The organism is Bradyrhizobium genosp. SA-4 str. CB756, assembly GCF_000473125.1.
Lineage (GTDB): Bacteria > Pseudomonadota > Alphaproteobacteria > Rhizobiales > Xanthobacteraceae > Bradyrhizobium > Bradyrhizobium arachidis.
Genome location: NZ_KI421499.1, coordinates 6,973,536 through 7,030,134, shown reverse-complemented (window position 1 = coordinate 7,030,134; position 56,599 = coordinate 6,973,536). Strand labels below are relative to the sequence as shown.

At 64.7% G+C, this 56,599-nt stretch carries 51 protein-coding genes (2 of these 51 only partly in view); 21 read left to right on the top strand and 30 right to left on the bottom strand.

Annotated elements, in window-relative coordinates:
• A protein-coding gene (locus tag BRAGE_RS0133675) for a YkgJ family cysteine cluster protein (RefSeq protein ID WP_027565054.1) crosses the window boundary here: on the bottom strand, positions 1-130 show its start. It extends 185 nt beyond the left edge of the window; 130 of the gene's 315 nt are visible here — the first part of the coding sequence; its start codon is at positions 128-130; its stop codon lies beyond the left edge, outside the window.
• A gap of 5 nt (positions 131-135) precedes the next feature.
• On the bottom strand, positions 136-834 hold the full coding sequence (locus tag BRAGE_RS0133670) for a helix-turn-helix transcriptional regulator (RefSeq protein ID WP_027565053.1): 699 nt from the start codon (positions 832-834) through the stop codon (positions 136-138).
• 112 nt (positions 835-946) lie between these two features.
• Here BRAGE_RS0133670 and BRAGE_RS0133665 point away from each other — a divergent pair, with 112 nt between their 5' ends.
• Complete coding sequence (locus BRAGE_RS0133665) at positions 947-1,207, top strand: hypothetical protein (RefSeq protein ID WP_027565052.1); 261 nt, start codon at positions 947-949, stop codon at positions 1,205-1,207.
• A gap of 36 nt (positions 1,208-1,243) precedes the next feature.
• Positions 1,244-1,972, top strand: a complete 729-nt coding sequence (locus BRAGE_RS0133660) for a glutathione S-transferase family protein (RefSeq protein WP_027565051.1) — start codon at positions 1,244-1,246, stop codon at positions 1,970-1,972.
• 151 nt (positions 1,973-2,123) lie between these two features.
• Here the strand turns inward: BRAGE_RS0133660 and BRAGE_RS0133655 are convergent, their stop codons facing one another.
• From BRAGE_RS0133655 to BRAGE_RS0133615, 9 genes are all read right to left on the bottom strand, one after another.
• A complete protein-coding gene (locus BRAGE_RS0133655; RefSeq protein ID WP_027565050.1) occupies positions 2,124-3,275 on the bottom strand; it encodes an ABC transporter substrate-binding protein in 1,152 nt (383 codons plus the stop codon).
• A gap of 78 nt (positions 3,276-3,353) precedes the next feature.
• On the bottom strand, positions 3,354-3,773 hold the full coding sequence (locus tag BRAGE_RS0133650) for an acyl-CoA thioesterase (RefSeq protein WP_027565049.1): 420 nt from the start codon (positions 3,771-3,773) through the stop codon (positions 3,354-3,356).
• Positions 3,774-3,783: 10 nt separating this feature from the next.
• The gene (locus tag BRAGE_RS0133645; RefSeq protein WP_027565048.1) at positions 3,784-4,545 is read right to left on the bottom strand and encodes an SDR family NAD(P)-dependent oxidoreductase; all 762 of its coding nucleotides are present in this window, start codon (positions 4,543-4,545) and stop codon (positions 3,784-3,786) included.
• Positions 4,546-4,570: 25 nt separating this feature from the next.
• Positions 4,571-6,457 carry a feruloyl-CoA synthase gene (locus BRAGE_RS0133640; RefSeq protein WP_027565047.1) on the bottom strand — a complete coding sequence of 629 codons (1,887 nt, stop codon included), beginning with the start codon at positions 6,455-6,457 and terminating at the stop codon, positions 4,571-4,573.
• Positions 6,454-7,263: a crotonase/enoyl-CoA hydratase family protein gene (locus tag BRAGE_RS0133635; protein WP_011090568.1), complete on the bottom strand. Its 810-nt coding sequence runs from the start codon at positions 7,261-7,263 to the stop codon at positions 6,454-6,456. Before BRAGE_RS0133635 ends, BRAGE_RS0133640 begins: the two co-directional genes overlap by 4 nt.
• A 259-nt stretch (positions 7,264-7,522) precedes the next feature.
• A complete protein-coding gene (locus BRAGE_RS0133630) occupies positions 7,523-7,984 on the bottom strand; it encodes a DUF3237 domain-containing protein (protein WP_027565046.1) in 462 nt (153 codons plus the stop codon).
• Positions 7,985-7,996: 12 nt separating this feature from the next.
• Positions 7,997-9,316, bottom strand: coding sequence for a TRAP transporter large permease (locus tag BRAGE_RS0133625; protein ID WP_027565045.1), 1,320 nt, complete (start codon positions 9,314-9,316; stop codon positions 7,997-7,999).
• Positions 9,317-9,318: 2 nt separating this feature from the next.
• Positions 9,319-9,828, bottom strand: coding sequence for a TRAP transporter small permease (locus BRAGE_RS0133620; protein WP_027565044.1), 510 nt, complete (start codon positions 9,826-9,828; stop codon positions 9,319-9,321).
• Positions 9,829-10,054: 226 nt separating this feature from the next.
• Positions 10,055-11,071 (bottom strand): TRAP transporter substrate-binding protein, encoded by a 1,017-nt coding sequence (locus tag BRAGE_RS0133615; RefSeq protein ID WP_027565043.1) that lies wholly within the window; start codon positions 11,069-11,071, stop codon positions 10,055-10,057.
• A 264-nt stretch (positions 11,072-11,335) separates the two neighbouring features.
• Here BRAGE_RS0133615 and pobA point away from each other — a divergent pair, with 264 nt between their 5' ends.
• From pobA to BRAGE_RS0133600, 3 genes are all read left to right on the top strand, one after another.
• Positions 11,336-12,505 (top strand): 4-hydroxybenzoate 3-monooxygenase, encoded by a 1,170-nt coding sequence (gene pobA / locus BRAGE_RS0133610; RefSeq protein WP_027565042.1) that lies wholly within the window; start codon positions 11,336-11,338, stop codon positions 12,503-12,505.
• A gap of 233 nt (positions 12,506-12,738) precedes the next feature.
• Entirely contained in the window at positions 12,739-13,158 is a 420-nt protein-coding gene (locus tag BRAGE_RS0133605) for a PaaI family thioesterase (RefSeq protein ID WP_027565041.1), read from the top strand.
• Positions 13,159-13,413: 255 nt separating this feature from the next.
• On the top strand, positions 13,414-14,355 hold the full coding sequence (locus BRAGE_RS0133600) for an IS110 family transposase (RefSeq protein ID WP_028146463.1): 942 nt from the start codon (positions 13,414-13,416) through the stop codon (positions 14,353-14,355).
• A gap of 58 nt (positions 14,356-14,413) precedes the next feature.
• Here BRAGE_RS0133600 and BRAGE_RS0133595 read toward each other — a convergent pair whose 3' ends face one another.
• Positions 14,414-15,298, bottom strand: coding sequence for a LysR family transcriptional regulator (locus tag BRAGE_RS0133595; RefSeq protein ID WP_027561252.1), 885 nt, complete (start codon positions 15,296-15,298; stop codon positions 14,414-14,416).
• A gap of 122 nt (positions 15,299-15,420) precedes the next feature.
• Here BRAGE_RS0133595 and BRAGE_RS0133590 point away from each other — a divergent pair, with 122 nt between their 5' ends.
• Positions 15,421-16,056, top strand: a complete 636-nt coding sequence (locus tag BRAGE_RS0133590; RefSeq protein ID WP_027561251.1) for a pyridoxamine 5'-phosphate oxidase family protein — start codon at positions 15,421-15,423, stop codon at positions 16,054-16,056.
• Positions 16,057-16,236: 180 nt separating this feature from the next.
• On the opposite strand, the gene BRAGE_RS0133585 is transcribed toward BRAGE_RS0133590, so the two are convergent.
• From BRAGE_RS0133585 to BRAGE_RS0133575, 3 genes are read right to left on the bottom strand one after another with little or no spacing between them, the layout of a single operon-like run.
• Complete coding sequence (locus BRAGE_RS0133585; protein WP_027561250.1) at positions 16,237-16,968, bottom strand: ABC transporter ATP-binding protein; 732 nt, start codon at positions 16,966-16,968, stop codon at positions 16,237-16,239.
• Positions 16,965-18,734, bottom strand: coding sequence for a branched-chain amino acid ABC transporter ATP-binding protein/permease (locus BRAGE_RS50505; protein ID WP_051378232.1), 1,770 nt, complete (start codon positions 18,732-18,734; stop codon positions 16,965-16,967). The genes BRAGE_RS0133585 and BRAGE_RS50505 overlap by 4 nt, the downstream gene beginning before the upstream one ends.
• Positions 18,735-18,739: 5 nt before the next feature.
• Complete coding sequence (locus tag BRAGE_RS0133575; RefSeq protein WP_027561249.1) at positions 18,740-19,780, bottom strand: branched-chain amino acid ABC transporter permease; 1,041 nt, start codon at positions 19,778-19,780, stop codon at positions 18,740-18,742.
• A 177-nt stretch (positions 19,781-19,957) separates the two neighbouring features.
• Between BRAGE_RS0133575 and BRAGE_RS0133570 the strand changes: the two genes are divergently transcribed.
• A complete protein-coding gene (locus BRAGE_RS0133570; protein WP_027561248.1) occupies positions 19,958-20,479 on the top strand; it encodes a MarR family winged helix-turn-helix transcriptional regulator in 522 nt (173 codons plus the stop codon).
• A 130-nt stretch (positions 20,480-20,609) separates the two neighbouring features.
• On the opposite strand, the gene BRAGE_RS0133565 is transcribed toward BRAGE_RS0133570, so the two are convergent.
• The 9 genes from BRAGE_RS0133565 to BRAGE_RS0133525 all read right to left on the bottom strand — a co-directional run bounded on the left by BRAGE_RS0133565 (position 20,610) and on the right by BRAGE_RS0133525 (position 30,609).
• A complete protein-coding gene (locus BRAGE_RS0133565; protein ID WP_027561247.1) occupies positions 20,610-21,893 on the bottom strand; it encodes a glycerate kinase type-2 family protein in 1,284 nt (427 codons plus the stop codon).
• 294 nt (positions 21,894-22,187) lie between these two features.
• Complete coding sequence (locus BRAGE_RS0133560; RefSeq protein ID WP_027561246.1) at positions 22,188-23,417, bottom strand: ABC transporter substrate-binding protein; 1,230 nt, start codon at positions 23,415-23,417, stop codon at positions 22,188-22,190.
• Between the two features lie 231 nt (positions 23,418-23,648).
• Positions 23,649-24,875, bottom strand: a complete 1,227-nt coding sequence (locus BRAGE_RS0133555) for an ABC transporter substrate-binding protein (RefSeq protein ID WP_027561245.1) — start codon at positions 24,873-24,875, stop codon at positions 23,649-23,651.
• A 116-nt stretch (positions 24,876-24,991) separates the two neighbouring features.
• The gene (locus BRAGE_RS0133550; protein ID WP_027561244.1) at positions 24,992-26,227 is read right to left on the bottom strand and encodes an ABC transporter substrate-binding protein; all 1,236 of its coding nucleotides are present in this window, start codon (positions 26,225-26,227) and stop codon (positions 24,992-24,994) included.
• Between the two features lie 31 nt (positions 26,228-26,258).
• Entirely contained in the window at positions 26,259-27,275 is a 1,017-nt protein-coding gene (locus tag BRAGE_RS0133545) for a branched-chain amino acid ABC transporter permease (protein WP_027561243.1), read from the bottom strand.
• A 2-nt stretch (positions 27,276-27,277) separates the two neighbouring features.
• The gene (locus tag BRAGE_RS0133540; RefSeq protein ID WP_027561242.1) at positions 27,278-28,156 is read right to left on the bottom strand and encodes a branched-chain amino acid ABC transporter permease; all 879 of its coding nucleotides are present in this window, start codon (positions 28,154-28,156) and stop codon (positions 27,278-27,280) included.
• A 12-nt stretch (positions 28,157-28,168) separates the two neighbouring features.
• Entirely contained in the window at positions 28,169-28,882 is a 714-nt protein-coding gene (locus tag BRAGE_RS0133535; RefSeq protein ID WP_008135694.1) for an ABC transporter ATP-binding protein, read from the bottom strand.
• Positions 28,879-29,676, bottom strand: a complete 798-nt coding sequence (locus BRAGE_RS0133530) for an ABC transporter ATP-binding protein (protein WP_027561241.1) — start codon at positions 29,674-29,676, stop codon at positions 28,879-28,881. Before BRAGE_RS0133530 ends, BRAGE_RS0133535 begins: the two co-directional genes overlap by 4 nt.
• Positions 29,677-29,742: 66 nt before the next feature.
• Positions 29,743-30,609 (bottom strand): IclR family transcriptional regulator, encoded by an 867-nt coding sequence (locus tag BRAGE_RS0133525; protein WP_027561240.1) that lies wholly within the window; start codon positions 30,607-30,609, stop codon positions 29,743-29,745.
• Positions 30,610-30,739: 130 nt separating this feature from the next.
• Here BRAGE_RS0133525 and BRAGE_RS0133520 point away from each other — a divergent pair, with 130 nt between their 5' ends.
• The 9 genes from BRAGE_RS0133520 to BRAGE_RS0133480 all read left to right on the top strand — a co-directional run bounded on the left by BRAGE_RS0133520 (position 30,740) and on the right by BRAGE_RS0133480 (position 44,376).
• Positions 30,740-32,836 (top strand): 3-hydroxyacyl-CoA dehydrogenase NAD-binding domain-containing protein, encoded by a 2,097-nt coding sequence (locus BRAGE_RS0133520; RefSeq protein ID WP_027561239.1) that lies wholly within the window; start codon positions 30,740-30,742, stop codon positions 32,834-32,836.
• A gap of 111 nt (positions 32,837-32,947) precedes the next feature.
• Positions 32,948-34,630 (top strand): dicarboxylate--CoA ligase PimA, encoded by a 1,683-nt coding sequence (gene pimA / locus BRAGE_RS0133515; protein ID WP_027561238.1) that lies wholly within the window; start codon positions 32,948-32,950, stop codon positions 34,628-34,630.
• Positions 34,627-35,814 carry an acetyl-CoA C-acyltransferase gene (locus BRAGE_RS0133510; RefSeq protein ID WP_027561237.1) on the top strand — a complete coding sequence of 396 codons (1,188 nt, stop codon included), beginning with the start codon at positions 34,627-34,629 and terminating at the stop codon, positions 35,812-35,814. Before pimA ends, BRAGE_RS0133510 begins: the two co-directional genes overlap by 4 nt.
• Positions 35,815-35,948: 134 nt before the next feature.
• Positions 35,949-37,139, top strand: a complete 1,191-nt coding sequence (gene pimC / locus BRAGE_RS0133505) for a pimeloyl-CoA dehydrogenase large subunit (RefSeq protein WP_027561236.1) — start codon at positions 35,949-35,951, stop codon at positions 37,137-37,139.
• Between the two features lie 177 nt (positions 37,140-37,316).
• Entirely contained in the window at positions 37,317-38,459 is a 1,143-nt protein-coding gene (pimD, locus tag BRAGE_RS0133500) for a pimeloyl-CoA dehydrogenase small subunit (RefSeq protein WP_027561235.1), read from the top strand.
• 134 nt (positions 38,460-38,593) lie between these two features.
• On the top strand, positions 38,594-39,367 hold the full coding sequence (locus tag BRAGE_RS0133495; protein WP_027561234.1) for an SDR family NAD(P)-dependent oxidoreductase: 774 nt from the start codon (positions 38,594-38,596) through the stop codon (positions 39,365-39,367).
• A gap of 265 nt (positions 39,368-39,632) precedes the next feature.
• Positions 39,633-41,135 (top strand): glycerol kinase GlpK, encoded by a 1,503-nt coding sequence (gene glpK, locus BRAGE_RS0133490; RefSeq protein ID WP_027561233.1) that lies wholly within the window; start codon positions 39,633-39,635, stop codon positions 41,133-41,135.
• Between the two features lie 83 nt (positions 41,136-41,218).
• Positions 41,219-43,666, top strand: a complete 2,448-nt coding sequence (locus BRAGE_RS0133485) for a penicillin acylase family protein (RefSeq protein WP_027561232.1) — start codon at positions 41,219-41,221, stop codon at positions 43,664-43,666.
• Positions 43,667-43,782: 116 nt separating this feature from the next.
• On the top strand, positions 43,783-44,376 hold the full coding sequence (locus BRAGE_RS0133480) for a GNAT family N-acetyltransferase (RefSeq protein WP_027561231.1): 594 nt from the start codon (positions 43,783-43,785) through the stop codon (positions 44,374-44,376).
• A 41-nt stretch (positions 44,377-44,417) separates the two neighbouring features.
• Here the strand turns inward: BRAGE_RS0133480 and BRAGE_RS57225 are convergent, their stop codons facing one another.
• A complete protein-coding gene (locus BRAGE_RS57225; protein WP_231164210.1) occupies positions 44,418-44,612 on the bottom strand; it encodes a DUF6636 domain-containing protein in 195 nt (64 codons plus the stop codon).
• Between the two features lie 343 nt (positions 44,613-44,955).
• Positions 44,956-45,939 carry a threonine/serine dehydratase gene (locus BRAGE_RS0133470; protein ID WP_027561230.1) on the bottom strand — a complete coding sequence of 328 codons (984 nt, stop codon included), beginning with the start codon at positions 45,937-45,939 and terminating at the stop codon, positions 44,956-44,958.
• Between the two features lie 27 nt (positions 45,940-45,966).
• Between BRAGE_RS0133470 and BRAGE_RS0133465 the strand changes: the two genes are divergently transcribed.
• Both BRAGE_RS0133465 and BRAGE_RS0133460 read left to right on the top strand, forming a co-directional pair.
• A complete protein-coding gene (locus BRAGE_RS0133465) occupies positions 45,967-46,269 on the top strand; it encodes an ArsR/SmtB family transcription factor (protein ID WP_027561229.1) in 303 nt (100 codons plus the stop codon).
• Positions 46,270-46,422: 153 nt separating this feature from the next.
• On the top strand, positions 46,423-47,052 hold the full coding sequence (locus tag BRAGE_RS0133460; RefSeq protein ID WP_027561228.1) for a glutathione S-transferase family protein: 630 nt from the start codon (positions 46,423-46,425) through the stop codon (positions 47,050-47,052).
• 292 nt (positions 47,053-47,344) lie between these two features.
• Here BRAGE_RS0133460 and metH read toward each other — a convergent pair whose 3' ends face one another.
• The gene (gene metH / locus BRAGE_RS0133455) at positions 47,345-51,196 is read right to left on the bottom strand and encodes a methionine synthase (RefSeq protein WP_027561227.1); all 3,852 of its coding nucleotides are present in this window, start codon (positions 51,194-51,196) and stop codon (positions 47,345-47,347) included.
• Positions 51,197-51,202: 6 nt separating this feature from the next.
• Positions 51,203-52,123: a methylenetetrahydrofolate reductase [NAD(P)H] gene (gene metF, locus BRAGE_RS0133450; RefSeq protein ID WP_027561226.1), complete on the bottom strand. Its 921-nt coding sequence runs from the start codon at positions 52,121-52,123 to the stop codon at positions 51,203-51,205.
• A gap of 386 nt (positions 52,124-52,509) precedes the next feature.
• On the opposite strand from metF, the gene BRAGE_RS0133445 reads away from it, so the two are divergent.
• Positions 52,510-53,526 (top strand): LLM class flavin-dependent oxidoreductase, encoded by a 1,017-nt coding sequence (locus BRAGE_RS0133445; RefSeq protein WP_027561225.1) that lies wholly within the window; start codon positions 52,510-52,512, stop codon positions 53,524-53,526.
• 112 nt (positions 53,527-53,638) lie between these two features.
• On the opposite strand, the gene BRAGE_RS0133440 is transcribed toward BRAGE_RS0133445, so the two are convergent.
• Both BRAGE_RS0133440 and BRAGE_RS0133435 read right to left on the bottom strand, forming a co-directional pair.
• Entirely contained in the window at positions 53,639-54,496 is an 858-nt protein-coding gene (locus tag BRAGE_RS0133440) for a prephenate dehydratase (protein ID WP_027561224.1), read from the bottom strand.
• A 21-nt stretch (positions 54,497-54,517) separates the two neighbouring features.
• The gene (locus BRAGE_RS0133435) at positions 54,518-55,258 is read right to left on the bottom strand and encodes a 3-deoxy-manno-octulosonate cytidylyltransferase (RefSeq protein WP_027561223.1); all 741 of its coding nucleotides are present in this window, start codon (positions 55,256-55,258) and stop codon (positions 54,518-54,520) included.
• Between the two features lie 221 nt (positions 55,259-55,479).
• On the opposite strand from BRAGE_RS0133435, the gene BRAGE_RS0133430 reads away from it, so the two are divergent.
• Together BRAGE_RS0133430 and BRAGE_RS0133425 are read left to right on the top strand one after the other, a co-directional pair.
• Complete coding sequence (locus BRAGE_RS0133430) at positions 55,480-56,037, top strand: c-type cytochrome (RefSeq protein WP_027561222.1); 558 nt, start codon at positions 55,480-55,482, stop codon at positions 56,035-56,037.
• A gap of 211 nt (positions 56,038-56,248) precedes the next feature.
• Positions 56,249-56,599, top strand: partial view of an extracellular solute-binding protein gene (locus tag BRAGE_RS0133425; RefSeq protein WP_027561221.1) — the start only. The gene runs 1,563 nt beyond the window's last position; the window shows 351 of its 1,914 coding nt (coding positions 1-351); the start codon lies at positions 56,249-56,251; the stop codon falls past the right edge of the window.

Sequence of the window (56,599 nt, the reverse complement as noted above, 5' to 3'; positions counted from 1 at the left end):
CATTGACGAGCGCTTCGGGGATCGCTGCAAGCTCCTCGTCGTTCTCGATCGAGAAGCGCGGCCAGTTCTCCGAATAGCCGCAGCAGGCGCCGCAGCTCTGGCAGCAGCTCGACAGATCGATTTCTTCCATCGTCCTCACGTGTCCTTTGGCGGGCCCCAGACCAGGCTCTGCCGCCATCTCGCGCGCAGCACGTCGCGCCTTTCAGGATATTTCTCGTCGAGATAGGTTGCCTCGACGACGCGATCGGTGCGGAAGCTGCGGAAGTCGCTGCGCAGCTCGCACCACGCCGCGAGCAGGCGCACGGCTTCGAGATAGCCGACCGAGATCGGCCAGATCATGCGCTCGCTGGGGCGGCCCTGCTCGTCGCGATAGCGCAGCATGATCTTCTTGCCTTCGTGGATCTGGGTGCGCGTGCGCACCATGTCGAGGCGATCCGGCTCCCTGTTCCAGCTCGGCCGCGCGCGGCTTGCCGGCTCCAGCACGAAGGGACGCAGGCGCTCAGGCACGGTGTCGGCGATCTTGGCCATCAGGTCTTCGGCGGCGCGCGCCAGCGCGGAATCGGCATGCCCCGCAACCCATTGCGCGCCGAGCACCGCAGCCTCGATCTCGTCGGGTGTCAGCATCAGGGGCGGCAGGTCAAAACCCTTTTCCAGGATGTAGCCCATGCCGGCTTCGCCGCGGATCGGCACGCGCTGGCCGATCAGCGTCGCGATGTCGCGATAGATCGTGCGCTTGGAGGTCTCGAGCTCGGCCGCGATCGCGTCCGCCGTCAGCGGCTTACGCGTGCGCCTCAGCACCTGGATGATCTGAAACAGCCGGTCGGCGCGTCTCATGACAATTCTCTTATCGGGATCGGATCAGAAAGCGGCGCGCTGCTGCTGACAGGATGTTGGCAGCAGGGGGGTTCTATACCGGGACAACACATCGACTGAAGAGGATTTGTCCATGATCATTCCAACCCATTTCGGCCCGGCACTTCCGATGCTGCGGGCACAGGCGTGGTCCGCATCGGCATTCGGCCGCCTCGTTTCGCTCGATCTCATGGCCGTCGACCTCCGGTTTGCCCTCGCGAGCGTGGTGGCACGCTCGCTGACCCAGGCTGCGGACGCGCTGGTCCGCCACGTCATGGCCCGCGCCTGGCGGGGGGCCCGTTTCGCAGAAGATATCACGGCTGCTGCCACCATGGTGGCAGCAGCCCGGCACTAGGTTCCGTCAAGTTTTCGGTAGACCAGGAGAACGCGCATGATCACGCTTTATGGCTTTGGCACCGGCTTCGGCCTGCCGGAAATCAGCCCCTTCGTCACCAAGACCGAGGTGCAACTCAAGATGGCTGGGCTGCCCTACCGGAAGGAGCGCGCCATGCCGCCCGCGTCCCCGAAGGGGCAGCTGCCCTTCATCGACGATGGCGGCGAGGCGGTGGCCGATTCCACCTTCATCCGCGCCCATATCGAGCGCCGCTACGGCTTCGATTTCGACGCCGGCCTGTCGCTGGCCGAGCGTGCGCAGGCCTGGGCGTTCGAGCGCATGATCGAGCACCACGTCTATTGGGCACTGGTCGGCGCACGCTGGGTCGATCCGGTCAATTTTGCCAAGGGCCCGTCGCACTTCTTCGACGGCGCGCCGGAACATAACCGCGAGAAGCTGCGCGAGGACGCGCAATTCCGGGTCGCCGAGAACTATCTGCTCTCCGGCCTCGGCCGCCACGCGCCCGACGACGACGTCGATCTCGCCGTGCGCTCGCTGTTCGCGCTCTCGGTGCAGCTCGGCGACAAGGCTTATCTGATGGGCAACAAGCCCAGCGGCGTCGACGCCACCGCCTTCGGCGCGCTCGCCGGGATTTTGACGCCGTTCTTCGAGTCGGGATTGCGCCAGCGGGCCGAGGGATTTCCGAACCTCACGGCCTATGTCGACCGCATGATGGACAGTTATTATCCTGAATTCGCCTGGACCCCGCTGCAGCAGGCGGCGTGAGGCTCGGAGCATCCGCAAGCTCGCTGCAACCTCTCCCCCGCCTGCGGGAGAGGGGGCGCGGCGACACCGTGACAGCGGCTTGCGATCAGCTGCCAAAAAAAAAGAGCCGGCCCATCGGGCCGGCTCTCGTCGTCTCAAACTGTCGCTACGCCTACTTCACCAGCGAGTACTTGCCGTTCTTCACCGTCAGCAGGATGCGGGCGCGCTCGTCGACGCCGTAGCGGTCCTTTTCGGTGAAGTTGTAGACGCCCTGGCTCGCCGCGAGCTCCTTCTCCGACAGCAGCGCCTGGCGGATCGCCTCGCGGAATTCCGGCGTGCCGGGCTTGGCCGTCTTCAACGCCACCGGAATGATGCGCTTGAGGATCTCGAATGCATCGTAGGAATGGCCGGCGAACTGGCTGCGGCTGTTCGGGCCGTACTTGGCCTCATAGGCCGAGTTCAGCGCGAGGCCCGGCCGCTTGGTGGCGGCTTCGTCCGGCTGGTCTTCGGGGTCCATGACGGGACCGGAGGCCATCAGCACGCCTTCGGCCGCTTTGCCGGCGATGCGGATGAAGTCCATGCTGGCGGCGCCATGGGTCTGGTAGATCAGCCCCTGATAGCCGCGCTCGCGCAGCTCGGTCTGCGGCAACGCAGCTGCGGTGCCGGAGGCGCCGACCAGGATCGCGTCGGGATTGGCGGCGACGAGCTTGAGCACCTGTCCGGTCACCGAGGTATCGGGACGGGCGAAGCGCTCCTCGTCGACGATGGTCATGCCCATCGGCACGGCCTGCGCCTTCAGGTCGTTGAACCAGAGGTCGCCATAGGAGTCGGAATAGCCGATATAGCCGAGGGTCTTCACGCCCTTTGACTTCATGTGGTCGTACAGCACCTTGCCGACGATCGGAATCGGCTGCGGCATCGCCACCGACCACTTCATGCGCTCCGGCGTGATCGGGAACGGCGCCAGGCCAAAATGCGGAATGCCGGCTTCATTGGCGACGTTGGAGACCGCGATGGTCGGCGGCGTCAGTGCCGAGCCCATGATGATGTCGGCCTTGGATTCCGTCACGAAGCGGCGGGCGTTGGTCGTTGCTGTGGTGGGATCGCCGCCATCGTCGAGCACGATCACCTTCAGCGGCACGCCGCCGATTTCCTTCGGCACGAACTCCAGCGCATTGCGCTCGGGGATGCCGAGCGCTGCGCCCGGGCCGGTCGTGGTGGTGGTGATGCCGATGGTGATTTCGGCGGTCTGGGCCAGCGCTGGCAGCGCCGGCAAGGCGAGCGTCGCCGCGGCAATCGCGGCGGTCAGGTAAAAGCGTTTCATCTATTCCTCCCTTGACGTGTTTCCTTGAAAGCAGAAATCGGGGGGTAATTCAGCCCCCTCTTTTGGTGATGCGGCGATTTAGCTTCCCGTGAATTTGGCGACCATCTCCGGCGGAAACGGTGCTGATTTCAGCTTGTCGGGGTTAACGGGATCGCGGCCGACGAGGACGCGGGTCTCGAACCCCTCGATCGCCAGCGCCTCGCCCTTGTAGACGTTGTGCTTTACCTCGAAGCTCGAGCGCTTGATGCTTTCGATCTTCGTCTCGATGGTGATCCAGTCGCCATAGGTCGAGGGGATGTAGAACTTGGCCCGCGTGTCGACCATGGGGATTCCCACCAGGCCGTATTTGCGGACCAGATCCTGCTTGGAGAAGCCGGCGACCTCGAACAGGGTCGAGGTCGAATCGTCGAACATCGCGAAATAGCGCGGGTAGTAGACGATGTTGGCGGGGTCGCAATCGCCCCACTGAATCTGGACCTCGCGCCGGTTCACGAACATCTGACGCGCCTTATTTCGGCGCCATGCGCAGCGAGCCGTCGAGGCGCACCACTTCGCCGTTGAGATACGCGTTCTCGACCATGTGTAGCGCGAGCGCGGCGAACTCGTCGGCCTGGCCGAGCCGGCGCGGGAAGGGGATCGCGGCGGCGAGCGAGTCCTGCGCTTCCTGCGGCAGGTTCGCGAGCAGCGGCGTCAGGAACAGGCCGGGCGCGATCGTCAGCACGCGGACGCCGAACTGCGCGAGCTCGCGCGCGATCGGCAGCGTCATGCCGACGATGCCGCCCTTGGAGGCCGAATAGGCGGACTGGCCGATCTGGCCGTCATAGGCGGCGACCGACGCCGTGTTGATGATGACGCCGCGCTCGCCTGATGTCTGCGGCTCGAGCTTGGACATCTCGGTCGCGGCAAGGCGCAGCATGTTGAAGGTGCCGATCAAATTGACCTTGATGACCTTGTCGAAATCGGCGAGTGCCATCGGGCCGTCGCGGCCGACGACGCGTTTTGCAACGCCGATGCCGGCACAGTTGACCAGCACGCGCGCCGGGCCATGGGCCTTGGTCGCCTGCGCGATCGCAGCTTCAGCCGAGGCAGCATCGGAGACGTCGCAGGTCACGGCGACGCCCTTGATCTCGACGGCGACGGTTTCAGCGAGCTTGGCATTGAGATCGCACACCGCAACCTTGGCGCCCTGCGCCGCCAGTTTTCGCGCGGTGGCAGCGCCAAGCCCCGATGCGCCGCCGGTGACGATGGCTGCCTGATCCTTCAACAACATGGCGTTCTCCTTTGGCGATGATTTTCTAGCCGACCGATATCACACGGTCAGACGGATTGGCAGCGTAGAGCTCATCGATCAGCGCGGTGCGATGCTCCAGCACCGCGCGCTGGTTGATCGAGCCCTTGTCGGTGACCTCGCCCTTGTCGATCGAGAGCGGCGTGTCCATCAGGATCGCGCGCGTGATCCGGGTCGAGGATCCCGTGGCCTGGCTGAGGAAGCGCGTCAGGCGCTCGCGAAAAGCCTCGCGCACCAGCCGGTCTCGCGTCGCGACCACGAGATCGTCCGCCGGCAGCGTCGGATTGACCAGGCGGCAGCCGTCGAGATCGAGCACGACCAGCGCGGATATCTCATCGCGGTTGATGCCGGCGATGACGACGTCGCGCACCAGCGGCGCGCAGGCCGCGGTGAGGCGCGCGCGCAGCGGGCCGACGCTGACCCAGGTGCCGCTGGCGAGCTTGAAGTCCTCGCTGACGCGGCCGTCGAAATCGAAGCCGGCGTTGAGATCATCAGGGTCGGACGGTTTGAGCGCATCGCCCATCCTGTAAAATCCTTCCTCGTCGAAGGATTTTGCGGTGATGTCGGCCTGGCGCCAGTAGCCGGGCATCACGTTCGGCCCCTTGGCGCGCACCTCCAGCTTGCCGTTGTTCGGCACCAGCTTTGCGTCGTTGCCGGAGACCGGCAGGCCGACATGGCCGGAGCGGCTGGTGCGCGGATTGACCGACATGAAGAACGGCGCGGTCTCGGTTGCGCCGAGCCCCGTCAGCATCGGCACGCGATAGCCCTTCTCCTTCACCGCGAGCTCGTCGAGGCTGTTCCAGATGAACGGCGACAGCGCCGCGCCGGAGAAGAACATCGCGTGCAGGCGATCGAAGAACTTTGCGCGCAGGCCCTGGTCGTCGCGCAGGTACGGCAGCAGCGATTCATAGCCCTTGGGCACATTGAAATAGACCGTCGGCGAAATCTCCTGGAGATTGCGCACGGTCTCCTCGATGCCGCCGGGCACCGGCTTGCCGGCGTCCAGATACATCGAGCCGCCATTGTAGAGCGTCAGCCCGATATTGTGGTTGCCGCCAAAGGTGTGGTTCCAGGGCAGCCAGTCGATGATGACGGGCGGCTCGTCCTTGAGGAAGGCGAGCGTCTCGCGCAGCATCACCTGGTTGGCGCAGATCATGCGCTGGGTGTTGATGACGGCCTTGGGATTGCCTGTTGAGCCCGAGGTCAGCAGGAATTTTGCGATCGTATCGGGGCCGATCTTGCCGTGAACCTCGTCGAGATCGCTGCGAACAGGCGTCGCCATGAGATCGGCGAGCAGGGTGACGTCGCGGCCCGGCACGTGGCCATAGGACGCGGCGATCTCGGTGCCGAGCGAGACATTGGCCGCGAGCGCATCGGCGAACTTGTCGGCGTCCTCGGCGAAGACGAGGCCGGGCGTCAGCAGCCTCATCAGGTAAGACAGCTTGCCGTAGTCCTTCGACACCAGCGAATAGGCCGGTGACACCGGGCAGAACGGAACGCCGGCATAGAACGCGCCGAACGCCAGCAGCACATGGTCGATCGAATTGCCGGAGAGGATCACGACCGGCCGCTCCGCCGACAGGCCGCGCGCGATCAGGCTCGATGCGATGTGCCGGCTCGCGGTAAGCAGCTCGGCATAGGTGATCTTGCGCCAGGAGCGGCCGCCGTCGCGCTCGGCCATGAAGACGCGGTCCGGCGTCGTCGCCGCCCAATGATGCAGGCGGTCGGTGATACGGACCGGATAATCACCGAGCGGCTGCTTGGGTCTGAGATAGATCGTGCCGTCGTCGCGCCGCTCGATGTTGACGACGGGATCGCCGAACGAAATGGGCCGCAGCGGGGAAGTGCTCGCGCCGCGCTCCATGCTGGACGAAGAGGACGGCTGCGCGCTCATGACTTGGGCTTTACCTTGGCGGTCTTGTGCTCGAGGAATTCGCGGATCCTGCGTTTTGCCTCCTTGTCGCTCTGCGCGACGGTCGCCATGAGCGACTCCATCAAGAGACCCGTTTGAGGGTTAGCCTCCGCGATCATCGGCAGTGCCTGGAGCACGGCGAAATTGGTCAGCGGCGCGTTGGATGCGATCTTGGTTGCAAGCTCCAGTGCCTTGCCGAGCCCGTTGCCGGCCTCGGTCAGATACTGCGCGAAGCCATAGGAGGCGCCTTCGGTGGCGCTGTAGACGCGCCCCGTCAGCATCATGTCCATCATCCGGGCAACGCCGATCAGCCGCGGCAGCCGCACCGAGCCGCCGCCGCCGACGAAGATGCCGCGCTGCCCCTCCGGCAGCGCGAAATAGGTCGAGGGCTCGGCGACGCGGATATGCGCGGCGCAGGCGAGCTCAAGCCCGCCGCCGATCACGGCGCCCCTCAGCGCGGCGATGACCGGCACGCGGCTGTACTGGATGCGGTCGAACACCCGGTGCCACATCTGCGAATGCAGCAGGCCGCCGGTCGCGTCATGCTCGGTCAGCTCGGAGAGATCGAGGCCTGAGGAGAAATGGTCGCCGATGCCGTGGATCACGACCGCGCCGATGTCCTCGGGCAGGGAGGCAAAACACTCGCCGATTTCCAGGATGATGCCGTCATTGAGCGCATTGCGCTTGGCCGGCCGGTTCAGACCCACGGTCAGAACCCGGTCCGCCCTCTCGATCCGGAGTAGTCCGGAGGCGCCCGCATCAGCGGTCTCGGCGTTTCCCTGTGTCATTTGCGTCCTTGTCAGAATAGTTATGTTCTATAACGAATTTTGGGGGAGTCAAGGTGGGGCGGCCCGGGAGTTGCGGATGGTACCGGTCAGATGGGCAAAGATTCTGCTCCAATTCCGGTGTCGTCCCTGCGAACGCAGGGACCCATGACCCCAGGGCGCGGTTTGGCGAAGCCTCTTGGTTCGACAACCGACCGTCCAAAATCGATAGATCACGCGGTATGGGTCCCTGCGTTCGCAGGGACGACGGCGGAGTGTGTGCTCACATCACCTGATGCACGTCGATCACCACACGGTCCGCATGCCGTGCCGCTGAGCCGACAAAGATGTGCTCCATAAGCCAGCGATATTTCTCGTGCCCCGTCTCGAACCGCGGCATGGTGCGGAAATAGATCAGCTTCGGATCGACCGGCTCGCCGCGCTTGAGCTTTTGCAGCAGCTCCACAGGGCCGAAGCGCAGGCCCTTGTTCTCGACATAGACCGTCGCGCCGTCGTCGGTCTCGAACGCGTATTTGGCCTCGAGGTCGATCAGCTCGTTGGGGCGGATGGTCTGGAAGTCGGCGCCGAACGGCAGCACTTTTCCGGTGATCGCACCCGTGACCTCGCCGCCGATGATCGGAATGATGCGGCGAACGCCGATCCCGGTCTCGCCGGCGGTGACGACGTCGCCGATGCGGGCGGTGATGGTGAAGACGTATTTGGTCTCGAGGATGGGTGTGGCCATCGCTTCACCTCGTCAATTTGCCATCATCCGCGTCGGCAGCCAGGTTGCCAGCAGCGGGAACGCGATCAGGATCAACAGCCGGATCAGGTCCGTCGCCACGAACGGGATCACGCCCTTGAAGATGGTGGAGAACGACACATCCTTCACCACGCTCTTGATGACAAAGACGTTCATGCCGACAGGCGGATGGATCAGGCCGAGCTCGACGGTCATGACGATGATGACGCCGAACCAGATCGGGTCGAAGCCGAGATGGGTGATCACGGGGAAGATGATCGGCACGGTGAGGATGATCATCGCCATGGCGTCCATCAGGCAGCCGAGCACGAGATACATCACCATGATCAGCGCCAGCACGCCGTAGGGGCCGAGGCCGAGCCCGGTGAGGAACTCCGTCACCTTCTGCGGCGTCTGCGTCACCGTGAGGAAATAGCCGAAGATCAGCGCGCCGATCAGCACGGTGAACACCGCGGCCGCGGTGCGCGTCGCCTGGAGCAGCGAGGCCAGGATCTTCTCGCGGTCGAGCCGTCCTGTGACGACGCCGATGATGAACGCGCCGGCCGCGCCGACGCCGCCGGCTTCCGTCGGCGTGAAGCGCGGCAGGAAGGGCAGGCCGTAGAGGCCGCCGATCACGAATACGAACAGCAGCACCGGTGCCCAGATGTCCTTCAATCCGGCAAAGCGCTCGCGCCACGGCAACATCTTGCCCTTGGGCAGGAAGTCGGGCCGGAAGTATCCGATGAGGAAGATCGTGATCATGTACATGGTCATCGCCAACAGGCCCGGAATGATGCCGGCGATGAAGAGTTTGCCGATGTCCTGCTCGGTGATGATGCCGTAGACCGCGAGCACGGTGGAGGGCGGCAGCATCGCCCCCAGCGTGCCGCCCGCCGCGATCACGCCGGTCGCAAAGGACTGCGGATAGCCGAAGCGGCGCATCTCGGGATAGGCGACCGCGGAGAAGGTCGCGGCGGTCGCCACCGACGAGCCGCAGATCGCGGCAAAGCCGCCGCAGGCACCGACGGTGGCGATGCCGAGCCCGCCGCGCAAGTGTCCGACAAAGCCGTTGGCGGCGCGGAACAGCTCGCGGCTCATGCCGGAATGGCTGACGAAGGAGCCCATCAGCAGGAACATCGGGATGACACCGAAGGTGTAGTCGGTGACCGTGCGCATCGAGGTCTGGCCGACCAGCTTCAGCGCCGCCGTTCCGTTGACCAGATAGGCGAAACCGGACACGCCGACGAGGCCCATGGCCATGCCGACGGGCACGCGCAGCAGCATCAGGACGAAGAGGGAAACGAAGCCGATAACGGCAACGGCATCGGTGCTCATGATTACTCCGTCGCCTTCAGCTTGGGGTCGTGCATCTCTTCGGGATGGAAGATCAATCGGTAGGTGCGGATCGCGATCAGCAGCACGGCCGAGACGTCGCCGATCCAGGCGATCGCGAAGAACGGCCAGGTCGGCATATGCATGTCGAAGGTCTGGACGTTGTCGTTGTAGGTGCCGCGCACCTTGTCGAACAGCGTCCAGGTCTGCACCGTGACGACGAACAGCAGCACCAGCGTTGCGAACACGTCGATCCAGCGCTGATAGCGCGGCCCGACATTGCCCCAGACGAGGTCGACCGTGATGTGGGTGCCGCGATAGGAGGTCGCCGCGATGCCCCAGAAGATGAGGATGCCGAGCAGCATGCGGCCGATGTCGAAACTGTCGGGGATCGAATAGTTCAGCGTGTTGCGCAGCAGCACCGACAGGAAGATGTCGAGCGCGACGATGCCGACGAAGCCGGCCGCGATCCATTCGATCGTGTCGATGATGCGGTCCATCCAGGAGCGCTTCATGGGAAGTGTGTCGTCGTGTGAGCTCATTGTTTGATCTCGGTCTCGCCGCGGACTTCACCTCGCCCCGCTTGCGGGGAGAGGTCGAATTCGAGCGCAGCTCGAATTCGGGTGAGGGGGACTCTCCGCGAGCGCGCTGTCACCGTCTTTGTAGAAAGCAGCCCCTCACCCCAACCCTCTCCCCGTAAGGACGGGGAGAGGGGGAGGAAAGACCGATCGCGTCGCGGCCTCACTCCGCCAGCGCGTTGTACTTCTTCAGCGAGGCCTTCAGCTCGCTCAGCGCGGCATCCGGATCGGCGCCGGCCTTCTTGGCGCCGTCGCCCCAGGTCTTCACCAGCGGCTCGGCGGCCTTCTTCCAGGCGGCGGTCTGCTCGGGTGTCAGCTTGTAGACCTCGTGACCGGATTCCGCCTTCACCTTGTCGATGCCGGCATCCTCGAACTTGCCCCAATGCTCGCCGACCGCGCCCGCCATCTCGACCGTGCAGTTCTTGTCGATCGCGGCCTTCTGCTTGTCGGACATCGCATTGTACTTGTCCTTGTTGATCACGAACACGAAGGTCGTGGTGTAGAGCGGCGCCTCCATGTCGTACTTGGTCACCTTGTCGATGCCGAACAGCACCAGGGAGCCCCAGGGGAAGGTGACGCCGTCGGCGACGCCGCGCTCGATGATGTCGCGCACTTCGGGCGCCGACGACTGCACGTTGGTGCCGCCGAGCGAGGTGACGAAATTCGCCATGGTGGCGTGCGCCGGGCGGATCTTCAGGCCCTTCACGTCCTCCGGCATGACGATCTTCTTGGTCTTGGAGTGGAAGGAGGAGGGCGAGTGGACGAAGGCGAGGCAGTATTTGACGTCCTTCATCTCCTTCTCGGCATATTTGCGATACCAGGCGTCCAGGCCCATCGAGCCGCCCTTGGCGTCGGAGATCAGGAACGGCAATTCGCCGGCGCCGATGATCGGGAAGCGGCCGGGCTGGTAGCCAGGATTGACATAGGTGACGTCGGCGATGCCGTCGCGCGCCATGTCGTAATGGTCGAAGGCCTTGCCGAGCTGCTGGGCCGGGAACACCTTGCCCGTGATGGTGCCGCCGGAATCCTTGTTCACCGCGGCCACCCAGTCCTCCAGGGACTTCTGCAGCGGGTGCGACGCCGGCACCCAGTGCGAAACCTTCAGGTCGAAGGTCTTGTCCTGCGCGAACGCAGGCGTCACGCTTGCTGCCAGCAGCAAAGCCAGACAGGCTTTCCTCATCACACGTCTCTCCCTCTTTCTGACGGCGGGCTTCACTGGCCCGGTCTCGTTAGTTAACATGTTATCTAATTGGCCGGCGGGTTCAAGCCGGAACTGGCGCGCACCTTGTCGCGTCATCTACGTCAGCCATGTTGCATGGGTTTGTCGCGGTGCGGCGACGAGCGTTCCCCTTTTTCCCAACGATTATATGATATAATTATCGTCTGCGGATCGACGCGACAAGCGTGACCGCGCCGCACTCTACAAAATCGGGAGGAGCAAGTATTGCGGACAAAAGTCGCAATCATCGGGGCCGGTCCGGCTGGATTGTTGCTTGGGCAACTGCTGCATGCGTACGGCATCGACAACGTCATTCTGGAGCGGCAGAGCCCGGACTACGTGCTCGGCCGCATCCGCGCCGGTCTCCTGGAGGAGGGAACCGTGGCGCTGCTCGACCAGATCAGCGCCGGCGCGCGGGCACATGCCGAGGGTCTCGTGCATGAGGGCATCGAGCTTGCCTTTTCCGGCCGCCGTCACCGCATCGACATGAAGGCGGCGACCGGCAAGACGGTCATGATCTACGGCCAGACCGAGGTCACGCTCGACCTGATGAATGCGCGCAAGGCCGCCGGTCTCGTGTCGGTCTATGAAGCCAGGGACGTGCAGCCCCATGATTTCGACGGCAGTCACCCGCGCGTAACCTATGTGAAAGACGGTGTCACCCATACGCTCGATTGCGATTTCATCGCCGGCTGCGACGGTTTTCACGGCATCAGCCGCGCCAGCATCCCGGCCTCCGCGATCGAGGAGTTCGAGCGGGTCTATCCGTTCGGCTGGCTCGGCATCCTCTCCGAGACGCCGCCGGTCAGCCACGAGCTGATCTATTCCAACCACGCCCGCGGCTTCGCGCTCTGCACCATGCGCTCCATGAAGCGCAGCCGCTATTACGTGCAGTGCTCGCTCGACGACCATGTCGACCAGTGGCCGGACGACCGCTTCTGGGACGAATTGAAGAGCCGGCTCGACCAGGAGGCCGCCGACAGCCTCGTCACGGGCCCGTCGATCGAAAAGAGCATCGCGCCCTTGCGCAGCTTCGTCGCCGAGCCGATGCGCTTCGGAAAAATGTTCCTGTGCGGCGATGCCGCTCATATCGTGCCGCCGACCGGCGCCAAGGGCCTGAACTTAGCTGCCAGCGATGCGCATTATTTGTCGAGCGCGCTACGGGAATTTTACGACGAGAAGTCCAGCGCCGGCATCGACGCCTATTCAGCCACGGCCCTAGCGCGCGTCTGGAAGGCGGTGCGGTTCTCCTGGTGGATGACCTCGATGCTGCACAAATTCCCGGACACCGGCACCATCGGCGCACGGATCCAGCTCGCCGAGCTCGATTACGTCACGCAGTCGCAAGCGGCGATGACGTCGTTGTCGGAGAATTACGTGGGGCTGCCGTTCTAGGGCGGCGAAGTCGGTGCCGTAGGGTGGGCAAAGCGAAGCGTGCCCACGAGCAGTCTCAGTTGGAAAGAGGTGGTGGGCACGGCGCTTTGCGCCTTTGCCCACCCTACGGCATCTGTGCTCGCAGTGCCGCCCGTTTCAAACACCCGCGCAAATCCCGTTTAAAACTTTGTAGGCGGTGAAACTGTCACCCACATCGCGTTCAATGGCGGCAGCCAAACACACGCGAGACAGTCATGACCTCCACCGACATCCCCGACGGCTTCGAGCCGCTGTTCCGCAAGAGCCCGCTCACCGAGCCCTGGGAGCCGCTTTACGCGAAGAAAACCGACAAGGCCGTCATCATCGGCCTGCGGCTGGCAAAGCCGCACACCAATGGTCGCGGCCTGATCCATGGCGGCCTCATCACCGCGCTCGCCGACAATGCGATGGGCTATAGCTGCGCACAGGCGACGGGCTGGACCACGTCATTCGTGACGGTCTCGCTCTCGGTCGATTTCGTCGGCTCCGCCGAGATCGGCCAGTGGTGTTCGATCGAGAGCGACGTGATCAAGACCGGCAAGACGATCTGCTTCGCTCAGTGCCTGATCAAGGCCGACGGCGTCGTGATCGCGCGCGCCAGCGGCACGTTCCGCGTGGTGCCGAAGCCGGGGTAACTCTCGTGCTCCGGACGCAGCGCAGCGCTTCTTCAGCGGTGCGCTGCAGAGCCGGGGCCCATCCATCCGCAGCTTACGGCGTGGCCTCCTGGGTCCCTGTGTCTTGGAAGTCTGTCAGGATGGGTTGGGCGGGAAGCCGTTGGGTCCTTGGCGCTTGACGCCGTGAGCCGGCTCGGTCTCCCGCCCGTTCCATTACCAACCTGAACAGTTGCACGAGGCTGCGCCAACAGACCTCGCATCACAGGGACAGGCACCGTGATCATACCCCTTCGTTGCGTCGGAATCGACGTCTCCAAACAATATCTCGATATCTTCGATGAAGGCCTGGGCGTGCCGGAGCGCATCGCCAACGCGACGCAGGCCATCACCCAGATCGCGGCGCGTTGGCGATGCGATGTGCTGGTCGTCTTCGAGGCCACGGGTGTTTATGACCTCGAGCTTCGCGAAGCGCTGAGCGAGGCCGGCATCCGTTTCGCCCGGATCAACCCGGCCCGGGCTCGTGACTTCGCGCGCGCCAGCGGGCAGCTCGCCAAGACCGACCCGATCGACGCGCGAATGCTGGCAGCCTTTGCGCGGGCCATGCAGCCAGCAACGGAGCCGACTGCCAATCCCGCCCGCAACGCCTTGGCGGGACTTGCAAAACGGCGAGATCAGCTGGTTCGCATGCGCGCGCAGGAGAAGAACCGGCGCAGCGAGACCGACGACCGTGCCATGGCCGAGCGCATCGGTCGCCTCATTGAAGTCCTCGACGGCGAGATCGCCGAGATCGAGGCCGACATCAGGGGACTAATCAAAGCCGAGCGAGAGATTGCGGACGATGCGCGATTGATGCGCTCACTGCCTGGCGTGGGTCCCGTGGCTTGCATGCAACTCATCGCGAAGATGCCGGAACTCGGACATGTGGGAGCCAAGCAGATCGCGGCGCTCGCCGGCCTGGCTCCCTTCAACGTCGACAGCGGAGCCTTCCGCGGCAAACGCAAGATTGCCGGCGGCCGAAAGCGCGTCCGTGACGCCCTCTACATGGCTGCGCTCAACGCGGTTCGCAGGGCCGATCCGTTCAAGGCCTTCTACGCACGGCTGCGACGGGCCGGCAAACCAGCCAAGCTCGCCCTCATTGCCGTCGCCAGGAAGCTGCTAACGGTCCTCAATGCCATGATGCGTGACAGAAAGCCGTACCTGAAAGCCAACCCAACATAACAGTTGCCGGATCTGCGCAGCAACGCTACGCGTTGCAGCGCGTCCGGGACACGAGACCTCACCCAAACCGCCACTCCGCCGTCTCCACCACGAGATCGATGAACGCGCGCACCTTGGCCGAGAGCAGGCGCGAGGTCGGGTAGACGATGTGGATCGGCAGCGCCGGCTGCTCGTATTTCGCCAGCAGGATCTTCAGCCGCCCGCGTTTCAGGCCGTCTGCGGCCTGATAGGCGAGCACGCGCGTCACGCCGCCGCCGGCCTCGGCATATTGCAGCGCTGCGTCGGCGCTGTTGCTGGTGAAGCGCGGGGTCGGCGTCACCTCGATCTCGCGGCCATCTTGCACGAAGTGCCAGCTGGCTGACGGGCCGAACTGGATGGTCTGATGGTCGGGCAGCGCCTCCGGCGTCCTCGGCTCGCCGTGGCGCTTGAGATAGGCCGGCGCGGCCACCACGATGCGACGCATCTCGCCGACCTGGCGCGCAACCAGCGAGGAATCGGCGAGATGGCCGATGCGCACCGCGGCGTCGACCGCGTCCTCGACGAGATTGACGAGGTTGTCCGACAGCCTGAGCTCGCAGGCGACCTCGGGATAACGTTTCAGATATTCGGTCATGACCGGCCCGACATGCAGCCGGCCGAAGCCGACCGGCGCCGACACCACCAGCCGCCCGCTCGGCCGGTTGCGCTCCTCGCGCGCCGAGCCGTCGGCCTCCTCGACATCGGCGAGGATGCGCCGGGCGCGCTCCAGATACCGCGTGCCGACGTCGGTCAATCTCACCTGGCGCGTGGTCCGCTGCAGCAGCCGGGCGCCAAGATGCTCCTCCAGGGACGCGATCATCCGCGTCACCGCCGAGGGCGACAGCCGCAGTTTTCGCGCAGCTGGCGCAAACCCGCGCAGGTCGGCAACGGTGACGAAGACGTGCATGGCGTCAAGGCGGTCCATGGCATTATTGCATATTACGCAATGATGAAGTGTCAAGCGGCGACATTGTTTTAGTCGCCGGAAGATCCATTTTAGCGGACGAAAGACGCAGAGAATGCGCCGGAATTTCAGGAGATGTTCCGATGACCGCAGTCCACACCTATGCCAGCGACGTCGCCTTTTCGCCGGCGGTGAAATCGATCCAGGCCCGAAAGGGATCGCGCGAGGGCTATGCCCATGCCGAGCAGCGGGGATGGCGCACCGAGGTCGACGAGAACCTTGCGGCGTTCCTGGCTGATGCCAACAGCTTCTACTTTGCGACGGCTTCGGCGGACGGTCAGCCCTACATCCAGCACCGCGGCGGCCCGAAGGGGTTCTTGAAGGTGCTGGACAAGCAGACGCTCGCCTTTGCCGATTACGCCGGCAACCGGCAATACATCACCCAGGGAAACCTGTCCGAGAATCCCAAGGCGTACATCTTCGTCATGGACTACGCCCATCGCCGCCGTGTGAAGATCTGGGGCGAGGCGCGCGTGGTCGAGGACGACGAGGCGTTGACGACGGCGCTGATGCCGAAGGGCTATCGCGCCCGGCCGGAGCAGGTGATCCTGTTCAAGATCGCAGCCTGGGACACCAACTGCCCGCAACACATTCCGCAGAAGTTCGATGCGCCGGACGTGGCGGCCGCACTGGCGGCAAGGGACCAGCGGATCGCGGAGCTGGAAGCGGAGGTCGCGGCGCTGAAGGGAAAGGCGAGTCCATCCGCTAGCGAAAGCTAGAGCGGCTTGCTCGGTGCACCCTCTCCCCTTGCGGGAGAGGGTGGCTCGTCGCGTAGCGACGGGACGGGTGAGGGGTCTACCTCCTCATGAACACAGTGGCGAGTGGAGAGAACCCCTCATCCGGCGCTTCGCGCCACCTTCTCCCGCAAGGGGAGAAGGGAAGAAGAGTCAGCCGCGAAATCAGATCACGCTCGCGCCTTCGTGCTGGAAGCCGAGATAGCTCGCGGCGACCCGCTCGTTCGCCGCGATGTCGCTGGCCTTGCCACTGAGCACGAACTCGCCGAGCTCCATCACGTAGGCGTGGTCCGCGATCTTCAGTGCGGCCTGCGCGTTCTGCTCGACCAGCAGCACCGAGACGCCGGCAGCGCGCAGCTCGGTGACGATGCGGAAGATGTCGGCGACGATGATCGGGGCGAGGCCAAGGCTCGGCTCGTCCAGCATCAGCAGCTTCGGCTCGCCCATCAGCGCGCGGCCCATCGCGAGCATCTGCTGCTCGCCGCCGGAGAGCGTGCCGGCGAACTGCTTGCGCCGCTCCTTCAGCCGCGGGAACAGCGTGTAGACGCGCTCCATCGAGGCTTTCGCCTTGCTCCGCTCGATGCGGAACGCGCCAAGCTCGAGATTGTCCTCGACATTCATGGTCACGAACAATTCGCGGTGCTCGGGGACGAGGCCGAGCCCCATCGCGACGCGGTCCTCGATGTCGAGGCGGGCGAGATCCTGGCCTGCAAAGGCGACGCGGCCCTTCAGCGGCAAGATGCCCATGATGGCCGAGAGCAGCGTGGTCTTGCCGGCGCCGTTGGCGCCGACGATGGTGACGATCTGGTTGGCACCGACCTCGAGCGAGACCGAGCGCACGGCCTCGACCTTGCCGTAAGACACATGCGCGTCGGTGACGGACAACAGGGCGCTCATGCCGCCACTCCGAGATAGGCCTTGATGACTTCGGGATTGGTCTTGATCGTCGCGGGCGTGCCTTCCGCGATCTTGGTGCCGAAATCGAGCACCACGATGCGGTCGGCGAGGTTCATCACAAAGCCCATGTCGTGCTCGACCAGGAGCACGCTCATGCCGCCGTCGCGCAGCTCGCGCAACAGCGTCGCGAGCCGCTGCTTCTCCATGTGGCGCAGGCCTGCGGCCGGCTCGTCGAGCAGCAGCAGCATCGGATCGACGCAGAGCGCGCGGGCGATCTCGACGATGCGCTGCTGGCCGAGCGACAGCGAGCCTGCGAGCTGATGCATCTGGTCGGCAAGTCCGACGCGCTCGATCTGCCGTGCGGCCTCGGCGAGCAGTTTTGCCTCGTCGGCGCGGTCGAGCCGCAGCATCGAGGAGATCGGGCCGGAATGGCCGCGCAGATGCGCGCCGATCGCGACGTTCTCCAGCACGGTCATGTCAGGCACCAGCTTCACATGCTGGAAGGTCCTGCTGATGCCGAGCTTGACGATCTCCTGCGGCGGCGCCTTGTCGACCTTCCTGCCGAGCACCGAGATCGAGCCTGAGGTGGCGGAGAGCACGCCGGTGATCAGGTTGAAGGTCGTGCTCTTGCCGGCGCCGTTCGGCCCGATCAGCGCGACGATCTCACGGGCCTGGACGTCGAAGGAGACGTTGTTGACCGCAACCACGCCGCCGAATTGCTTTCGCGCTTTCTCGACCTGAAGCAGGATGCTGGCCTCGCCGGCCGCGCGTGTGCGATGCTCCAGCTTCAGCGAGGTATCAGGCTTCTTGCCGCCACTGCGCTCGGGCAGGAACGACATCAGCCAGGGCCAGACGCCGCCGGGCGCGAGCTGCAGCAGTGCCACCAGCATGATGCCGAACACGATGGTCTCGACCTGGCCGGAGCCCGGCAGGATCAGCGGCAGGTAGCTTTGCAGCACCTCCTTCATCACCACGACGATCGCCGCGCCCAGCACGCCGCCCCAGACATAGCCCGCGCCGCCGACCACCGCGATGAAGAGATATTCGATGCCGGCCTGCGCGCCGAACGGTGTCGGGTTCACCGCGCGCTGCAGATGGGCGTAGAGCCAGCCGGAGAGGCCGGCGAGCACCGCGGCATGGATGAACACCAGAAGCTTGGCGCGCGGCGTGTGCACGCCGAATGCTTCCGCCGCGACATGGCCGCGCCGGAGCGCGCGGATGGCGCGGCCGGTGCGGGAGTCCAAAAGGTTCATGGTCAGAAGCGCCGAGACGATCACGGCGACCCAGATCGCGTAATAGATCGATCCGGGCGAGAGCATCTTGAACGCGCCGACCGACAGCGGCGGGATCGCCGAGATGCCGTCGTTTCTCCCGAGGAATTCCAGCTTGCTGAAGAGGTAGAACAGGCCGAGCCCCCAGGCGAGCGTGCCGAGCGGCAAATAATGGCCGGAGAGGCGGACGGTGATCAGCCCGAGCAGCACCGCCAGCGCTCCGCTGACCACGAGCGACAGTGGTAGCGTCAGCCACGGCGACAGGCCGTAGGTCGTCGTCAGCACCGCCGTGGTGTAGGCGCCGAAGCCGACGAAGGCCGCCTGACCGAACGAGGTGAGGCCGCCAACGCCGGTGAGCAGCACGAGGCCCATCGCGACCAGGGCGGCAAGGCCGATATTGTCGAGCAGCACGATCCAGAACGGCGGCATGCCCGGGACGAACGGGATCGCCGCCATGACCAGCGCAAAGACGAGGATGGGAAGCCGGCTCTGCATGCGCGTCAGTCCTTCTCTTCCTCGACCGCGGGCGCGGCGAGCGAGCGCAGCAGCAGCACGGGGATCAGCAGCATGAAAACGATCACTTCCTTGTAGTTGGAGGCATAGAAGGACGAGAACGCCTCGACGATGCCGACGACCAGCGCCGCGACGGCAGTGAGGGGATAGCTGACGAGCCCGCCGATGATCGCGGCGACAAAGCCCTTCAGGCCGATCAGGAAGCCGCTGTCATAGTAGAGCGTCGTGATCGGCACGATCATGATACCCGACAGCGCGCCGATCACGGAGGCCAGCAGGAACGCGATCTGCCCCGACAGCGTGGTGCGGATGCCGGCGAGCCGCGCTCCCAGCCGGTTCACGGCGGTGGCGCGCAGCGCCTTGCCGTAGAGCGTCAGGCCGAAGAACAGCCAGAGACCGATGATGAAGGCGATGGTGATGGCGTAGACGGTGATGCTCTGGCCGGTGAAGCGCAGCGCGCCTGCGGTGAAGGCGCCCGAGAGCACCGCAGGTCCGCGCTGGCCTTCGGCGCCGAAGAACAGCAGGCCGAGGCCCTGCAGCGCGAGGTGGACGCCCACGGATGCGATCAGCAGCACCAGCACGGAGGTGTGCGCCAGCGGCTGGAACGCGATGCGGTACAGATAGACCCCGATCATCGCCACGATCACCAGCGCCAGCGCGATGCAGACCGCGACCGGCGGCTTCTGGGCGGTGAAGTAAATCGTCAGTGCCAGCACGATGGCCGGCAGCACGACGTTGGTGAGGAGGCTGCGCACGATCAGCCGCCCATGCAGCGCCTTGCGCGCCACGAACAGGTCGAAGGCGAAGGCGCCGATGCCCAGCGCCAGCGCGAGCTTGGCCGTGCCCGGCATCTGGCCGGCGGCCAGCGAGGCATAGGTCAGCGCACCATAGGTGACGAACTCGCCCTGGGGAATCAGGATCACGCGGGTGACGGCGAACACCAGCACCAGCGCGAGGCCGAGCAGCGCGTAGATCGCGCCATTGGTAATGCCGTCCTGCACCAGGAACAGCATGATGGTGGTATTCAAGACCGGACGCTCCCCCTCAAAAGTCCGGACCGGTCTCCGCAATTGCGGTGGACGGTCCGCTCACAGCCATTGAAAAACGCTGACGATATTTGATATGGTCCATAACAATTATCAAATATAATCTCAAGGGTGGGAAGCGACCCGTCCCGAATTTAGCGGGATTACGAGCACGAGGCGATGACCGTTTCCAAAACCGCTGAAAAGTCTTCCGAAAAGGCCGCCGACGCGGCCAAGGGCCGCAAGGACGCGGCCGAGCCGCAGGCCGAGGCCCTCCAGCTCGGCGAACTCTCAGAGCAGCTGGGCTATGTCCTGAAGCGGGCGCAGCTCAAGGTGTTCGAGAACTTCTTGCGCTGCATGGCCTCGCTCCAGCTGACGCCGGCGCAGTTCTCGGTGCTGCTGCTGGTGGAGAAGAACCCCGGCCGTAACCAGACCGAGATCGCCTCAACGCTCGGCATCCTCCGCCCGAACTTCGTGGCCATGCTCGACAATCTGGAGAGCCGCGACCTCTGCGCGCGGATCCGCTCCACCAACGACCGCCGCTCGCACATCCTGGTCCTGACCGACAAGGGCAAGGCCGTGCTGAGCCGCGCCAAGAAGCTCGTCGCAACCAAGCACGAGGCGCGGCTGAACGACCTGCTCGGCCAGGCCAACCGCGAAGCGCTGATCGGGATGCTCGCGAAGATCGCGAACGAGTTTTGAGGCGGGCTGTCGGGCGGCCGCGGAGCATGATTCGCGAGCTTCCAGGCTGCCGAGCTCTAACCGCGCGGCACACTGCGCTCTCTCCTCCCCCGCAAGGGGGAGGGAACGCAGCGGAGCGTGGGGCGAGATATCAATCCACCAGGATCACGCGGATATCGTTCACGTTGGTCAGCGTCGGGCCGGGCTGCAGCAGATCCCCCGTCGCCTCGAAGAACGTGGTCGCGTCGTTGTTGTCGAGATACGCCTGCGGCTGCAGCCCCAGCGCCTTCATCTTCGCAAACGTCGCAGCATCGATCAGCGCGCCGGCGGGATCGGTCGGGTGGCCGGCGCCGCCATCGGCGCCGTCGGTATCGCCGGCGAGCGCCGCGATGTCAGGCGTGTCCTTGAGCAGCTCGGCGAGCGCCAGCGCGTATTCCTGGTTGGGGCCGCCACGGCCATTGCCGCGCACGGTGACCGTGAGCTCGCCGCCGGAGAGGATCGCGACGCGCTTGCCTTGCGCGCGGGCTGCAAGCGCGAGCTTGGCGTGATCGGCCGCGACCTCGCGGGCCTCGCCCTCGAGGTCGGCGCCGAGATCGATCGTCTCATAGCCGGCCTCCTGAGCGAGCTTCACCGCCGCATCGAGCGATTGCTTGGGACGCGCGATCAGCTCGAACGTCGCGCGCGCGAACGCGCCATCGCCAGGCTTGCAGCTTTCATTGGCGGGATCGTCCAGCGCGCGGCGCACGGCATCGTCGATGGCGAGCTTGTATTTCGCCACGATCGCGCGCGCATCGGCGAGCGTGGTCGGATCCGGCACGGTGGGACCGGAGGCGATCGCGGAGGGATCGTCATGCGGCACGTCGGAGATCGCGAGCGTGACGATCTCGGCGGCATTCTTGCCGGCGCGCGCCAGCCGCCCGCCCTTGATTCGCGACAGATGCTTGCGCACCGTATTCATCTCGCCGATCGGCGCGCCCGAGCGGAGCAGCGCCTTGTTGACCGCCTGCTTCTGCGCAAAGCTGATGCCGTCGACGGGTGCGATCCAGTTCGCCGAGCCGCCGCCGGTGAGCAGCACCAGCAGCAGATCATCGGGCCCGGCCTCGCCCGCGAGCGCGAGCGTGTCGGCCGCGCCCTTGAGGCCAGCTTCGTCAGGCACGGGATGGCCGGCCTCGACCACGCGGATGCGGCGCGTCGGCAGGCCATAGCCGTGGCGGGTGGTGGCGATGCCGACGAGGCGCTCCGGCGCGAGGCGGAGCGTGTCGAGATAATGCCGCTCCGCCGCGGCGGCCATCGCGCCGGCGCCCTTGCCGGCGGCGAGGCAGATCACGCGCCCCTTGGGCAGGGGCCGCAGATGCGGCGCAAGGATCGTGCTCGGATGGGCGGCAGCAACGGCGGCGTCGTAGAGCGCGCGGAGCAGGGGACGTCGGTCGGTCATGACGAAAAGCCCTAAAGCATGATCCGGAGAAGTGCGAAGCGGTTTTCCGGAAAGATCATGCGTAAACAACAACCTAAAGCGCGATGACGATTCATCCCAATCTCATCGCGCTTTAGGCGGACGGAAGCGATGGCGGCGAGGTCGCCGGTCACCTGCCTAGCGCATCGGGCGCCAAAGCGTAAGCAGGCTTTATCGTCATTCGATTGTGCAATCGCGTGATCATAATCGGCGCGCAAGCAAAAGCCCCCTGCGATCGTCTCGCAGGGGGCTTGATGCGTCGCGTATGTCGTCCGGCTAGCCGCCGACGTCGGCGCTGATCACGTCGCCGAACAGTTCCCAGCGCTCGCCCTTGAACCTCTCGAGCCGGAGCTGGCTGATCGGCGCAAAGTCGGTCGCGGAGGTGTTGATCTGGACGCCCGGCAGCAGCGCCTCGGTGCGGAAGTCCTTCAGGCTGGCGGCCTGCTTCATGATGTTCTCGCGGGTGAGATTGTCACCGCATTGCTTCAGCACCTGGACCAGCGTCTGCGCCACCGCGTAGCCGACGATGGTGCCCTTGTCGAGCTTGTCGCCTTCCGGGAAGTACTTGGTCATGAAGGCGAGGAATTCCTTCATGCCGGGATCGTTGTTCCACTCCGGATCCGACACGTCCTTGAGATAGTCGGCCGAGATGATGTCCTGGCCGTTCTCGAAGCCGGCGGGCTTCATCACGCTGCCGACCGAGGCCGAGACGTTGTTGAGGAAGTGCAGCGGCTTCCAGCCGATCTCGGCGTTCTTCTTGATCGCCTGCGCGGCGAATTTCGGCGTCGTGATGTTCATGAACACGTCGGCGCCGGTCGACTTCAGCTTGACGATGTGGTTGTCGATGGTCGGCTCGGAGGTCTCATAGCTCTCCTCCATGACGATCATCGAGGCGGCTTTCGAGCCGAGGCCGTCCTTCAGGCCCTTGAGGTAGTCTTTGCCGTAATCGTCGTTCTGGTAAAGCACGGCGATCTTTGCGTCCGGCTTGTTCTTCAAAAGCCACTTCGCGTAGATCTGCGTCTCGCTCTGGTAGTTGGGCTGCCAGCCCATGGTCCACGGGAAGTTCTGCGGATCGTTCCACTTGGTGGCGCCGGTGGCGACGAACAGCTGCGGCACCTTCTTCGAGTTCATGTATTTCTGGATCGCCGAGTTCGGCGGCGTGCCGAGCGAGTTGAAGATGAACAGCACCTCGTCGCTCTCGACCAGCTTGCGCGCCTGCTCCACCGTCTTCGGCGGCGAATAGGCGTCGTCGTAGGAGATGTAGTTGATCTTGCGGCCGTTGATGCCGCCCTCTTCGTTGATCTTCTTGAAATAGGCGGCTTCGGTCCGCCCGATGATGCCGTAGGCGGAGGCCGGTCCGCTGTAGGGCATGATGTTGCCGATCTTGATCTCGGTGTCGGTCGCGCCGGTATCGTATTTCTTCTGGGCCGATGCAGTGGAGGTCGAGGCCGCAATGAGCGCGAGCGCCAGTGACGCGGCCGCAAGTTTGCCGGTGACAGCGGGCATTCCTATCTCCCTATTTTCTTGGTGTGTGTGCGTTTCCTTTTCTTGTCTTGCTTGTTCTTGGCGACGCGGCCGTAATTCAATACGATTTGGCAGGTGCCTTCAACAGAAAGCCCCTGCGACGGCGTCGCCGGGGCTGCTTCTTTAGTAGTCAGCGCCCGTGTGCGCTTGCGAGACGGCGCAGCTGTCTGGAGTTGTTTAACAAGTCACGAACGATCTTGAGTTGCCCGGCTTTCAGTGCCCATGGTCGCTCGAGATGATGTCGCCGAACAGCTCCCATTTCTTGCCCTTGAAGCGCATCATCTGGAGTTGCTCGATCGGGGCGAAATTGTCGGGTGCGGTGTTGATCTTGATCCCCGGCAGCAGCGTGTCGGGCTCGAAATCCTTCAAGCTCGCCGCCTGCTTCATGACGTTCTCGCGGGTGAGGTCGTCGCCGCACATCTGAAGCACCTTCACCATGGTCTGCGACGCGGCATAGCCGAACACCACGCCGGCATCGAGCTTGTTGGCCTTGGGGTCGTACTGCGCGATGAAGTTATAGAACTTCTTCATGCCGTCATCGGCGTTCCATTGCGGGTCGGAGCCGTCCTTGGTGTAGGTCGCCGACAGCACGCCTTGCGAGATCTCGATGCCCGCCGGCTCGAGCACGCCGCCGACTGAGGCCGAGACGTTGGAGATGATGTGGACCGGATGCCAGTTGATCTCTGCGGCCTTCTTGATCGCTTGGGCTGCAAATTTCGGCGTGGTGATGCTGATGAAAACGTCGGCGCCCGAGGCCTTCAGCTTCACGACGTGCTCGTCGATCGCCGGCTCCGAGGTGTCGTAGCCGTCCTCCATCACGATCATCGACGCCTTCGCGCCGAGGCCGTCCTTCAAGCCCTTCAGATAGTCCTTGCCGAAATCGTCGTTCTGATAGAGCACGCTGATCTTGGCGTCCGGCTTCTCCTTCATGATGTACTTGGCGTAGATGCGCGCCTCGCTGGCGTAGCTCGGCTGCCAGCCCATGGTCCACGGATATTGCTTCGGATCGTTCCACTTCGAGGCGCCGCTCGCCACGAACAATTGCGGCACCTTCTTCTCGTTCATGTATTTGCGGATCGCGCTGTTGGTGGAGGTGCCAAGCGAGCCGAAGATCAGCAGCACCCCGTCGCTCTCGACCAGCTTGCGGGCCTGCTCCACCGTCTTCGGCGGCGAATAGGCGTCGTCATAGGAGATGAACTTGATCTTGCGGCCGTTGATGCCGCCCTCGGCATTGACCTTGTTGAAATAGGCTTCCTCGGCCTTGCCGATCGCGGCATAGGCGGAGGCCGGCCCGCTATAGGGCATGATGTTGCCTATTCTGATCTCGGTATCGGAAGCGCCGCTGTCGTATTTCTTTTGCGCCAGCACAGGGCCAGTCATCGCAATGCACAACGCGAGTGCGACCCACAGGGACGCAACCTGAAGACGAACGGCAGTCATTGTTCTCCTACCCGGGCTCGGATCGGCGCATTGAACAAGATTGGCGCCCGGCGTCAACAAAAAGCCCCCGCGATCGTTCGCGAGGGCTTCTTGTTTCGGACTATTGCGTCAGCTTGTCACTCGGAGGCGACGTCGCCGCTGATGATCTCGCCGAAGAGTTCCCACTTCTCGCCCTTGAAGCGCTGCATTTGGAGCTGCGCGATCGGGGCGAAGTCGGTGGCGCTGGTGTTGATCTTGACGCCGGGCAGCAGGGTGTCCGGTGCAAAATCCTTCAACGAGGCCGCCTGCTTCATCAGGTTGGCGCGGGTGAGATCGTCACCGCACATTTCCAGGACCTTGGCCAACGTCGAGGCCGCGCCGTAGCCGTAGACCATGCCGGTGTCGGTCTTGTCGGCGCCGGGCATGTACTTGTCGACGAACTCGTTCCACTTCTTCATGCCGGGATCGTTGTTCCACTGCGGATCGGTGGAGTCCTTGGCATAGGCCGCCGACAGCACGTCCTGCGAGGCCTCGAAGCCCGCCGGCTTCATCACGCTGCCGACCGAGATCGACACGTTGGTGAGGATCTGCAGCGGCTTCCAGCTGAGCTCGGCGGTCTTCTTGATGGTCTGCGCGGCGAATTTCGGCGTCGCATAGATCAGCAGCACGTCGGGATTGGCGGCCTTGATCTTGACGATGTGGCCGTCGATCGACGGCTCGGACACCTCATAGCTCTCTTCCAGGATGATCATGGACGAGGCCTTGGCGCCGAGGCCGTCCTTGGTGCCCTTGAGGTAGTCTTTGCCGAAATCGTCGTTCTGATAGAGGATCGCGACCTTGGCGTTCGGCTTCTCCTTCATCAGCCACTTCGCGTAGATCTGCGCTTCGCTCTGGTAGGAGGGCTGCCAGCCGATGGTCCAGGGGAAGTTCTTCGGGTCGTTCCACTTGGTGGCGCCGGTGGCGACGAACAGCTGCGGGATCTTCTTGGCGTTGAGGTATTTCTGGATCGCGGTGTTCGAGGGCGTGCCCAGCGGGTTGAACACGGCCAGCACCTCGTCGCTCTCGACCAGCTTGCGGACCTGCTCGACCGCCTTCGGCGGCGAATAGGCGTCGTCATAGGTGACGAAATTGACCTTGCGGCCGTTGATGCCGCCCTTGTCGTTGATCATCTTGAAATAGGCTTCTTCGGTCTTGCCGATGATGCCGTAGGCCGACGCCGGCCCGCTGTACGGCATGATGTTGCCGACCTTGATCTCGGTATCGGAAGCGCCGGTGTCGTATTTCTTTTGCGCGAGTGCCGCGCCCGAAGTGAGAGCAAAGGCTGCCGTTGCCGTGACCAGCGCGGCGGCTCGCAGTGTTCTTTCAAAAAGCAATTCGGGTCTCCTTGGTTTAACGAACGAGTCTTCAGTTCTTCCTGAGCTTGCCAGCGAGCTGCTGGCCCAGGATCGCGACCTGCCTTGCGCCGTGTGGCACGAGGTAGATGACGAGGAACAACAGCACGCCGAACACCGCGCCGGAGAGGCCCTTGGAGATGCCCTCCGCGATGTTCGGCACGAAGATGATGAAGGCGGCGCCGACGATCGAGCCGGGCAGCCAGCCGACGCCGCCGACCACCATGCCGAGGAACAGCGAGATCGCGAGCGTGATGGTGTAGCTGTCGGGCGCGACGAACTGCACCGCGATGGCGCCGAGCGAGCCGGCGATGCCGGTGATGGCGGCGGAGACGCCGAACGCCAGCGTCTTGTAGAGCGCGACGTTGATGCCCATGGCGGAGGCCGCGATCTCGTTGTCGCGGATCGCCATGAAGGCGCGGCCCGAGCGCGAGCGCAACAGGTTCACCGAGAAGATGTAGATCGCCAGCACGACCACGAGCGTGAAATAGTACAGCCACATGTCCTGCGACATCGACAGGCCGAACGGCGCGTCGGGCTTGGTGACGACGAGGCCCTGCACGCCGCCGGTCCAGTGCTCGAGGAAGTTCAGCTTGAGCAGCTGCGGCATCGCGGTCGCGAGCGCGAAGGTCGCCAGCGCCAGATAGACGCCGCTTAGCCGCAGCGCCGGCTGGCCGAACAGGAAGCCGAAGCCGAAGCAGACCACGCCGGCAATCGGCAGCGTCAGCGCATAGTTGACGTTGAAATGCTCCATCAGCACCGCGGTCGTGTAGGCGCCGACCGCGTAGAACGCGCTCTGGCCGAGCGAGAACTGGCCGCTTCCGCCGGTCAGGATGTTGAGCGCCAGCACCGCGAGCCCATAGATCAGAAGCATCGTCATCTGGAAGATGATGAAGTTCTTGACGAAGACGGGAGCGATGATCAGCGCGGCCAGCACCACCAGCGAGGTGCCGGTGCCCAGCGTCATGGCCCGCTTCGGAACGGCCTCGACCGCCTCGTGGCCTTCGACGACTTCTTCTGCTGCGCTCATGATCAAACTCGCTTGACGATGTGCCGGCCGAACAGACCAGCGGGTTTGACGACCAGGACGGAGATGATCAGCGCGAGCGCGATCGGGAGTTTCAGCTCGTTGCCGACGCCGGGAATGTAGGTGCCGGCGAGGTTCTCGAAGATGCCGACCAGGAAGCCGCCGACCACGGCGCCGAACGGGCTGGTGAGACCGCCGAGCACCGCGGCGGCAAAGCCGTAGATCAGCACGCCGCCCATCATGTTGGGCTCGAGGAACACGACGGGGGCGATCAGCATGCCGGCGATCGAGCCGATCGCGGTCGCCATGCCCCAGCCGAGCGCGATCATCCAGCTCGTGTTGATGCCGACGAGGCGGGCCGATTCAGGTACCGAGGCGGCCGCACGCATCGCAAGGCCAATCCTTGTATACTGGAAGAAGAAGTAGAGGCCGAGCAGCAGCAGCACGGTGACGCCGATCATGCCGGCCTGGTGGGTCGAGATCAGCTGGCTGCCCAGGAACGGCGAGGAGCCGAACGGGGTCGGATACTGCTTGATGGTGAAGTCCCAGAGCAGGCCGGCCGAGGAGTTGATGATCGCATACAGCGCGATGAAGCCGGCGACGTTGGTCAGCACTGGCGCTTTCGCAAGCGGCTTGAACAGGATGCGCTCGATCGCGATGCCGGCGACGAAAGAAAATACCAGCGTGATCAGGAAGGCGGCCCAGTAGGACACGCCCCACTGCATCAGCTGCCAGGAGATGAAGGTCGAGAACATCGCCATCTCGCCTTGCGCGAAGTTGAGATGATCGATGGCCTGGTAGATCATGACCACGGCCAGCGCCATGCAGGCGTAGATCGCGCCGGTGGCAATGCCGGCCAGCACTTGGTTGGTGAAAAGCTCCATCGTGCCGGCTCCTCAGTAACCCAGATAGGATTTGCGGATTTCTTCGTTGTTCGCGATGTCCTTGGCGTTGCCCGACATCACGATGCGTCCGGTCTCGATCACATAGGCCTGGTCGGCGAGCTCGAGCGCGAGCTGGGCGTTCTGCTCGACCACCAGGATCGACACCTTGTCCTCGCGGTTAATCTTGCCGAGGATGCCGAACAGGTCGCGCACCACGAGCGGCGCAAGGCCGAAGGACGGCTCGTCCAGCAGCATCAGGCGCGGCCGCAGCATCAGCGCGCGGGCGACCGCGAGCATCTGCTGCTCGCCGCCAGAGAGCGTGCCGGCCTGCTGGGTGTGGCGCTGCTTCAGCACCGGGAAATGCGCATACATGCGCTCGATGTCGGAGACGATGCCGGCGCTGTCCTTGCGGGTGATGGCCCCGAGCTGCAGGTTCTCCTCCACCGTCATGGTGGTGAAGGTGCCGCGGCCCTGCGGCACGTGGGCGATGCCGAACCGCACGATGCTCTCGGTGGAGCGGTTGTTCAGCGGCTTGCCGTCGAACTCGATGCCACCGGTGGAGCGCACCATGTTGCAGATCGCGCGCAGCGTGGTGGTCTTGCCGGCGCCGTTGGCCCCGAGCAGCGTCGTCAGCGAGCCCTCGTTGAGCGAGAAGGACAGGCCATGGAGCGCCTGGACCTGGCCGTAATAGGCGCGCAGGTCCTTGACGTTGAGCAGTGTCGTCATTGGTCCTTGCTCCCGAGATAGGCCTTGATGACGTCGGGGTCCGCCTGCACCTGGCTAGGGGTGCCTTCGGCGAGCTTCTTGCCGAAATTGAGCGCGACGACGTGATCGGCGATCGACATCACGAGGCCCATGTGGTGCTCGACCAGCAGCACGGTCATGTGGCGTTCGTCGCGGATGCGGCGAATGAGGTCGCCGAGCACATAGACTTCCTCGTGGTTGAGGCCGCCGGCAGGCTCGTCGAGCAGCAGGATCTTCGGGTCGGCCGCCAGCGCGCGCGCCAGCTCGACACGCTTCTGCGTGCCGAAAGGCAGGCCGGAGACGGTGGTGTGGGCGACGTCCTCGAGGTCGAGATAAGCGAGGATCTCGTGCACCTTCTTGTTGACGTCGCTCTCGCTGCGCCGGACCCAGGCGAGCCGAAGGGAGTCGCTGATGATGTCGCTGGAGGTCTTCGAATGGGCGCCGACGCGGACGTTGTCCATCACCGAGAGGTTCGGAAACAGCGCCACGTTCTGGAAGGTGCGGCCGATGCCGATCTCGGCGATGCGGTGCGGCGGCCGGGACAGGATGCTCGCGCCTTCCATCATAATGTCGCCGGACGACGGCTGATAGAGCCGCGAGAGACAGTTGAAGAGCGTGGTCTTGCCGGCGCCGTTGGGGCCGATCAAGCCGAGGATCTGGCCCTTGTGCATGTCGAACGACACGCCGTTGAGCGCAACGATGCCGCCGAACACGACGCTGACGTCGCGAACCGCGAGCAGGGGCGATGTTCCCTGCGCGAGCTGTGCCTGCGTCATCTCGTCTCGCCCACCGAGTTCAGTGGGCGATGGGGCGATGCGAACCGCTCCCGGTGACGACAAAGGCTATCTGATCCCCTCGGCCACACGCGCAACTTTTCCTCCTGATTTCAGCTTTTTGCTGATTTCTTTTTTGGATTGCGGCATCAGTCCCCCGAGTGCCGCTTCGATGTTCCTTACCATCGCCAGCAGACGCGGTCCAATGTCGTTGATCAAACGCTCTTCCGTGAAGCGGAATGCGGGCGCGCCGCAATTGAATGCGTAAGGTCCGGTTCCGTCGTTGAGCCTGAGCGCGACGCCGGCGGCTCCGATGTCGTCGTGCCAGTCGCCGACCGAAATCGCGAAGCCGTGTTTCGCGACGGTCTCGCCGGAGCGTTCCAAGCCGTCGCGCATCTTGGGCCAGCGGCTGCCGTAATGTTCGCGCAGCATGCGGGACAATTCGGCGCGATCCTCGTCGTCGAGCGCCCAGAAATAGGCGCGGCCCATCGCGCTGGTTGCAATCGGCACGCGGGAGCCGACGTCAAGTTGAACGCCGACCGTCTCGGTGCCGCGGCTCTGCCCGAAATAGATCATGCTGTGACGGTCGCGGCCGCCGACGGCCACGGCGCCGCCGGTCGCGCGCATCACTTCCTCGCGAAACGGCTCGGACAAATGCCGAACGCCGAGATTGGCGAGCGCGGCGTAGCCGAGCGACATCGCGGCGGGCGCGAGCTGGTACTTCTCGAAACGGGGAACCGGCGTCAGATAGCCGAGCTTCGTCAACGTGTAGGTCAGGCGCGAAACCGTCGGTTTCGGCAGGTTGGTGCGGGCCGCAATCTCCTGATTGCCGAGCAGACCGTCATTGGGTTGGAATGCGCGCAATACGTCCAGTCCGCGGGAAAGCGCGACGACGAAATTCCGATCGGTCGCAGTCTTCTTTCCTGTACGCTTCATCCCTGATCTGCTTCTTGCGCGGAGTCGTTGACAAGCCACGTGCTTCAAAATAACCCTGCCGTCAAGATGCGGAATTAAATTCCGCACCGCGAAATCGAACAAAAGTAAATCCCCGCCAAGGAGGGACACCGTGAGCGAAGTGGTCAAGCTTGAGCGTCATGATGAAGTCGGCATCGTCACGGTCGACAGCCCTCCGGTCAATGCGCTGAGTGCCGCAGTTCGCGGCGGCATCCTGGAATGCATCAAGGCCGCCGTCGCCGATCCCGCCATCAAGGGCATCGTGCTGACCTGCGCCGGCCGCACCTTCATTGCCGGTGCCGACATCACCGAATTCGGCAAGCCGCCGAAGCCGCCGGCGCTCAACGATGTGCTGGCCGAGATCGAGAATTCGCCGAAGCCCGTCGTTGCCGCGATCCACGGCACCGCGCTCGGCGGCGGCCTCGAGGTCGCGCTCGCCTGTCATTTCCGCGTTGCGGTGAAAGAAGCCAGGCTCGGCCTGCCCGAGGTGAAGCTCGGCCTCTTGCCGGGTGCCGGCGGAACCCAGCGCCTGCCGCGCGCGGTCGGGCCCGAGCTCGCAGTCAAGATGATCGTCGGCGGCGATCCCATCGGTGCCGCTGAAGCGCTGAAGAACGGCCTGATCGAGGAGATCATCGAGGGGCCGGCCTCCGGCGGCGAAGCCTTTGTGCGCAAGTTGCTTGCGGAGAAGCGTCCGCTGCGCCGCCTGCGCGATGACGATTCCAAGATCGCGGCCGCCAAGGCCGACCGCTCGATCTTCACCAACGCGGTCGCCGCCATGACCAAGAAGTCGCGCGGCCTGGAAGCGCCGTTCGCGGCGGCCGACGCCGTCGGCTACGCCATCGACCTGCCGTTCGACGAAGGTCTGAAGAAGGAGCGCGAGGGTTTCCTCAAGCTCGTCGCCAGCGACCAGTCCAAGGCGCAGCGTTACGCCTTCTTCGCCGAGCGCGAGGCCAACAAGATCGCGGGCGTGCCCGAGGGCACCAAGTCGCGGCCCGTTAACCGTGTTGCCATTCTCGGCGCCGGCACCATGGGCGGCGGCATCGCGATGTCGTTTGCGAACGCTGGTGTTCCCGTCACCCTGATCGAGACCGGCGAGGAGCAGCTCAAGCGCGGCCTGGGCATCATGCAGAAGAACTGGGAAGCGACCGCCGCGCGCGGCGGCATCCCGGCCGACGCGCCCGGCAAGCGCATGGCGCTGATCAACGGCGTCGTCGGTATCGAGAATGTCGGCGATGCCGACCTCGTCATCGAGGCCGTGTTCGAGACCATGGCGGTGAAGAAGGAGGTGTTCGGCAAGCTCGACCAGTTCGCAAAGCCGGGCGCCGTGCTCGCATCCAACACCTCGTATCTGAACATCGACGAGATCGCGAAGTCGACCAAGCGTCCGCAGGACGTTTTGGGCATGCACTTCTTCTCGCCGGCCAACGTCATGAAGCTGTGCGAGATCGTGCGCGCCGACAAGACCGCGCCAGATGCGCTGGTGACGGCTGTCACCATCGCGCGCAAGATCGCGAAGGTGCCGGCCGTGGTCGGCGTCTGCGACGGCTTTGTCGGCAACCGCATGCTGGCCCAGCGCGGCAAGCAGTCGGAGAAGCTCTTGTTCGAGGGCGCGCTGCCGCAGCAGGTCGACGCCGTCGTGACCAAGTTCGGCATGCCGATGGGGCCGTTCGCGATGGGCGACCTCGCCGGCCTCGACATCGGCTGGCGCTCCCGCAAGGATCGCGGCATCAAGTCGGAGATCGCGGACGCGCTGTGCGAAGCCGGCCGCTTCGGCCAGAAGACCGGCAAGGGCTACTACAAGTACGAAGCCGGCTCTCGCGCGCCGCTGCCCGATCCCGATGTCGAGAAGCTGATCGACGAGACGCTGCTGCGTCTCGGCCGCAAGAAGCGCGTCGTCAGCGACGAGGAAATCCTCGAGCGCATGATGTACCCGATGATCAACGAGGGCGCGAAGATCCTCGAAGAGGGCATCGCGGCGCGTCCCTCCGACATCGACGTGGTCTGGCTCTACGGCTATGGCTGGCCGATCTATCGCGGCGGCCCGATGTTCTGGGCCGACAGCGTCGGCCTCAAGCACATCGCCGATCGCCTGTCGTTCTACGCCAGGGAGACCAACGATCCGAGCCTCGAGCCCGCCCCGCTGCTGAAGAAGCTCGCTGCGGAGGGGAAGACGTTCGCGTCGCTGGCCGCGGCGTCGAAGGCGGCTTGATGGTTGGCGTCATTCCGGGATGGTCCGAAGGACCAGACCCGGAATCTCGAGATTCCGGGTTCGGCTCTTCGAGCCGCCCCGGAATGACGGTCTGTGTGGCTTAAGGAATCCATGACCCATCCCGGCGAACAGTTTTATCCCGAGGGCGTGCACTGGGACGACACCATCGCCCAGGGCTCGCTGCCTGACCTGCTGTCGAAAGCCGCCGCCGATTACGGCCCGCGCACCGCGCTCGAATTCCGCGATCGCCCCATCACCTATACCGGGCTCGCAGCTCAGGCCGAGCGCGCCGCGGCGGCGTTTCTGCGGGCTGGCATCGGCAAGAACAGCTCCGTCGCGCTGTTCCTCGGCAACACGCCCGATCATCCTGTCAATTTCTTCGGCGCACTGAAGGCTGGCGCCCGCGTTGCGCATCTGTCGCCGCTCGACGGCGAGATCGCGCTGACGCACAAGGTCTCCGACTCCGGCTCGCGCGTGCTCGTGACCTCCAACCTCGCCGCGCTGCTGCCGACCGCGCTGAAGTTTCTGGAGAAGGGCCTGATCGATCGCCTCGTCGTCTGCGAGGACGACGATTGGGGCAAGGTCGGCACGCCGCAGGCGGCGATCCCTGGGGATCCCCGCATCGTCACCTTCAAGACCTTCGTCGATGGCGCCACCGCCCCCGCAGAGTGGCCGTCCGTCACGGCCGACGACGTCGCGCTGCTGCAATATACCGGCGGCACCACCGGCCTGCCCAAGGGCGCGATGCTGACGCATGGCAATCTCACCTCGGCGGTCTCGATCTACGACGTCTGGGGCAAGCCGTCGCGTGCCGCGCGCGGCGATGTGATCGAGCGCGTGATCTGCGTGCTGCCGCTATTCCACATCTACGCGCTCACCGTCGTGCTACTATCCGCGCTCAGCCGCGGCAATCTGATCTCGATCCACCAGCGCTTCGACGTCGAAGCCGTGATGCGCGATATCGAGGTCAAGCGCGCGACGTACTTCCCGGGCGTGCCGACGATGTGGATCGCGATCGCCGCGCTCCCGGATCTTTCCAAGCGCGACTTCTCCTCGCTCGCCACCATCGGCTCCGGCGGTGCGCCGCTGCCGGTCGAGATCGCGAATTTCTTCGAGCGCAAGGTCGGCAAGAAGCTGCGCAGCGGCTGGGGCATGACCGAGACCTGCTCGCCCGGCACCGGCCATCCGCCTGTCGGTCCCGAGAAGCCCGGCTCGATCGGCCTGATGCTGCCCGGCATCGAGCTCGACGTCGTTTCGCTGGACGACCCGACACGTGTGCTGCCGCCCGGCGAAGTCGGCGAGATCCGCATCAAGGGGCCGAACGTCACCAAGGGCTACTGGAACAGGCCGGAGGGATCCACTGACGCCTTCGTCGATGGCCGCTTCCTCACCGGTGACATCGGCTATGTCGACTCCGACGGCTATTTCTTCCTGGTCGACCGCAAGAAGGACATGATCATCTCCGGCGGCTTCAACGTCTATCCGCAGATGATCGAGCAGGCGATCTACACCATTCCGGGCGTGCACGAGGTGATCGTGCTCGGCATTCCCGACCAGTACCGGGGCGAGGCTGCAAAGGCCTTCATCAAGCTCAAGCCCGACGCAAAACCGTTCACGCTCGACGAGCTGCGCGCGCAGCTCGCCGGCAAGGTCGGCAAGCACGAACTGCCGGCCGCGGTCGAGTTCGTCGACGATCTGCCGCGCACGCCGGTCGGAAAATTGTCGCGCCACGAATTGCGCCAGCAACAGAAACCATCACAATCCACCCCACTTGCATCAGGAGGTCGTTCTTGACCGACGCCGTCATCGTTTCCACCGCCCGCACCCCGATCGGCAAGGCCTATCGCGGCATGCTCAACGCCACCGAGGGCGCAACCCTGCTCGGTCACGCCATCGGCGAAGCCGTCGCCCGCGCGAAAGTCGACCCGAAGGAGGTCGAGGACGTCGTGATGGGCGCAGCCCTCCAGCAGGGCGCGACCGGCGGCAACATCGCGCGCAAGGCGCTGCTCCGTGCAGGTCTCCCTGTGACTGTCGCCGGCACCACCATCGACCGGCAATGCGCCTCGGGCCTGCAGGCCATCGCGCTCGCCGCGCGCTCGGTGATCTTCGACGGCGTCGAGATCGCGGTCGGCGGCGGCGGCGAGTCGATCTCGCTCGTGCAGAACGACAAGATGAACGGCTTCCACGCCCAGGACCCGGCGCTGCTCAAGATCAAGGGCGAGGTCTACATGCCCATGATCGACACGGCGGAAGTGGTCGCCAAGCGCTACGGCATCTCGCGTGAGAAGCAGGACGAATATTCGCTGGAGAGCCAGCGCCGCACCGCGGCCGCGCAGCAGGGCGGCAAGTTCAGGGACGAGCTCGCCCCGATCAAGACGCAGATGGCGGTCACCGACAAGGCGACCGGCGCCGTGTCGATGAAGGAAGTGACGCTGTCGCAGGACGAAGGCCCGCGTCCCGAGACCACGATCGAGGGCCTTGCCGGCCTCAAGCCGGTGCGCGGCGAGGGTTTCTCGATCACCGCCGGCAATGCCAGCCAGCTCTCCGACGGCGCCAGCGCCTCGGTGATCATGAGCGACAAGGAAGCGGCGAAGCGCGGCCTTGCGCCGCTCGGCATCTTCCGCGGCTTCGTCTCCGCCGGCTGCGAGCCGGACGAGATGGGCATCGGCCCGGTCTTCGCGGTGCCGCGCCTTCTGAAGCGCCATGGCCTCACCGTCGACGACATCGGCCTCTGGGAGCTCAACGAAGCCTTCGCGGTGCAGGTGCTGTATTGCCGCGACAAGCTCGGCATCGACCCCGAGAAGATCAACGTCAATGGCGGCGCGATCTCGGTCGGCCATCCCTACGGCATGTCGGGCGCGCGCCTCACCGGCCACGCCCTGATCGAAGGCCGCCGCCGCAAGGCCAAGTACGCGGTCGTCACCATGTGCGTCGGCGGCGGCATGGGCGCGGCGGGACTGTTCGAGGTGTTGCAGTAACGGGCCCCGTCGTTCCGGGGCATTCGCGTCAGCGGATGAACCCGGAACCTCGAGCCACGATCTCTGGATTCCGGGTTCGCGCTTCGCGCGCCCCGGAATGACGAATAGGGAATAACGTTTCACAGGAGGATCCGATGGATCTCGCATTCACGAAAGAAGAGCAGGCGTTTCGCGAGGAAGTGCGATCATTCTTCCGCGACAACGTGCCGCCGGATACGCGGCGCAAGCTGGTCGAGGGCCGTCACCTCACCAAGGACGAGATGGTGACGTGGTGGCGCATCCTCAACAAGAAGGGCTGGGGCGTCAGCCACTGGCCCAAGCAATATGGCGGCACCGGCTGGACGAGCGTGCAGCACTATATCTTCAACGAGGAGCTGCAGTCCTATCCGGCGCCGCAGCCGCTCGCCTTCGGCGTCAGCATGGTCGGCCCCGTCATCTACACCTTCGGCAACGAGGAGCAGAAGAAGCAGTACCTGCCGCGCATCGCCAATGTCGACGATTGGTGGTGCCAGGGCTTCTCCGAGCCGGGTTCCGGGTCCGACCTTGCTTCGCTCAAGACGAAAGCCGAGCGCAAGGGCGACAAGTGGATCATCAATGGCCAGAAGACCTGGACCACGCTCGCCCAGCACGCCGACATGATCTTCTGCCTCTGCCGCACCGACAACAATGCGAAGAAGCAGATGGGCATTTCCTTCATCGTGTTCTCGATGAAGTCGAAGGGTGTCACCGTGCGCCCGATCCAGACCATCGACGGCGGCGTCGAGGTCAATGAGGTCTTCTTCGACGACGTCGAGGTGCCCGTCGAGAACCTGATCGGTGAGGAGAACAAAGGCTGGGATTACGCAAAATTCCTGCTCGGCAATGAGCGCACCGGCATCGCCCGCGTCGGCGTCTCCAAGGAGCGGCTGCGCCGCATTCGCGATCTCGCCGGCAAGGTCGAGTCGGGCGGCAAGCCGGTCATCCAGGATGCCGCGTTCCGCGAGAAGCTCGCGGCCTGCGAGATCGAGCTGAAGGCGCTCGAGCTGACGCAGCTCCGCGTCGTCGCCGATGAAGGCAAGCACGGCAAGGGCAAGCCCAATCCGGCCTCCTCGGTGCTGAAGATCAAGGGCTCCGAGATCCAGCAGACCACCACCGAGCTCTTGATGGAAGTGATCGGCCCGTTCGCCGCGCCTTACGACGTCCACGGCGACGACGGCTCCAACGAAGCCATGGATTGGACCGCCCAGATCGCGCCGAGCTACTTCAACAACCGCAAGGTCTCGATCTACGGCGGCTCCAACGAGATCCAGCGCAACATCATCGCCAAGGCGGTGCTGGGGCTGTGATCTGCTCCCTCTCCGCGGAGGCGGGGAGGCCCATGTTTCCACCGTCATTCCGGGGCGCGACGAAGTCGCGAGCCCGGAATCCATAACCACCAATCGGGATTATGGATTCCGGGCCTGGCCCTTCGGGCCATCCCGGAATGACGAAGCCAAATAGTCCGGGTACGAGGAACCAAAGAAATGGATTTTGACCTGAACGAGGAGCAGAGGCTTCTCAAGGAAAGCATCGACGGCCTGCTGACCGATTCCTACGATTTCGAGCAGCGCAAGAAGTACATGAAGGAGAAGGGCGGCTGGAGCAAAACCGTCTGGGGCAAGCTCGCCGAGCAGGGCCTGCTCGGTCTGCCCTTCGCGGAGGCCGATGGCGGCTTCGGCGGCGGCGGCGTCGAGACCATGATCGTGATGGAAGCGCTCGGCAAGGCGCTGGTGCTCGAGCCGTATCTGGCGACGGTCGTGATCGGCGGCGGCTTCCTGCGCCATGCCGGCAGCGATGCGCAGAAGGCTGCGCATGTGCCCGGGATCATCGACGGCAGCAAGACGCTGGCGTTCGCCCAGCTCGAGAAGAACTCGCGCTACGATCTGTTCGACGTCTCGACGACGGCGAAGAAGAAGGGCGACGGCTGGGTCATCGACGGCGAAAAATTCGTCGTGCTCAACGGCGAGAACGCCGACACGCTTGTCGTCACAGCCCGCACCAAAGGCGATCGCCGCGACAAGACCGGCATCGGCGTGTTCCTCGTTCCCGCGAACGCCAAGGGCGTCACCAAGAAGTCGTATCCGACCCAGGACGGCCTGCACGCCGCCGACATCACTTTTACCGGTGTCGAGGTGGGCGCGGATGCTGCCATCGGCAATCCCGACGACTCGCTCTCGCTGATCGAGCGCGTGGTGGACGAAGCCCGCGTCGCGCTCTGCGCCGAGGCAGTTGGCCTGATGGACGAGTCGCTCAAGACCACGGTCGAGTACATCAAGACGCGCAAACAATTCGGCGTCGCGATCGGCTCGTTCCAGTCGCTGCAGCACCGCGCCTCCGACATGTTCGTCGCCGCCGAGCAGGCGCGCTCGATGTCGATGTTCGCGACCATGGCTGGTGATTTCGAGGACGCCAAGGAGCGCTCCAACGCGATCGCCGCGGCCAAGGTGCAGATCGGCAAGTCGCTGAAGTTCGTCGGACAGCAGGCGATCCAGCTCCACGGCGGCATCGGCATGACCATGGAGGCAAAGATCGGCCACTACTTCAAGCGCCTCACCATGATCGAGAACACCTTTGGCGACACCGACTACCACCAGCGCCGCGTCGCGGATGCGGGTGGGTTGATCTAGTCGACACACAACGACTGTCATCCCGGGGCATCGCGCAGCGATGAACCCGGGATCCATCGGGCGGCGTCACGCGCGGTGAAATGGATTCCGGGTTCGCGCTTCGCGCGCCCCGGAATGACCAGGAAGGGACAACAATGAAAAACACCCCGTTCGATCTCACCGGAAAAGTCGCCGTCGTCACCGGCTCCAGCCGCGGCATCGGCCGCTCCTCGGCCGAGCTGCTGGCCAAGCTCGGCGCAAAAGTCGTTGTCTCCTCCCGGAAAGCGGAAGCGTGCAAGGAAGTCGCCGACGGCATCAACGCATCCGGCGGCGATGCCACCGTCATCCCCTGCAACATCGCGCGCAAGAACGAGGTCGAGGCGCTGATCTCCGGCGCCACCAAGCATTACGGCAAGATCGACATCCTCGTCTGCAACGCCGCCATGAACCCGTATTACGGCCCGCTGCTCGACATCTCCGACGAGGCCTTCGACAAGATCATGGGCTCGAACGTCAAGAGCAACATCTGGCTTTCTGCGCTCGCGATCCCGCAGATGGCCGAGCGCGGCAATGGCTCGGTCGTCATCATCTCCTCGATCGGCGGCCTGCGCGGCTCCACGGTGATCGGCGCCTACGGCATCTCCAAGGCCGCCGACTTCGCGCTGTGCCGCTCGCTCGCCGGCGAATGGGGCCCGAAGGGCGTTCGCGTCAACTGCATCGCGCCCGGCCTCGTCAAGACCGATTTCGCCCGCGCATTGTGGGAAGACGAAGCCATGCTCAAGCGCCGCACCGCCACCACGCCGCTTCGCCGCATCGGCGAGCCCGACGAGATCGCCGGCGCAGTCGCCTACCTCGCCTCCGACGCCTCGAGCTTCATGACCGGCCAGACCATCGTCATCGACGGCGGCGTGACCACGGCGGCGGTGTAGGGATTTGCTCCGATCTCTCGGCTCGTCGTCCCGGACAAGCGAAGCGCAGATCCGGGACCCATAACCACAGGGAGTGGTTTGACGAAGACACTTGATTGCCAGCTCGGCCTCTAATTTCTCCCTGGGGTCCCTGCTTTCGCAGGGACGACGGCGGAGCTTGAGGCGCGCTTAGGGATATTGACCTTCCGCCTCCAATCCGCTCCCTTTGGCGCGACACAATGATCCCCCACGGGATAACGCCGAGAAAACGCCAAGGTAAGCCGCCATGTCTTTCGTCCTCGCCATCGACCAGGGCACCACCTCTTCGCGCGCGATCGTGTTTCGCGGCGATATTTCCATTGCGGCGAAGGCGCAAGCCGAGTTTCCGCAGCATTTTCCGGCCTCGGGCTGGGTCGAGCACGAGCCGGAGGACATCTGGACCTCGACCGTGATCGTCTGCCGCGAGGCGATCGAGCAGGTCGGCATCAGCGCAAAGGACATCGCCGCGATCGGCATCACCAACCAGCGCGAGACCACCGTGGTGTGGGACCGCGCTACGGGCCAGGCCGTGCACCGCGCCATCGTCTGGCAGGACCGCCGCACCGCCGACATCTGCGCCAAGCTAAAGGCCGACGGTCGCGAACCCGTGATCTCGCAGAAGACCGGCCTGATCATCGATCCCTATTTCTCCGGCACCAAGATCGCCTGGATCCTCGACCACGTTCCCGGCGCGCGCGCACGCGCCGCGCGCGGAGAATTGATGTTCGGCACCATCGACTGCTACCTGCTCTGGCGCCTCACCGGCGGCAAGGTGCACGCCACCGACGCCACCAACGCCTCGCGCACGCTGCTGTTCAACATCCACACCGGCCAGTGGGACGACGAGCTGCTGGAGATCATCGGCGTGCCGCGCTCGATGCTGCCCGAGGTGAAGGATTCCTCGGCCCGCTTCGGCGAGACCACGCCGGATCTGTTCGGCGGCGCCATCGCCATCTCAGGCATTGCCGGCGACCAGCAGGCCGCGACCATTGGCCAGGCCTGCTTCCGCCCGGGCATGATGAAGTCCACCTACGGCACCGGCTGCTTTGCGCTGCTCAACACCGGCACCACGCCGGTCGTGTCCAAGAACAAGCTGCTGACCACCGTCGCCTACCAGCTCGACGGCAAGCGCACCTATGCGCTCGAAGGCTCGATCTTCGTGGCGGGGAGCGCCGTGCAGTGGCTGCGCGACGGCCTCGGCATCATCAAGCACGCCGCCGAGACGGGACCTCTCGCGGATCAGTCGGACTCGATGCAGAGCGTCTATCTCGTCCCCGCCTTCGTCGGCATGGGCGCGCCCTACTGGAATCCGCGCGTGCGCGGCGCGCTGTTCGGCCTCACCCGCAACACCGGCCCCGCCGAGCTCGCCCATGCTGCGCTGGAAAGCGTCTGCTACCAGACCTTCGACCTCTGGGCCGCGATGCGCGCGGACTGGCCGAGCTCGGAGACGGCCAGCGTCGTGCTCCGCGTCGACGGCGGCATGACCGCCTCCGACTGGACCATGCAGCGCCTCGCCGATCTCCTCGACGCACCGGTCGACCGCCCCGTGATCCAGGAGACCACGGCGCTCGGTGCCGCCTATCTCGCCGGCCTTCAGGCTGGCGTCTATCCTGAGCCGACGAAGTTCGCCGACAATTGGCGCCTCGAGCACCGCTTCAAGCCGAACATGAGCCAGGCGACGCGCGAGCGGAAGCTCGCCGGCTGGGCAAGGGCGGTGAAGGGCGTGCTCGCGAGCGACGAGGGGGAATAGCGAGCGCGCACCCGGATTGCGCTTCGCTCCATCCAGGCTACACGGCTTCACCGGCAATAAGAACAACAATGGGAGGAACGACAATGAACACGGATTTCAACCGGGTCATGCAAAAGCTCTGCGGCGCGGCGATCTGCGCCGCACTGCTCACCTCGACGTCCATCGCGCGCGAGAAGCCGAACCCGCTCGAGAGCGCGCGGCAGGTCAAGACCGACGTCGCCGGCCTCAACGCCCCCGCCCAGATCCTGGTCGACGTCTGGGGCATCCCGCACATCTACGCCGGCAACGAGCACGACCTGTTCTTCCTGCAAGGTTTCAACGCCGCGCGCGACCGGCTCTGGCAGATCGACCTCTGGCGCAAGCGCGGGCTCGGGCTGCTCGCCAAGGATTTCGGCCAAGCCTATGTCGAGCAGGACAAGGCGCTGCGGTTGTTTCTCTATCGCGGCGACATGAATGCGGAGTGGGCGGCCTACGGTCCCAAGGCGAAGACCTATGCCGAAGCCTTCGTCGCCGGCATTAACGCTTATGTGGCCGACGTGCGCGCCGGAAAACGCCCGCTGCCGATCGAGTTCAGGATCGCCGGAACGATGCCGGATCCATGGACGGCGGAGGATGTCGTTCGCATCCGCAGCCACGGCCTGACGCGCAACGTCGCCTCCGAGGTGAAGCGTTCGCTGGTCGCCTGCGCCGCAGGCCTCGAGGCCGATCGCTTCCGCGTCAAGCTCGAACCGGCCTGGACCACGAAAATTCCTGATGGCCTCGACCCCTGTACCGTGCCGAAGGCCGTGCTCGCGCCTTACGATCTCGCGACACGTCCGGTCGCCTTTGCCGCGCCCAAGGACCAGAAGGCCGCGCTCGCGCACGATCCCGACAAGTTTCTCACCGAGGCCGATCAGCAGCGCGACACCATCGGCTCAAACAATTGGGTGATCGCAGCCTCGCGCACCGCGACGGGTCGCCCGATCCTCGCCAACGATCCGCATCGCGAGCACAGCGTGCCCTCGCTGCGCTACATCGTCGGGCTCAATGCGCCCGGCCTCTCCGTGATCGGTGCCGGCGAGCCGGCGCTGCCCGGCATCTCGATTGGCCACAACGGCACCATCGCCTTCGGCCTCACCATCTTCAATGTCGACCAGGAAGACCTCTACGTCTACGAGCTCAATCCCGAGAATCCCAACCAGTATCGCTACGGCAGTGGCTGGGAGGACATGCGCATCGTCCGCGAGAAGGAGCAGGTGAAGGGCGAGGCCGATCGCGACCTCGAGCTGAAATTCACCCGGCACGGGCCGGTGATCTACGTCGATGACGCAGGCAAGCGCGCCTTCGCGGTTCGCTCGATCTGGTTCGAGCCCGGCACCTCCGCCTATTTCGGCTCGTCGGACTACATGACCGCGAAGGACTGGAACGGCTTTCTTGCGGCGATGCGCCGCTGGGGCGCGCCGTCGGAGAACCAGGTCTATGCCGACACCCGTGGCAATATCGGCTGGGTCGCCGCCGGCAAGACTCCGCGCCGCGCCAATTATGACGGCCTGATGCCGGTGCCCGGCGACGGCCGTTACGAATGGAAGGACTTCCTCTCGCTCGACGATCTGCCGAAGGCCTATCAGCCGAAGCAGGGTTTTCTCGCCACGGCGAACCAGATGAATCTTCCGGCGGATTATCCCGTGGCCGAACGCAAGGTCGGCTTCGAATGGGCCGACAGTGCGCGCTGGCAGCGCATCACCGAGGTGCTCAGTGCGAACAACAAGGTCACGCTCGCCGATGCCATGGATCTGCAGAATGACGACACCGCGATGCTGGGGCGGCGGCTGGTCAAGCTGCTGCAGCCTTTGTCGTCGGACGACGCCAATGTGAAGAAGGGCCTCGAGCTGCTGAAGCCATGGGACGCCCGCGATGCCGCCGACAGCGCCGCCGCGGCCGTGTTCGAGGTCTGGATCGCCAACCATCTTGGTCCGGTGTTGCTGAAGACCACCGCGCCCAAGGCGGTCGATCTGATCGCGCCCGAGGCCTCCAGCATTTCGGCGGTCGTCGCCTATCTCGAATCGCCCGATGCCGCGCTCGGCTCCGATCCTGCCGCCGGACGTGACCAGGTGCTGCGCGAGAGCCTTGGCGCCGCGGTTGCCGACGTCGCGGGCAAGCTTGGCGCCGACTCCTCCACCTGGCGCTGGGGCCGGCTGCACGTCGCAAAATTCGACCATGCCTTGATGCCGCTCGCCGACAAGGCCACCGCGGCGCAATTGTCGGTCGGCCCGCTCGCCTTCGGCGGTGCCGCCAACGTGCCGCGCGCCGCCACCTATCGCCGCTCGGACTATCAGCTCCTCTCCGGCGCCTCGTTCCGCATGGTGCTCGATGTCGGCAATTGGGATGCGAGCCGCACCATCAACACGCCGGGCCAGTCGGGCGATCCCTTCAGCGGCCATTACCGCGACCTCGCGCCGCTCTGGGCGACGGGACAGTATGTCCCGCTGCTCTACAGCCGCCCGGCGGTCGAAGCTGCGACGGCGGAGGCGATCACGCTGACGCCGCGATGAACGACACGCATCCACAAACACGCTGTCGCCCCGGCCTAGTGCGCAATTGCGCACGGAGCCGGGACGACACTGATTGTATGGCCGCCGCTTTGGCCTAAACTGAACGAGCCAGCCCCATGATCCTGCCCGATGGTTATTCCGACGTTCCCGCCGGGAAAATCGCGGCGGTCGTCACCCATCTGGAGATGACCGCGCCTCCCGCACGCCGCGATGATCCACCCGGCAGTTGGTCCCTGCGCAAGGTCGATGCGCCCGCGCTCGATTGGTATCGCGATCTCTACCGCCGCGTCGGCGAGGAATGGCTGTGGTTCTCGCGGCCGCGCATGAGCGACGCCGAACTCGCCGCAATCATCCACGCGCCTGATATCGAGGTCTACTCACTGGTGGTAGACGGCCGCGATGAAGGTCTGCTGGAGCTGGACTTTCGCGAAGCCGGTCAGTGCGAACTGGTCTATTTCGGCGTCACCGGGAGCCTGATCGGCACCGGCGCCGCGCGCTTCCTGATGAACCGCGCGCTGGAGCGCGCATGGTCGCGCGAGACGTACCGTGTCTGGGTGCACACCTGCACCTTCGACCATCCCTCCGCAGTCGCGTTCTACCAGCGCTCCGGCTTCCGCCCCTTCCGCCGGCAGATCGAGATTGCGGACGATCCGCGGCTTGACGGCATGGCGCCACGCGATGCCGCGAAGCATGTGCCGATCATCGAATAGGGCGGGAAACCGTCTCCCGAATGTCACTTCGCTCTGCGACCTCAAAACACCTTCTGCTCCGCCCGCGCCAGCGAAAATCCGTGCTGCATGGCGTTGAAGCACGTCACTCCCGTCTGCTCCGACCGGCAGGTGAAGCCCGCGCGCTGCCACACCTCGCCATAGGCGAGCACAGGCAGCGAGGCGTCCATCACGCTGTCGCCGGCGCAGATGCGCCCCGCGCTGCCCTTGGTGCTCATCTCGAAGGCGTGACCCCAGTCGAGTTCGCAATCGCGGAAGCGTGTCGGTCACCATGATGTCGCAGCGGAGCAGGCCTTGTTTATTTTCCTGGCCGTTATCGGCAAAGAATTGGCAGACGATGTTTCGCGACGGCGTCAGGAAGCCGATCGGACGGTCTTGTGCATGGGCGCGACCAAGCGGCAATCCAAGCAGGATCGACATCAGGAAAACGGTGCCCGGCCTGATCATGCAATCCCCCCAACTAGAGCATGATCCGGAAAAGTGCGGAGCGATTTTCCGAAAAGATCATGCTCAAACAACGACCTAAAGCGCGATGACGATTCATCCCCATCTCATCGCGCTTTAGCTGTCGAAATTCACCGCCGTCGTGTTGGCGCCGCAGACCAGCACCGCGATGCGCTCGCCGGCCGAGGGAAGATAGCGGCCGGACAGCAGCGCGGCAAATGCGGCTGCGCCGCCGGGCTCGGTGACGAGACGCAGCCGCGACCACAGGGCGGCCTGGGCTTGCCGGATCGCGTCGTCGCTGACGAGGACGACGCGCTCGACGTGGGAGCGCGCGATCGGAAACATCAATGCGCCGACGCGCCGCGGCGCGAGACTGTCGGCGGCGATGCCGCTGGCTGGCGCATCGACCGGCGCGCCGGCCGCGAAGGCGGCATGCAGGGTCGGCGACTGCTCCGGCTCGACCGCCACGATGCGCGTCCGGCCGGCGCACCATGCCGCAATGCCGCCGATCAATCCACCGCCGCCGACGGCCACCAGCAGCGTGTCGATACCGGGCGCATCCTGCTCCAGCTCCAGGGCGACGCTGCCCTGGCCAAGCAGGGTTTCAGCCTGGTCGTAGGCGTGGACGGCCAGCGCGCCGGTCTGCGCGACATGCGCTTCGCTCGCGGCAAGCGCATCGGCGTAGCGGTTGCCGGCGATCACGAGCTTTGCGCCATAGCCGCTGATGCGCTCGGCCTTGGCCGGTGAGGTGATGTCGGGCACGAAGATCGTGGCGGGGATGCCGAGCCGCCGCGCCGCATAGGCGACCGCCGCGCCGTGATTGCCGCCGGACGCCGCGACGACGCCAGCCGCCGGCACCTGCCGCAGCAGCAGGTTGGCGAAGGCGCCCCGCGCCTTGAACGAACCGGAATGCTGCAGCATCTCCAGCTTGAACGTGACGGGCGCCGCCGGCAGGCCGAAATCGGCGAGATCGGCCTGAATGAGCGGCGTGCGCCTGATATGTGGACGAATGACCGCCTCGGTCGCCGCGATCCGCTCCCGATTGATGTCCATTGTCGCTGTCATGATGGCCTCCTCCATACCGCATCGGAGAGTTGACATCAATTAGGTAATTAGCAAAATGGCTAAATGAAATTCGCAGTCGCCTTGCGCGCGCTGGCCAATGAGCGCCGCCTGCAGATCCTGGACTGGCTGCGGGATCCGCGAAAGCATTTCCGCGAGCAGGCCGACGGCGACCTGGTCGAGGACGGCGTCTGCGGATTGCTGATCGCCGAAAAGCTCGGCGTCAGCGCGCCGACCTTGAGCGAGCACATGCGGGTGCTGACGGCGGCAAAGCTGGTGCGTGCCAAGCGGATCAAGCAGTGGACGATGTACAAGCGCGACGAAACCGCGATCGCCGCCATCAAGCGCGAGATTCGCGACGGTCTCTAAACGCGCAGTGCGTGTGGGTGGCGGTGATGCCATCGAGCGCACCGATGCACTCGCAGCAATGCTCCATGTCCAAGATATTCCTTGCGCCGCGCTGATCTTCTCGCGGAGACTGGACGGCCCTGCCGTGTCCAACGATCGAGAAGAGCGAGAACCATGTTCCTGATCGGCCAATATGATTCCCCCTTCGTCCGCCGTGTCGCGATTGCGCTGAAGCTTTACGGACTCGCCTTCGAGCACAGGCCGTGGTCGACCTTCGGCGATGCCGACAAGATCGCGCCGTACAACCCGCTGCGCCGCGTGCCGACCCTGGTGCTCGACGACGGCGAGGCGCTGATCGAGAGCGCCATCATCCTCGATTATCTCGACGAGCTCGTCGGCGAGGCGAAGGCAATGCTGCCGCGCGGCGGCGCCGATCGGCGCAAGCATTTGCGCATCTGCGCGCTCGCCTGCGGCCTCGGCGACAAGGCGGTGAGCCTGCTCTACGAGCGCGTGCTGCGGAAGGAGCAGCTCGCGCTGTGGGTCGAGCGCTGCCAGGCGCAGATTTTCGACGTGCTCGGTGTGCTCGAGGCCGAGCGCGCGAGGGTGACGACGCCGTACTGGCTCGGGATGCGCATCGGCCACGCCGATATCGCGGTTGCCTGCGTCACCCGCTTCACTCGCGAGGCGCATCCGCAGTTGTTCGATGCCGCGCGCTATCCGGCGTTGTCTGCCCATGCCGAACGCTGCGAGGCGCTGGCGCCGTTCAAGGAGATCGTGCAGCCGCTGGCCCCACCAAAGGGGTGAGTCTCCTCTGTCATTCCGGGGCGCGCCACTTGGCGCGAGCCCGGAATCCATAGTGCAGCGCGTGATGCGGACAAATGGATTCCGGGCTCGCGCTACGCGCGCCCCGGAATGACGGCGATGGGTGAGGTGGAGAGGACCAGCCGGGCGCTGCAGCCGATCCTGTATTGATACAGCTGTTTTGCCCGACGAGGCAAGTTATTTTCGGTAAGGCCGAAATTACATCAAGCCTTTCAACCCATCGCTACTGTGCATGGGGTTGTTTTTCATTTTTGTATTTTGGAGCGGGGCGCGCCTACCCCGCGCCCGCCCGCTTCTTCTGCCAGACCAGATGCACCGCGCAGGTGCAGCCCGGCGGATGCGAGGCGAGGTCTTTCGACGTCTCGTCGTTCGCAGGCGTCGCAGCAAACGCCTTGTCCGCGTCCTGCTGCTGCGGGATGTAGTTCAGCACCGGCGCGAGCCAGCGCTCGGTCTCGGCGACCGTCATGCCCTTGCGTGCGGCGTAGTCCTCGACCTGGTCGCGCTCGATCTTGCCGACGCCGAAATAATAGCTCTCGGGGTTCGCGAAATAGAGCCCGGACACGCTCGAGCCCGGCCACATCGCATAGCTCTCGGTCAGCTTCACGCCGGCGGTCGCTTCCGCATCGAGCAGTTCGAACAGCGTCGCCTTCTCGGTATGATCGGGCTGCGCGGGATAGCCGGGCGCGGGGCGGATGCCCTGGTACTTCTCCAGGATCAGCTCGTCGTTGGAGAGCGCTTCGTCCGGGGCATAGGCCCAGAACTCGCGGCGCACGCGGGCATGCATGCGTTCGGCGAAAGCCTCCGCCAAGCGGTCGGCTAGCGCCTTGCACAGGATCGAGGAGTAGTCGTCGTTGGCCATCTTGAAACGGTCGGCGACCGCATCCTCGCCGATGCCGGCGGTGACAACGAAGCCGCCGACATAGTCGGGCACGCCGGCGGGCGCGATGAAGTCCGAGAGCGCCGCATTGAAACGACCCTCGCGCTTCTCGAGCTGCTGGCGCAGCGTGTGCAAAGTCGCGACCTGCCTGGTCCGGCTCTCATCGGCATAGAGCACGATGTCATCGCCTTGCGCGTTCGCCGGCCAGAAGCCGATCGTGGCACGGGCCCGGAACCATTTCTCCTTCACGATGGTATCGAGCATCTTGCGCGCATCGTCATAGAGCGAGCGCGCGACCTCGCCGACCTTGTCGTCCTTGAGGATCGCGGGGAAGCGTCCCGCGAGCTCCCAGGTCTGGAAGAACGGGGTCCAGTCGATATAGGGCACGAGCTCGGCGAGGTCGTATTCGTCAAAGCTCCTGGTGCCCAGGAAGGTCGGCTTCACCGGCTTGCTCTTGGCGAAATCGACCGGCACGCGGTTGGCGCGAGCGGCGCTGAGCTTCAGCCGCTTCTTGTCCGCCTGCGCGCGCAGATGCGCGTCCGAGATCTTTGCGTATTCGGCCCGCACCTCGGCAGCATAGGCCTCGCGCTTCTCGGGCGAGAGCAGCGAGGAGGCGACGCCGACGGCGCGGCTGGCGTCGTTGACATGGACGACCGGGCCGGCGCGATAGCTCGGGTCGATCTTCACCGCCGTGTGCACGCGGCTCGTCGTGGCGCCGCCGATCAGCAGCGGCAGCTTGAGGCCCTCGCGCTGCAATTCGCCGGCGAAGAACGCCATCTCGTCGAGCGAGGGCGTGATCAGGCCTGAGAGACCGACGATGTCGGCCTTCTCCGCCTTCACGGTCTCGACGATCTTGGCGGCCGGCACCATCACGCCGAGGTCGATGACTTCGAAGTTGTTGCACTGGAGCACGATGCCGACGATGTTCTTGCCGATGTCGTGGACGTCGCCCTTGACGGTCGCGAGCACGATCTTGCCGGCGGACGAGGAGCCCTCAGTGCCGATTCCGTTGGCCAGGTTGCGGGCCTTCTCCTCCTCCATGAACGGCATGAGATAGGCAACGGCCTGCTTCATGACGCGTGCGGACTTCACCACCTGCGGCAAGAACATCTTGCCGTCGCCGAAGAGGTCGCCGACGACGTTCATGCCGGCCATCAGCGGTCCCTCGATCACGTCGAGCGGGCGCGAGGAATTCTTGCGGGCTTCTTCGGTGTCCTGCTCGATGAACTCGGTGATCCCGTGGACCAGCGAATGCGACAGCCGCTTCTCCACCGGCCATTCACGCCAGGCGAGATCAGCTTCCTTGCTCTCGGTCTTCTTGCCGCGGAATTTCTCCGCGAGCGCCAGCAGGCGCTCGGAGGCGCCCGCGTCGCGATTGAGGACGACGTCCTCGCAGGTCTGGCGCAATTCGGGATCGATGTCGTCATAGACGATCATCTGCCCGGCATTGACGATGCCCATGTCCATGCCGGCCTTGATGGCGTGATACAGGAACACCGAGTGCATGGCCTCGCGCACCGGCTCGTTGCCGCGGAACGAGAAGGAGAGGTTGGACACGCCGCCCGAGATGTGCGCGCCGGGCAGGTTCTGCCGGATCCAGCGCGTCGCCTCGATGAAGTCGACGCCGTAATTGTTGTGCTCCTCGATGCCGGTCGCGATCGCGAAGATGTTCGGATCGAAGATGATGTCCTCGGGCGGGAAGCCGACCTTGTTCACGAGGATGTCGTAGGCGCGCTTGCAGATTTCGGTCTTGCGCGCGAAGGTGTCGGCCTGGCCGACCTCGTCGAACGCCATCACCACGACGGCGGCGCCATGGCGCCGCGCGATCTTCGCCTCGTGGATGAATTTCTCCTCGCCTTCCTTCATCGAGATCGAGTTGACGACCGGCTTGCCCTGCACGCATTTCAGGCCGGCTTCGATCACGGAGAATTTCGAGGAGTCGACCATAACGGGGACGCGGGCGATGTCGGGCTCGGCGGCGACGAGGTTGAGGAAGGTCACCATCGCGGCTTCGGAGTCGAGCAGGCCCTCGTCCATGTTGACGTCGATGATCTGAGCGCCGTTCTCGACCTGGTCGCGCGCGACCTGCAGCGCGGCGGTGTAGTCGCCATTGGTGATCAGCTTGCGGAAGCGGGCAGAGCCCGTGACGTTGGTGCGCTCGCCGACGTTCACGAACGGGATCGCATCCGTCAGCACGAACGGCTCGAGGCCGGAGAGGCGCAGCTTCGGTGCGATCTCCGGTACGACGCGCGGCTTGTGCGGGGCCACCGCAGCGGCGATTGCCGCGATGTGGTCCGGCGTGGTGCCGCAGCAGCCGCCGACGATGTTGACGAGGCCGTCGCGGGCGAACTCACCGACCAGGCGGGCCATATACTCAGGTGTCTCATCATACTGGCCGAACTCGTTGGGCAGGCCGGCATTCGGATAAGCACATACGAGAGTATCTGCGACGCGGCCGATGTCGGCGATATGCGCGCGAAGGTCTTCTGCGCCAAGGGCGCAGTTGAAGCCGATGGTGATGGGTTTGGCGTGCCGCACGGAATTCCAGAACGCTTCCGGCATCTGGCCCGAGAGCAGGCGGCCGGACTTGTCGGTGATGGTGCCCGACACCATCACGGGCATGTCGATGCCGAGCTCTTCGGTGATCTCGGCGATCGCATAGAGCGCCGCCTTGGCGTTGAGCGTGTCGAAGATGGTCTCGACCAGCAGGAGGTCGACGCCGCCGTCGAGCAGGCCGCGGATCTGCTCGCCATAGGATTTGCGCAAATCGTCGAAGGTGACGGCGCGGTAGCCGGGATTGGCGACGTCAGGCGAGATCGACGCGGTGCGGTTGGTCGGTCCGATGGCACCTGCAACGAAGCGCGGCTTGCCGTCCTCGGCTGCGACGCGGCGGGCGGCATTGCCGGCGAGGCGAGCACCTTCGCGCGCCATCTCGTAGACAATGTCGGTGAGGTCGTAATCGGCCTGCGCGATCGAGGTGGTGGAGAAGGTGTTGGTCGCGACGATGTCGGCCCCGGCACGCAAATAGGCGGCGTGGATGTCCTCGATCGCCTGCGGCTGGGTCAGGATCAACAGATCGTTGTTGCCGCGCAGGTCGCGATGGAAATTCTTGAAGCGCTCGCCGCGGAAGGCGGCCTCGTCGAGCTGCAGGTTCTGGATCATCGTGCCCATGGCGCCGTCGAGCACGAGGATGCGCTCGCGCGCGGCATTGATCAGGGCAGTTCGCTTGGCGGAAACGGGTACGGTCATTTTCTCTTACGCAGCCTTCTGGGCGCTCTTGGCGCGGATGCCGAGCAAATGGCTGATCGCGAACACGAGATCGGCGCGGTTCATGGTGTAGAAATGGAAGGTGTCGACGCCGTGCTTGGCGAGCTTCTGCACCTGGCCGGCGGCAACGGTTGCGGCGACCAGCTTGCGGGTCTCGGCGTCGTCATCGAGGCCTTCGAACTTCGCAGCGAACCAGTCCGGCACGGTGGTGCCGGCACGCGTCACGAAATTACGGGCCTGCTTGAAATTGTGCATGGGCATGATGCCCGGCACGATCGGAATGCTGATGCCGCGCGCACGCACGCGATCGAGATAGCGGAAGTAGAGGTCGTTATCGAAGAACACCTGGGTAATCGCGCGCGTCGCGCCGGCATCGACTTTTGCTTGAAGCGTGTCGATGTCGGCGTCGAAGTCGCGCGCCTCGGGATGCTTCTCCGGGTAGGCCGAGACGGACACTTCGATATCCGCATGCCGCTTCTTGATCCCCGCGACGAGCTCGGCCGAGCTCTGATAGCCGTCGGGATGGCTGGAGTAGGGCGTACCGATGCCGCCGGCGGGGTCGCCGCGGAGGCCAACGATGTGGCGGACGCCGACCTCGTGATAGCGGTCGACGATCTCGTCGATCTCGCCGCGCGAGGCGCCGACGCAGGTCAGATGCGCCGCCGGCAGCAGCGCGGTCTCTTTCAGGATGCGGGAGATGGTCGAATGGGTGCGCTCGCGGGTCGAGCCGCCCGCGCCATAGGTCACCGAGACGAATTTCGGGTCGAGCGGGGCGAGCCGGTTGATTGTCTCCCAGAGATTCCGCTCCATATCTTCCGTTTTGGGCGGAAAGAACTCGAACGAGATCGCAGGCCGCTTCAGGTGCCCGTCTTGCCCTTCGTTGCGGGCAGGAATCGTCAGGTCGGTCATAGCACCACTCACTCCAGATTTTGGCGGCCGGCGGTCGGGTCTAGATTGGGAGAGGGTAAGATAAGCCAAAGCGGTTGCACTCGACAGCCCATCGATGATGGGAAATGGCCCACTTTGCGGTCGAATATGTGGATTATCGCCGACTATGAGAAATGGAGTGGGAAATAGGATATTTGATAAGTAGTATATATATCAGTATATTAGTCTAGCAGAAGTAGCTGCGATAGCGGATTTCCGTGGGTGGGCAATATGACTCATGTGTTGCTAAGGCAAAATCTGTCCCACCGCTCTAGCTCGGCCCGCCGCCGGCGCTCGCGGCCGGCACACGCCAGACCTGCGCAGTCTGCCCATTGCTGCTGCGCCGGCCTCCATTACGTTACCGCGCCATGATCCCGCTCTCAGTCCTCGACCTCTCGGTCGTCACCACAGGCACAAAACCCGCCGCCGCGCTCCGCAACAGCATCGACCTGGCGCGCCATGTCGACAGGCTCGGCTATGTCCGCTATTGGCTCGCCGAGCATCACAACCTCGCTTCCGTCGCGAGCCCCGCGCCCGACGTGATGATCGGCCAGATCTCGGCGGTGACGAAGCACATCCGCGTCGGCTCCGGCGGCGTGATGCTGCCCAACCACGCGCCGCTGGTGGTGGCTGAGCGCTTCAAGATGCTGGAGGCGTTGTTTCCTGGCCGCATCGATCTTGGTCTTGGCCGCGCGCCCGGCACCGACGGCGCCACGGCCTATGCGCTGCGCAGCCGGCTCGACCGCCGCGAGGGCGACGATTTCCTGGAGCGGCTGCACGAGCTGATCCTGTGGGAGACCCGCGAATTCCCTTCGGGGCACCCTTACAACAACGTCGTTGCGATGCCTGACGATACGCCGCTGCCGCCGATCTGGCTGCTCGGCTCCAGCGATTATTCCTCGGAGCTCGCGGCCCAAGTCGGCATGGGCTTCGCCTTCGCTCATCATTTCGCATCCCATGATGCGATCGACGCGATGGTGCACTATCGCAACCATTTCCAGCCTTCGGCCTGGAGTGCGAGCCCGCGTGCGATCCTCGCCGTCGCTGTCATCGCGGCGGACACGGATGAAGAAGCGGAAAAGCTCGCCACCTCGTTCGATCTCAACCGTCTGCGCCGCGACCGCGGCCAATATTTGCCGTTGCCGAGCGTCGAGGAGGCGCTGGCTTATCCCTATACGGATGTCGAGCGCACCTCGATCCTCCGCAACCGTTCACGCCTGTTCGTCGGCAATCCGGCGACCGTGCAGAAGAAGCTTCAGCCGCTGATCGATGCCAGCAAGCCGGACGAGCTGATGGTGATCACGGCCGTGTACGATCACGAGGCGCGGAAGAGGTCGTATTCGCTGCTGGCCGAGGCGTTTGGGCTGGCGAAGCAGGCTGCGTAGATACTCACCGTCATTCCGGGGCGATGCGAAGCATCGAACCCGGAATCTCGAGGTTCTCAGGTGCGCAAGTGCGCACCATAGTTCACGCTTCGCGTGCCCCGGAACGACGACATCAATCCTGGGCCTCGCTGAACGTCGCGCGGAACGGGTGGCCGGGATAGACGCCGACGATGCGGAATTCGCGCGAGAAGAACTTCAGCTCCTCGATCGCAAACGCAAGGCCCTTGTCTTCGGGGTGGCCATCGACGTCGGCATAAAACTGCGTGGCGAAGAAATTGCCGTCGACCATGTAGCTCTCGAGCTTGGTCATGTTGACGCCGTTGGTGGCAAAGCCGCCGAGCGCCTTGTAGAGCGCGGCCGGCAGGTTGCGCACGCGAAACACAAAAGTCGTGACCAGTGGGCCCGAGCCCTGCGTGGCCCATTTCGGCTCGCGCGCCAGCACGACGAAGCGCGTCGTGTTGTGCGCCTCGTCCTCGATGTCATCGGCGAGGATGTCGAGGCCGTAGATCTGGGCGGCGAGGCGCGAGGCGATTGCGGCCACCGTCTTGTCGTTGCGCTCGGAGATGTCGCGGGCGCTACCGGCGGTGTCGGCGTGCACGATCGGTTTGATGCCGAGCTTGCGGATGATGCGCCGGCACTGGCCGAGCGCATGGACATGGCTCTCGACGCTCTTGATGTCCGACAGCTTGGTTCCCTTCACCGCCATCAATTGATGGCGGACCGGGAGAAACCATTCGCCGATGATGAACAGGCCGGAGGCCGGCAGGAGATGATGGATGTCGGCGACGCGGCCTGCGACCGAGTTCTCGATCGGGATCATGCCGAGATCGGCCTCGCCCGACGAAATCGCCGACAGCGCGTCTTCAAACGTGGCGCAGGGCATCGGCTCGGCGTCGGGATAGGCCTCGACGATGGCGATGTGGGAATTGGCTCCGGGCTCGCCCTGGAATGCGATCTTCATCTTGCTCATGCTCGGCCTTGTAGCAGCGGCTCAGGATTTGGAAAGGATGCTGCGCGCGGTTTCGAGATCGGGCGGCGTGTCCACCCCGCGAGGCACGGTGTCGACGATCATGATGTCGATGCGCATGCCGGCTTCCACCGCCCGGAGCTGCTCAAGGCTCTCTTGTTTTTCGAGCGGTGAGGGCGGTAACGACACGAACCGCTCCAGCGCGGCGCGGCGATAGGCATAAAGGCCGATGTGGTGGTATCGCGGTCCGTTGCCGTAGGGGGCGGTAGCGCGTGTGAAATAAAGTGCCCGCATCCGCCGCGGTCCGATCGGCGAGCCGATCGCCTTCACGACGCTCGGCGCGAGGTCCTCCTCCTCGGTGTGGATCTGCGAGGCCAGCGTCACGATGTCGACCGCCGGGTCGTCAAAAGGCGGCAGTACCTCGCGGATGGTCTGCGGCGTGATGGTCGGGAAATCGCCCTGGAGATTGATCACGATCTCGGCCTTGCAGTCCGGATCGAGCTTCTGCATGGCCTCGTGGATGCGGTCGGAGCCGGAGGGGTGCGTGGAGCGGGTCATCACGGCCTCGCCGCCATGGGCCGTCACGACGGATGCGATCTCGTCCGTATCGGTTGCGACCGCGACTCGGCCGATCCCGGCGGCCTCGGCGCGGCGCAGCACATGCACGATCATCGGCAGGCCCGCGATGTCGGCGAGCGGCTTGCCGGGCAGGCGGGTGGCGGCCATGCGGGCCGGGATCAGCACCAGGATGCGGGGATCGGTCATCTGTTCAAGGGCCTGGAAACGGGAGGTTTTCCGCGTCGAGAAATGGGGTGGGGACGGGCTGAAAGCCGGGTCGCTTATACGGGTTGCCAGACCCCGGGCAAACCGATATCTCAATGGCAAAACTCGGGGAAACAATAAGGAACGCTTTTGATTCTCCCGAGGCTCGTCCTGGCGGCCGCCCGGCCGCTATTTCCTTACTGCGGTGTGGGGCCTGGCCGGAAATGGACTCTTTCGAACTCAATAAAATTCTCGGTGCCGTGCTCGGCACCTGTCTCATCCTGCTGGTGACGAGCTTCACCGCCCAGGCACTGTTCTCGCCCAAGATGCCGGAAAAGCCGGGCTTCGAGATCGCGGTCAAGGAAGATGCCGGCCACGGCGGCAAGGAAGGTGGCGCGGCCGCCGCATCGTCCGAACCGATCGAAAAGCTGCTCCAGACCGCCTCCGTCGAGAAGGGCGCTGCGGCCGCCAAGAAGTGCGGCGCCTGCCACACCTTCGAGAAGGGCGGCCCGAATCGCGTCGGTCCGAACCTCTACGGCGTCGTCGGCGAAGCCAGGGGTGAGGGCCGCAACGGCTTCAACTTCTCGGCTGCCATGAAGGCCAAGGGCGGCACCTGGACCTTCGACGACCTCAACAAGTTCATTGCCAGCCCGAAGGGCTTCATCCCGGGCACCGCGATGGGCTTCGCTGGTATCCCCAAGGATTCCGAGCGCGCCGACGTCATCGCCTATCTGAACTCGCTGTCGGAGCATCCGCAGCCGCTGCCGACGGCGTCGAAATAAGGCGTCAAAAACCAGACTTGGAACAAACGGCCAGGCTGAAAAGCCTGGCCGTTTCTGTATCCGGGCCTCGCGATGACGTTATCGGGGCGTTTGGCCGCATCCGAGAGGCCGTCCGGTCTTCCAACATGAGGAAAAAGCAACATATTCCGTCGAAACCTCGCCTATATTGGGACCTTAAAGGACTAGCCTCCTTCAAGACAGGACTATTGATTTGGCCATTACCCGACGCGATCTCCTGCTCACCGGCGCCGCTGCTGCCGCGCTCCCCGTTCTCGGCTCGGTCGCCGGCATTCCCGTCGTCGGCGCGGCCGAGGCGCAATCGGCAGGTGAGCTACCTTCAAATGGGGCTTGGCGCCACGCGCTGTCGCTGTTCGGAAAGGTCAAGTACCCCGCCGACTTCAAACGTTTCGACTATGTCAATCCGGAAGCGCCCAAAGGCGGCGTCGCGCGCCAGATTGCCGTCGGCACATTCGACAATTTCAACATCGTCGTCTCTGGGGTGAAGGGGCAGGTCGCTGGGGCCGTCGCGTTCATCTATGAATCGCTTCTGACGCCCGCGCTC

Coding starts and splice junctions, on each gene's coding strand:
- BRAGE_RS0133435 (WP_027561223.1), bottom strand. CDS start 55,258: ATGACCGATCCCCGCATCCTGGTGCTGATCCCGGCCCGCATGGCCGCC.
- BRAGE_RS0133555 (WP_027561245.1), bottom strand. CDS start 24,875: ATGACTGCCGTTCGTCTTCAGGTTGCGTCCCTGTGGGTCGCACTCGCG.
- BRAGE_RS0133570 (WP_027561248.1), top strand. CDS start 19,958: ATGACCGTTTCCAAAACCGCTGAAAAGTCTTCCGAAAAGGCCGCCGAC.
- BRAGE_RS0133640 (WP_027565047.1), bottom strand. CDS start 6,457: ATGAGCGCGCAGCCGTCCTCTTCGTCCAGCATGGAGCGCGGCGCGAGC.
- BRAGE_RS0133670 (WP_027565053.1), bottom strand. CDS start 834: ATGAGACGCGCCGACCGGCTGTTTCAGATCATCCAGGTGCTGAGGCGC.
- BRAGE_RS0133465 (WP_027561229.1), top strand. CDS start 45,967: ATGAAATTCGCAGTCGCCTTGCGCGCGCTGGCCAATGAGCGCCGCCTG.
- BRAGE_RS57225 (WP_231164210.1), bottom strand. CDS start 44,612: ATGAGCACCAAGGGCAGCGCGGGGCGCATCTGCGCCGGCGACAGCGTG.
- BRAGE_RS0133430 (WP_027561222.1), top strand. CDS start 55,480: ATGGACTCTTTCGAACTCAATAAAATTCTCGGTGCCGTGCTCGGCACC.
- BRAGE_RS0133660 (WP_027565051.1), top strand. CDS start 1,244: ATGATCACGCTTTATGGCTTTGGCACCGGCTTCGGCCTGCCGGAAATC.
- BRAGE_RS0133605 (WP_027565041.1), top strand. CDS start 12,739: ATGACCTCCACCGACATCCCCGACGGCTTCGAGCCGCTGTTCCGCAAG.
- BRAGE_RS0133495 (WP_027561234.1), top strand. CDS start 38,594: ATGAAAAACACCCCGTTCGATCTCACCGGAAAAGTCGCCGTCGTCACC.
- BRAGE_RS0133440 (WP_027561224.1), bottom strand. CDS start 54,496: ATGAGCAAGATGAAGATCGCATTCCAGGGCGAGCCCGGAGCCAATTCC.
- BRAGE_RS0133530 (WP_027561241.1), bottom strand. CDS start 29,676: ATGACGCAGGCACAGCTCGCGCAGGGAACATCGCCCCTGCTCGCGGTT.
- BRAGE_RS0133655 (WP_027565050.1), bottom strand. CDS start 3,275: ATGAAACGCTTTTACCTGACCGCCGCGATTGCCGCGGCGACGCTCGCC.
- BRAGE_RS0133460 (WP_027561228.1), top strand. CDS start 46,423: ATGTTCCTGATCGGCCAATATGATTCCCCCTTCGTCCGCCGTGTCGCG.
- BRAGE_RS0133525 (WP_027561240.1), bottom strand. CDS start 30,609: ATGAAGCGTACAGGAAAGAAGACTGCGACCGATCGGAATTTCGTCGTC.
- BRAGE_RS0133565 (WP_027561247.1), bottom strand. CDS start 21,893: ATGACCGACCGACGTCCCCTGCTCCGCGCGCTCTACGACGCCGCCGTT.
- BRAGE_RS0133665 (WP_027565052.1), top strand. CDS start 947: ATGATCATTCCAACCCATTTCGGCCCGGCACTTCCGATGCTGCGGGCA.
- BRAGE_RS50505 (WP_051378232.1), bottom strand. CDS start 18,734: ATGCAGAGCCGGCTTCCCATCCTCGTCTTTGCGCTGGTCATGGCGGCG.
- metH (WP_027561227.1), bottom strand. CDS start 51,196: ATGACCGTACCCGTTTCCGCCAAGCGAACTGCCCTGATCAATGCCGCG.
- BRAGE_RS0133585 (WP_027561250.1), bottom strand. CDS start 16,968: ATGAGCGCCCTGTTGTCCGTCACCGACGCGCATGTGTCTTACGGCAAG.
- BRAGE_RS0133620 (WP_027565044.1), bottom strand. CDS start 9,828: ATGAAGCGCTCCTGGATGGACCGCATCATCGACACGATCGAATGGATC.
- BRAGE_RS0133650 (WP_027565049.1), bottom strand. CDS start 3,773: ATGTTCGTGAACCGGCGCGAGGTCCAGATTCAGTGGGGCGATTGCGAC.
- BRAGE_RS0133480 (WP_027561231.1), top strand. CDS start 43,783: ATGATCCTGCCCGATGGTTATTCCGACGTTCCCGCCGGGAAAATCGCG.
- BRAGE_RS0133630 (WP_027565046.1), bottom strand. CDS start 7,984: ATGGCCACACCCATCCTCGAGACCAAATACGTCTTCACCATCACCGCC.
- BRAGE_RS0133615 (WP_027565043.1), bottom strand. CDS start 11,071: ATGAGGAAAGCCTGTCTGGCTTTGCTGCTGGCAGCAAGCGTGACGCCT.
- BRAGE_RS0133645 (WP_027565048.1), bottom strand. CDS start 4,545: ATGTTGTTGAAGGATCAGGCAGCCATCGTCACCGGCGGCGCATCGGGG.
- BRAGE_RS0133540 (WP_027561242.1), bottom strand. CDS start 28,156: ATGGAGCTTTTCACCAACCAAGTGCTGGCCGGCATTGCCACCGGCGCG.
- glpK (WP_027561233.1), top strand. CDS start 39,633: ATGTCTTTCGTCCTCGCCATCGACCAGGGCACCACCTCTTCGCGCGCG.
- pimC (WP_027561236.1), top strand. CDS start 35,949: ATGGATCTCGCATTCACGAAAGAAGAGCAGGCGTTTCGCGAGGAAGTG.
- BRAGE_RS0133595 (WP_027561252.1), bottom strand. CDS start 15,298: ATGGACCGCCTTGACGCCATGCACGTCTTCGTCACCGTTGCCGACCTG.
- metF (WP_027561226.1), bottom strand. CDS start 52,123: ATGACCGACCTGACGATTCCTGCCCGCAACGAAGGGCAAGACGGGCAC.
- BRAGE_RS0133560 (WP_027561246.1), bottom strand. CDS start 23,417: ATGCCCGCTGTCACCGGCAAACTTGCGGCCGCGTCACTGGCGCTCGCG.
- BRAGE_RS0133625 (WP_027565045.1), bottom strand. CDS start 9,316: ATGAGCACCGATGCCGTTGCCGTTATCGGCTTCGTTTCCCTCTTCGTC.
- BRAGE_RS0133590 (WP_027561251.1), top strand. CDS start 15,421: ATGACCGCAGTCCACACCTATGCCAGCGACGTCGCCTTTTCGCCGGCG.
- BRAGE_RS0133445 (WP_027561225.1), top strand. CDS start 52,510: ATGATCCCGCTCTCAGTCCTCGACCTCTCGGTCGTCACCACAGGCACA.
- pimD (WP_027561235.1), top strand. CDS start 37,317: ATGGATTTTGACCTGAACGAGGAGCAGAGGCTTCTCAAGGAAAGCATC.
- BRAGE_RS0133485 (WP_027561232.1), top strand. CDS start 41,219: ATGAACACGGATTTCAACCGGGTCATGCAAAAGCTCTGCGGCGCGGCG.
- BRAGE_RS0133635 (WP_011090568.1), bottom strand. CDS start 7,263: ATGACACAGGGAAACGCCGAGACCGCTGATGCGGGCGCCTCCGGACTA.
- BRAGE_RS0133470 (WP_027561230.1), bottom strand. CDS start 45,939: ATGTCAACTCTCCGATGCGGTATGGAGGAGGCCATCATGACAGCGACA.
- BRAGE_RS0133545 (WP_027561243.1), bottom strand. CDS start 27,275: ATGAGCGCAGCAGAAGAAGTCGTCGAAGGCCACGAGGCGGTCGAGGCC.
- BRAGE_RS0133535 (WP_008135694.1), bottom strand. CDS start 28,882: ATGACGACACTGCTCAACGTCAAGGACCTGCGCGCCTATTACGGCCAG.
- pimA (WP_027561238.1), top strand. CDS start 32,948: ATGACCCATCCCGGCGAACAGTTTTATCCCGAGGGCGTGCACTGGGAC.